The 56,745-nt window shown below is 72.9% G+C and carries 48 protein-coding genes and 1 pseudogene (2 of these 49 cut by a window edge); 15 read left to right on the forward strand and 34 right to left on the reverse strand.

What is annotated here, in order from left to right:
* On the forward strand, positions 1 to 527 hold the 3' portion of the coding sequence (locus ACIQ87_RS04925; RefSeq protein ID WP_402401563.1) for an enoyl-CoA hydratase-related protein. Its footprint begins 274 nt before the window's first position; 527 of the gene's 801 nt are visible here — the last part of the coding sequence; the start codon falls outside the window, past its left edge; the stop codon is at positions 525 to 527.
* Between the two features lie 57 nt (positions 528 to 584).
* On the opposite strand, the gene ACIQ87_RS04930 is transcribed toward ACIQ87_RS04925, so the two are convergent.
* Together ACIQ87_RS04930 and ACIQ87_RS04935 are read right to left on the reverse strand one after the other, a co-directional pair.
* On the reverse strand, positions 585 to 1,172 hold the full coding sequence (locus tag ACIQ87_RS04930; protein WP_402401566.1) for a DNA-3-methyladenine glycosylase I: 588 nt from the start codon (positions 1,170 to 1,172) through the stop codon (positions 585 to 587).
* Positions 1,169 to 1,609, reverse strand: coding sequence for a DivIVA domain-containing protein (locus ACIQ87_RS04935; protein WP_402401568.1), 441 nt, complete (start codon positions 1,607 to 1,609; stop codon positions 1,169 to 1,171). The genes ACIQ87_RS04930 and ACIQ87_RS04935 overlap by 4 nt, the downstream gene beginning before the upstream one ends.
* A gap of 181 nt (positions 1,610 to 1,790) precedes the next feature.
* Between ACIQ87_RS04935 and folP the strand changes: the two genes are divergently transcribed.
* Positions 1,791 to 2,603: a dihydropteroate synthase gene (folP, locus tag ACIQ87_RS04940; RefSeq protein ID WP_402401879.1), complete on the forward strand. Its 813-nt coding sequence runs from the start codon at positions 1,791 to 1,793 to the stop codon at positions 2,601 to 2,603.
* 52 nt (positions 2,604 to 2,655) lie between these two features.
* Here the strand turns inward: folP and ACIQ87_RS04945 are convergent, their stop codons facing one another.
* Positions 2,656 to 3,465, reverse strand: a complete 810-nt coding sequence (locus tag ACIQ87_RS04945) for a TIGR00730 family Rossman fold protein (protein ID WP_402401571.1) — start codon at positions 3,463 to 3,465, stop codon at positions 2,656 to 2,658.
* A gap of 111 nt (positions 3,466 to 3,576) precedes the next feature.
* On the reverse strand, positions 3,577 to 4,653 hold the full coding sequence (gene dapE, locus ACIQ87_RS04950) for a succinyl-diaminopimelate desuccinylase (protein WP_402401574.1): 1,077 nt from the start codon (positions 4,651 to 4,653) through the stop codon (positions 3,577 to 3,579).
* A gap of 176 nt (positions 4,654 to 4,829) precedes the next feature.
* On the opposite strand from dapE, the gene ACIQ87_RS04955 reads away from it, so the two are divergent.
* Together ACIQ87_RS04955 and ACIQ87_RS04960 are read left to right on the forward strand one after the other, a co-directional pair.
* The gene (locus ACIQ87_RS04955) at positions 4,830 to 5,900 is read left to right on the forward strand and encodes a hypothetical protein (RefSeq protein WP_402401577.1); all 1,071 of its coding nucleotides are present in this window, start codon (positions 4,830 to 4,832) and stop codon (positions 5,898 to 5,900) included.
* 305 nt (positions 5,901 to 6,205) lie between these two features.
* A complete protein-coding gene (locus ACIQ87_RS04960) occupies positions 6,206 to 7,009 on the forward strand; it encodes a hypothetical protein (protein WP_402401580.1) in 804 nt (267 codons plus the stop codon).
* A gap of 104 nt (positions 7,010 to 7,113) precedes the next feature.
* On the opposite strand, the gene dapC is transcribed toward ACIQ87_RS04960, so the two are convergent.
* On the reverse strand, positions 7,114 to 8,262 hold the full coding sequence (dapC, locus tag ACIQ87_RS04965) for a succinyldiaminopimelate transaminase (protein ID WP_392873552.1): 1,149 nt from the start codon (positions 8,260 to 8,262) through the stop codon (positions 7,114 to 7,116).
* 20 nt (positions 8,263 to 8,282) lie between these two features.
* A complete protein-coding gene (fdxA, locus tag ACIQ87_RS04970) occupies positions 8,283 to 8,609 on the reverse strand; it encodes a ferredoxin (protein WP_030061559.1) in 327 nt (108 codons plus the stop codon).
* A 130-nt stretch (positions 8,610 to 8,739) separates the two neighbouring features.
* Here fdxA and ACIQ87_RS04975 point away from each other — a divergent pair, with 130 nt between their 5' ends.
* Complete coding sequence (locus ACIQ87_RS04975; RefSeq protein WP_402401583.1) at positions 8,740 to 9,765, forward strand: GNAT family N-acetyltransferase; 1,026 nt, start codon at positions 8,740 to 8,742, stop codon at positions 9,763 to 9,765.
* A gap of 85 nt (positions 9,766 to 9,850) precedes the next feature.
* Entirely contained in the window at positions 9,851 to 10,723 is an 873-nt protein-coding gene (locus ACIQ87_RS04980) for a transglutaminase family protein (protein WP_402401882.1), read from the forward strand.
* Positions 10,724 to 10,729: 6 nt separating this feature from the next.
* On the opposite strand, the gene ACIQ87_RS04985 is transcribed toward ACIQ87_RS04980, so the two are convergent.
* The gene (locus ACIQ87_RS04985; RefSeq protein WP_402401586.1) at positions 10,730 to 11,359 is read right to left on the reverse strand and encodes a response regulator; all 630 of its coding nucleotides are present in this window, start codon (positions 11,357 to 11,359) and stop codon (positions 10,730 to 10,732) included.
* Between the two features lie 136 nt (positions 11,360 to 11,495).
* Here ACIQ87_RS04985 and ACIQ87_RS04990 point away from each other — a divergent pair, with 136 nt between their 5' ends.
* The gene (locus tag ACIQ87_RS04990) at positions 11,496 to 11,987 is read left to right on the forward strand and encodes a GNAT family N-acetyltransferase (RefSeq protein WP_402401589.1); all 492 of its coding nucleotides are present in this window, start codon (positions 11,496 to 11,498) and stop codon (positions 11,985 to 11,987) included.
* Positions 11,988 to 12,138: 151 nt separating this feature from the next.
* Here ACIQ87_RS04990 and ACIQ87_RS04995 read toward each other — a convergent pair whose 3' ends face one another.
* From ACIQ87_RS04995 to ACIQ87_RS05010, 4 genes are all read right to left on the reverse strand, one after another.
* A complete protein-coding gene (locus ACIQ87_RS04995; RefSeq protein WP_402401592.1) occupies positions 12,139 to 13,407 on the reverse strand; it encodes a sensor histidine kinase in 1,269 nt (422 codons plus the stop codon).
* 8 nt (positions 13,408 to 13,415) lie between these two features.
* Positions 13,416 to 14,138 carry an ABC transporter permease gene (locus tag ACIQ87_RS05000; RefSeq protein ID WP_402401594.1) on the reverse strand — a complete coding sequence of 241 codons (723 nt, stop codon included), beginning with the start codon at positions 14,136 to 14,138 and terminating at the stop codon, positions 13,416 to 13,418.
* Positions 14,135 to 15,109, reverse strand: coding sequence for an ABC transporter ATP-binding protein (locus tag ACIQ87_RS05005; protein ID WP_402401597.1), 975 nt, complete (start codon positions 15,107 to 15,109; stop codon positions 14,135 to 14,137). Before ACIQ87_RS05005 ends, ACIQ87_RS05000 begins: the two co-directional genes overlap by 4 nt.
* 182 nt (positions 15,110 to 15,291) lie before the next feature.
* Positions 15,292 to 17,445: an alpha/beta fold hydrolase gene (locus tag ACIQ87_RS05010; RefSeq protein ID WP_402401600.1), complete on the reverse strand. Its 2,154-nt coding sequence runs from the start codon at positions 17,443 to 17,445 to the stop codon at positions 15,292 to 15,294.
* A 313-nt stretch (positions 17,446 to 17,758) separates the two neighbouring features.
* On the opposite strand from ACIQ87_RS05010, the gene ACIQ87_RS05015 reads away from it, so the two are divergent.
* From ACIQ87_RS05015 to ACIQ87_RS05035, 5 genes are all read left to right on the forward strand, one after another.
* A complete protein-coding gene (locus ACIQ87_RS05015; protein WP_049658010.1) occupies positions 17,759 to 17,953 on the forward strand; it encodes a DUF2304 family protein in 195 nt (64 codons plus the stop codon).
* 30 nt (positions 17,954 to 17,983) lie between these two features.
* Positions 17,984 to 18,892 (forward strand): N-acetyl-1-D-myo-inositol-2-amino-2-deoxy-alpha-D-glucopyranoside deacetylase, encoded by a 909-nt coding sequence (gene mshB / locus ACIQ87_RS05020; protein WP_402401604.1) that lies wholly within the window; start codon positions 17,984 to 17,986, stop codon positions 18,890 to 18,892.
* Positions 18,889 to 19,347 (forward strand): DUF6113 family protein, encoded by a 459-nt coding sequence (locus ACIQ87_RS05025; RefSeq protein ID WP_402401607.1) that lies wholly within the window; start codon positions 18,889 to 18,891, stop codon positions 19,345 to 19,347. The genes mshB and ACIQ87_RS05025 overlap by 4 nt, the downstream gene beginning before the upstream one ends.
* 244 nt (positions 19,348 to 19,591) lie before the next feature.
* On the forward strand, positions 19,592 to 21,979 hold the full coding sequence (locus tag ACIQ87_RS05030) for a peptidoglycan binding domain-containing protein (RefSeq protein ID WP_402401610.1): 2,388 nt from the start codon (positions 19,592 to 19,594) through the stop codon (positions 21,977 to 21,979).
* Between the two features lie 174 nt (positions 21,980 to 22,153).
* A complete protein-coding gene (locus tag ACIQ87_RS05035) occupies positions 22,154 to 23,872 on the forward strand; it encodes an ABC transporter family substrate-binding protein (protein WP_402401613.1) in 1,719 nt (572 codons plus the stop codon).
* Between the two features lie 35 nt (positions 23,873 to 23,907).
* On the opposite strand, the gene ACIQ87_RS05040 is transcribed toward ACIQ87_RS05035, so the two are convergent.
* From ACIQ87_RS05040 to ACIQ87_RS05130, 19 genes are all read right to left on the reverse strand, one after another.
* Complete coding sequence (locus tag ACIQ87_RS05040; protein WP_402401616.1) at positions 23,908 to 24,957, reverse strand: ABC transporter ATP-binding protein; 1,050 nt, start codon at positions 24,955 to 24,957, stop codon at positions 23,908 to 23,910.
* Between the two features lie 157 nt (positions 24,958 to 25,114).
* Positions 25,115 to 26,332, reverse strand: a complete 1,218-nt coding sequence (locus tag ACIQ87_RS05045; protein WP_402401619.1) for an ABC transporter ATP-binding protein — start codon at positions 26,330 to 26,332, stop codon at positions 25,115 to 25,117.
* Positions 26,316 to 27,374 carry an ABC transporter ATP-binding protein gene (locus ACIQ87_RS05050; protein ID WP_402401622.1) on the reverse strand — a complete coding sequence of 353 codons (1,059 nt, stop codon included), beginning with the start codon at positions 27,372 to 27,374 and terminating at the stop codon, positions 26,316 to 26,318. The genes ACIQ87_RS05045 and ACIQ87_RS05050 overlap by 17 nt, the downstream gene beginning before the upstream one ends.
* A gap of 16 nt (positions 27,375 to 27,390) precedes the next feature.
* Entirely contained in the window at positions 27,391 to 28,395 is a 1,005-nt protein-coding gene (locus tag ACIQ87_RS05055) for an ABC transporter permease (RefSeq protein WP_402401625.1), read from the reverse strand.
* Positions 28,388 to 29,314, reverse strand: coding sequence for an ABC transporter permease (locus ACIQ87_RS05060; protein ID WP_402401628.1), 927 nt, complete (start codon positions 29,312 to 29,314; stop codon positions 28,388 to 28,390). Before ACIQ87_RS05060 ends, ACIQ87_RS05055 begins: the two co-directional genes overlap by 8 nt.
* A gap of 163 nt (positions 29,315 to 29,477) precedes the next feature.
* On the reverse strand, positions 29,478 to 31,103 hold the full coding sequence (locus ACIQ87_RS05065; RefSeq protein WP_402401630.1) for an ABC transporter substrate-binding protein: 1,626 nt from the start codon (positions 31,101 to 31,103) through the stop codon (positions 29,478 to 29,480).
* Positions 31,104 to 31,283: 180 nt separating this feature from the next.
* Complete coding sequence (locus ACIQ87_RS05070; protein WP_392873649.1) at positions 31,284 to 32,303, reverse strand: ABC transporter ATP-binding protein; 1,020 nt, start codon at positions 32,301 to 32,303, stop codon at positions 31,284 to 31,286.
* Positions 32,296 to 33,345 carry an ABC transporter ATP-binding protein gene (locus ACIQ87_RS05075; RefSeq protein ID WP_402401633.1) on the reverse strand — a complete coding sequence of 350 codons (1,050 nt, stop codon included), beginning with the start codon at positions 33,343 to 33,345 and terminating at the stop codon, positions 32,296 to 32,298. The genes ACIQ87_RS05070 and ACIQ87_RS05075 overlap by 8 nt, the downstream gene beginning before the upstream one ends.
* A 19-nt stretch (positions 33,346 to 33,364) precedes the next feature.
* Positions 33,365 to 34,306, reverse strand: a complete 942-nt coding sequence (locus ACIQ87_RS05080) for an ABC transporter permease (protein ID WP_402401636.1) — start codon at positions 34,304 to 34,306, stop codon at positions 33,365 to 33,367.
* Positions 34,299 to 35,225, reverse strand: a complete 927-nt coding sequence (locus tag ACIQ87_RS05085; protein WP_402401639.1) for an ABC transporter permease — start codon at positions 35,223 to 35,225, stop codon at positions 34,299 to 34,301. The genes ACIQ87_RS05080 and ACIQ87_RS05085 overlap by 8 nt, the downstream gene beginning before the upstream one ends.
* 140 nt (positions 35,226 to 35,365) lie before the next feature.
* Positions 35,366 to 37,000 (reverse strand): ABC transporter substrate-binding protein, encoded by a 1,635-nt coding sequence (locus tag ACIQ87_RS05090; RefSeq protein ID WP_402401642.1) that lies wholly within the window; start codon positions 36,998 to 37,000, stop codon positions 35,366 to 35,368.
* A 431-nt stretch (positions 37,001 to 37,431) separates the two neighbouring features.
* The gene (typA, locus tag ACIQ87_RS05095) at positions 37,432 to 39,336 is read right to left on the reverse strand and encodes a translational GTPase TypA (protein ID WP_402401645.1); all 1,905 of its coding nucleotides are present in this window, start codon (positions 39,334 to 39,336) and stop codon (positions 37,432 to 37,434) included.
* A gap of 348 nt (positions 39,337 to 39,684) precedes the next feature.
* Positions 39,685 to 41,505 carry an ABC transporter family substrate-binding protein gene (locus ACIQ87_RS05100; RefSeq protein WP_402401648.1) on the reverse strand — a complete coding sequence of 607 codons (1,821 nt, stop codon included), beginning with the start codon at positions 41,503 to 41,505 and terminating at the stop codon, positions 39,685 to 39,687.
* 93 nt (positions 41,506 to 41,598) lie between these two features.
* Positions 41,599 to 44,199 (reverse strand): SpoIIE family protein phosphatase, encoded by a 2,601-nt coding sequence (locus tag ACIQ87_RS05105; protein WP_402401650.1) that lies wholly within the window; start codon positions 44,197 to 44,199, stop codon positions 41,599 to 41,601.
* 228 nt (positions 44,200 to 44,427) lie between these two features.
* Complete coding sequence (locus tag ACIQ87_RS05110; RefSeq protein ID WP_402401653.1) at positions 44,428 to 47,190, reverse strand: SpoIIE family protein phosphatase; 2,763 nt, start codon at positions 47,188 to 47,190, stop codon at positions 44,428 to 44,430.
* 139 nt (positions 47,191 to 47,329) lie between these two features.
* The gene (locus ACIQ87_RS05115; RefSeq protein ID WP_402401656.1) at positions 47,330 to 47,839 is read right to left on the reverse strand and encodes an NUDIX domain-containing protein; all 510 of its coding nucleotides are present in this window, start codon (positions 47,837 to 47,839) and stop codon (positions 47,330 to 47,332) included.
* An 18-nt stretch (positions 47,840 to 47,857) separates the two neighbouring features.
* On the reverse strand, positions 47,858 to 48,049 hold the full coding sequence (locus ACIQ87_RS05120; protein ID WP_402401658.1) for an SPOR domain-containing protein: 192 nt from the start codon (positions 48,047 to 48,049) through the stop codon (positions 47,858 to 47,860).
* Between the two features lie 159 nt (positions 48,050 to 48,208).
* Complete coding sequence (locus ACIQ87_RS05125) at positions 48,209 to 49,666, reverse strand: DUF4190 domain-containing protein (RefSeq protein ID WP_402401660.1); 1,458 nt, start codon at positions 49,664 to 49,666, stop codon at positions 48,209 to 48,211.
* A 290-nt stretch (positions 49,667 to 49,956) separates the two neighbouring features.
* The gene (locus ACIQ87_RS05130; RefSeq protein ID WP_402401663.1) at positions 49,957 to 50,775 is read right to left on the reverse strand and encodes a methyltransferase domain-containing protein; all 819 of its coding nucleotides are present in this window, start codon (positions 50,773 to 50,775) and stop codon (positions 49,957 to 49,959) included.
* 164 nt (positions 50,776 to 50,939) lie between these two features.
* Between ACIQ87_RS05130 and ACIQ87_RS05135 the strand changes: the two are divergent.
* Both ACIQ87_RS05135 and ACIQ87_RS05140 read left to right on the forward strand, forming a co-directional pair.
* Positions 50,940 to 52,081: pseudogene (locus ACIQ87_RS05135) on the forward strand (dihydrofolate reductase family protein).
* Positions 52,082 to 52,157: 76 nt separating this feature from the next.
* Positions 52,158 to 52,820: an HAD-IA family hydrolase gene (locus tag ACIQ87_RS05140; protein ID WP_402401666.1), complete on the forward strand. Its 663-nt coding sequence runs from the start codon at positions 52,158 to 52,160 to the stop codon at positions 52,818 to 52,820.
* A 71-nt stretch (positions 52,821 to 52,891) separates the two neighbouring features.
* Here ACIQ87_RS05140 and ychF read toward each other — a convergent pair whose 3' ends face one another.
* Both ychF and ACIQ87_RS05150 read right to left on the reverse strand, forming a co-directional pair.
* Entirely contained in the window at positions 52,892 to 53,965 is a 1,074-nt protein-coding gene (gene ychF, locus ACIQ87_RS05145; protein ID WP_402401669.1) for a redox-regulated ATPase YchF, read from the reverse strand.
* A gap of 84 nt (positions 53,966 to 54,049) precedes the next feature.
* A complete protein-coding gene (locus tag ACIQ87_RS05150) occupies positions 54,050 to 54,439 on the reverse strand; it encodes a glyoxalase (protein WP_402401671.1) in 390 nt (129 codons plus the stop codon).
* A 175-nt stretch (positions 54,440 to 54,614) separates the two neighbouring features.
* On the opposite strand from ACIQ87_RS05150, the gene ACIQ87_RS05155 reads away from it, so the two are divergent.
* On the forward strand, positions 54,615 to 55,232 hold the full coding sequence (locus ACIQ87_RS05155; RefSeq protein WP_402401674.1) for a DUF6542 domain-containing protein: 618 nt from the start codon (positions 54,615 to 54,617) through the stop codon (positions 55,230 to 55,232).
* A 60-nt stretch (positions 55,233 to 55,292) separates the two neighbouring features.
* Here the strand turns inward: ACIQ87_RS05155 and ppgK are convergent, their stop codons facing one another.
* Positions 55,293 to 56,039 (reverse strand): polyphosphate--glucose phosphotransferase, encoded by a 747-nt coding sequence (gene ppgK / locus ACIQ87_RS05160; protein WP_402401676.1) that lies wholly within the window; start codon positions 56,037 to 56,039, stop codon positions 55,293 to 55,295.
* A 153-nt stretch (positions 56,040 to 56,192) separates the two neighbouring features.
* Positions 56,193 to 56,745 carry the 3' portion of a 4-hydroxy-3-methylbut-2-enyl diphosphate reductase gene (locus ACIQ87_RS05165; RefSeq protein WP_402401679.1) on the reverse strand. The gene runs 422 nt beyond the window's last position, so the window shows 553 of its 975 coding nt (coding positions 423–975); its start codon lies off the right edge, out of view — the gene reads right to left on this strand; it ends in the stop codon at positions 56,193 to 56,195.

A 56,745-nucleotide genomic window follows, 5' to 3' on the forward strand; every position in this document is an offset into this window, starting at 1 on the left:
ACAACCCGCTGGTGCGGGCGCTGGCCGGGATGCGCAAGCCGACCGTCGCCGCGGTCGGCGGGGTGGCGGCCGGAGCCGGCGCCTCGCTCGCCTTCGCCTGCGACTTCCGCGTCCTGTCCGACCGGGCCGGCTTCAACACCGCCTTCGCCGGGATCGCGCTGACCGCCGACTCGGGCGCCTCCTGGACGCTGCCGCGACTGGTCGGGCACGCCAGGGCCACCGAGCTGCTGATGCTCCCCCGGACGGTCAAGGCCGCCGAGGCGATGGAGCTGGGCCTGGCCACCAGGGTGGTGCCGGCCGACGAACTCGCCGCCACCGCACGGGCCTTCGCGCGCGAGCTGGCCGAGGGGCCGACCGTCGCCTACGGCGCCATCAAGGAGTCGCTGACGTACGGCGCCTCCCACTCCCTGGACGAACTCCTCGACAAGGAGGACGAGTTGCAGACGATGGCGGGCGAGAGCGAGGACCACCGGATCGCGGTGCGCGCCTTCATCGCCAAGGAGAAGCCCAAGTACCTGGGCCGCTAGGTCGGTTGGCCACTGCAGGCCGGCCCGTCCGATCGGACGGGCCGGCCGGGGCCCCGGTCAGCGCCCGGCGGCGGCGCGGACGTGGCAGTCCGCCAGGTGGTCGTCGACCAGGCCGCAGGCCTGCATCAGGGCGTAGGCGGTGGTCGGGCCGACGAAGCGGAAGCCCGCCTTCTTCAGCGCCTTCGCCAGCGCCGTCGACTCCGGCGTGACGGCCGGTACCTCGCCCATCGTGCGGGGGGCCGGCCGGTCCGGGTCCCCGGCGAACTCCCAGATCAGCGCGTCCAGTCCGCCCTCCAGGTCGCGGGCGACCCGCGCGTTGGCGACCGCCGCCTCGATCTTGGCCCGGTTGCGGATGATGCCGGTGTCGGCGAGCAGGCGCTCCTTGTCCGCCTCGCCGAACTCGGCGACCCTGGCGATCTCGAAGCCCGCGAACGCGGCCCGGAAGCCCTCGCGGCGGCGCAGGATGGTCAGCCAGGACAGCCCGGACTGGAAGGCCTCCAGGCAGACCCGCTCGAACAGCGCGTCGTCGCCGTGCACCGGCCGGCCCCACTCGGTGTCGTGGTAGACCCGGTAGTCGTCGGTGGAGTCGCCCCAGCCGCAGCGGCGCAGGCCGTCCGCGCCGAGCACCGCGCCCTCGTCCGTCACTTGTCCCCCCCGGGCTCGGCGTCCTCGGGGGTCCGCTCCCCGGCCGGCCGCTTGGCGAGCGCCACGGCCGGCTCGACCACCTGGGCGAACTCCTCCAGGCCGGGCAGCGGTTCGGCCGCCGGGTCGGGGGCGCCGCCCGCCTCGACCGCGCCGCGCAGGTGGGCGGCGGCCTCCAGCTCGGCGATCCGCGCGTCGCGGTAGGCGAGTTCGGCGCCGAGGCGGTCCAGGACGTCGTCCACCTCGTCCATCCGGTAGCCGCGCAGGGCCATCGGCAGGCGCAGCTCGTCCACGTCCGCCTTGCCCAGCGGGCGGTCCTGCGGCAGCCGCGCGGAGACGCGGTCCGGCGCCGCCTCCGGCATCGAGCCTCCCCCACCGAGCGCCACCAGGGCGGCACCGCCGACCACCACGGCCATGGCGACCACGATCACCCAGAACACGAGCTGTCCTCCCGAACTCCCGGCCGGTCCGCTATGTGGTGGCAGGTAACCACACTGATCATGACAGCATGGTCCCTTAGTGAGGCCGGGGGCCATCATCGCACCCGCAGGAGCTGTGGAGGAGACATCGGTGGCACTGCGCCTGGGACCGCGGGAATTCGGTGACGACGAGCTGGTGATCATGGCGATCGTCAACCGGACGCCGGACTCGTTCTTCGACAAGGGCGCGACCTTCGCCGACGAGGCCGCCTTCGCCGCCGCGGACCGGGCGATGGCCGAGGGCGCGGCGATCCTGGACATCGGCGGGGTGAAGGCCGGGCCGGGCGACGAGGTCACGGTCGAGGAGGAGCTGCGGCGCACCGTGCCCTTCGTGGCCGAGCTGCGCAAGCGCCACCCCGAGGCGGTGATCAGCGTGGACACCTGGCGGCACGAGGTCGGCGAGGCGGTCTGCGAGGTGGGCGCGAACCTGCTGAACGACGCCTGGGGCGGGGTGGACCCGAAGCTCGCCGAGGTGGCCGCCCGGTACGACGTCGGGCTGGTCTGCACCCACGCGGGCGGCGCCGAGCCCCGCACCCGGCCGCACCGGACCGGGTACGAGGACGTGATGGCGGACATCCTGCGGGTGACGGTGGGACTGGCCGAGCGCGCGGTGGAACTCGGCGTGCGGCGGGACGCGCTGATCATCGACCCGGGACACGACTTCGGCAAGAACACCCGGCACTCGCTGGAGGCCACCCGGCGGCTGCCGGAGATGACCGCGACCGGCTTCCCGGTGCTGGTCTCGCTCTCCAACAAGGACTTCGTCGGCGAGACCCTGGACCGGCCGGTGAACGAGCGACTGCTCGGCACCCTGGCCACCACCGCGGTCTCGGCCTGGCTGGGCGCGCGGGTCTACCGGGCGCACCAGGTCGCGGAGACCCGCCAGGTGCTGGACATGGTCGCCTCGATCCGGGGCACCCGCCCCCCGGCGGTCGCCCGCCGGGGGCTGGCGTGAACGCCTCGGCCCGGTCCCGCCGAGGGCCCGCCCAGGACCCGCCCGGGGCCGGCTAGATCTCGCCGGCGGGTCGGCGGGCGTCGGCGAGGATCTTCATGACCTCGTCGATCTCGTCGGTGATGTGGAACAGCTCCAGGTCGTGCGGGGCCGCCTTGCCCTGCTCGACCAGGGTGTTCTTCAGCCACTCGTAGAGGCCGCCCCAGTAGGCGCTGCCGTAGAGGATCACCGGGAAGCGGGTGACCTTCTTCGTCTGCACCAGGGTGAGCGCCTCGAACAGCTCGTCCAGCGTGCCGAGGCCGCCGGGCAGGACCACGAACCCCTGGGCGTACTTCACGAACATCGTCTTGCGGACGAAGAAGTAGCGGAAGTTCAGTCCGAGGTCGACGAACTCGTTGAGGCCCTGCTCGAAGGGCAGCTCGATGCCGAGCCCGACGCTGAGACCGCCGGCCTCGGAGGCGCCGCGGTTGGCGGCCTCCATCGCGCCCGGGCCGCCGCCGGTGATCACCGCGTAGCCGGCCTCGGCCAGGGCCCGGCCGATGGCCACGCCCGCCTGGTACTCGGGCGAGTCGGCCGGGGTCCGGGCGGAGCCGAAGACGCTGATCGCGGGCGGGAGTTCGGCGAGGGCGCCGAAGCCCTCGACGAACTCGGAGGTGATCCGCAGCACCCGCCACGGGTCGGTGTGCAGCCAGTCGGTGGGACCGGTGGTGTCCAGCAGGCGCTGGTCCGTGGTGCTCGTGCCGACCTGGTCCCGGCGCACCAGCACCGGGCCCTTCTGCTTCTCGGGCCAGGCCTTCTTCTTCCGCGGCACCCCGACCTGCTCGGGGCCGTGACCGTAGTGCTTCTCGTCTCCTGTGCCTGTCATGACGAAACCCTACGCCCGCCTTCCCCCGTTTTCAGGCAACGGGGGAAGGTCGGTTGAGCATCCGGAAGGTGGCGTTCGGCCGCCGTCCCGACGGTCGGCGCGGCGCGCGGCTCAGCTGGTCAGCCAGGCGCGCAGCCGCTCCTCGACCTCGGCGATGGCGCTCAGCGAGCAGTGCTCCTCGCGCTTGTGCGCCAGGTTCGGGTCGCCGGGGCCGTAGTTGACCGCGGGGACGCCGAGCGCGCTGAACCGGGCGACGTCGGTCCAGCCGAACTTGGCCCGGGCCTGGCCGCCGGTGGCCGCCAGGAAGGCCTGGGCGGCCGGCTGGGAGAGTCCGGGCAGGGCGCCCGGGGCGAAGTCGGTGACGGTCAGCTCGAAGCCGTCGAAGACCTCGCGCACGTGCTTCTCCGCGTCGGCCTCGCTGCGGTCCGGCGCGTAGCGGAAGTTGACCGTCACGACGCACTCGTCCGGGATCACGTTGCCGGCCACGCCACCGTCGATCCGGACCGCGTTCAGGCCCTCGCGGTACTCCAGGCCGTCGATCTCCACCCGGCGCGGCTGGTACCGCTCGAGCCGGGTGAGCACCTCGGCGGCGTGGTGGATGGCGTTGTCGCCGAGCCAGCTGCGGGCCGCGTGGGCGCGCACGCCGGTGAGCCGCACCTGCGCCCGCAGGGTGCCCTGGCAGCCGCCCTCGACCATGGCGCCGCTGGGCTCCATCAGCACCGCGAAGTCGCCGGCCAGCCACTCCGGGTGGTCCTTGGCGAGGTGGCCCAGGCCGTTGCGGTGGGCCTCCACCTCCTCGCAGTCGTAGAAGACGAAGGTGAGGTCCCGGTTGGGCTCGGGCAGCGTGGCGGCGAGGCGCAGCTGGACGGCCACGCCGGACTTCATGTCCGAGGCGCCGCAGCCGTAGAGCAGGTCGCCCTCGACGTACGAGGGGAGATTGTCGGCGATCGGCACGGTGTCCAGGTGGCCGGCCAGGACGACGCGCTCGGCGCGGCCCAGATCGGTGCGGGCGACCACGTTGTTGCCGTGGCGGTCCACGGTGAGGTGCGGGTAGCCGCGCAGCGCGGCCTCCACTGCGTCGGCGAGCGCCTGCTCGTCGCCGCTCACCGAGGGGAAGTCGACGAGCCGGGCGGTCAGCGTCCCGCCGTCGAGAGTGAGGTCCAGGGGCGTCGGATTCGGGCTGCTCATGGGCGCCAGCCTAGTCCGCGGCCCGGTCCGCCCGGTCCGGTCCGCCCGGCGCGACCGCCGCGTGACGCGGTCCGGACTCGGCGGCGAGTGGGCGGGCGACGGCAACCGGGGGGCGCCGTACATCCGTCCGAGTGGGTACGGTGTCGGATCAAGGAGCAGGCGCGAGAGGGGCGACGGTGGCCAGGAGAAGGAGCAGCGAGCAGCTGGGCGACGAAGAGGAGCCCACTCGCCGCCGCGGGCCGCTGCGCGCCCTGCTGATGGTGATCGTCGGGCTGCTCGGCCTGGCGCTGGTCGCCGGTCTGGCCGTGGTCGGGATCTGGTGGTTCGGCTTCAAGCCGGGCGCGTCGGAGGAGTGCACGGTGAAGAGCGCGGCCGGCAACGGCACGCTGGAGCTGCCGCAGGCCGCCAACGCCGCGACGATCGCCGCGGTGGCGCGCTCGCGCGGGCTGCCGGACCGGGCCACCACGATCTCGCTGGCGACGGCGATGCAGGAGTCCAAGCTGCGCAACCTCGCGGGCGGCGACCGGGACTCGATCGGTCTCTTCCAGCAGCGGCCGTCGATGGGCTGGGGCACCCCGGCGCAGATCGCGGACCCGGTGTACGCGACCAACAAGTTCCTGGACGGCCTGGTCAAGGTCCCCGGCTACACCCGGATGCCGCTGACCGACGCCGCCCAGACGGTGCAGAAGAGCGGCTACCCGCAGGCCTACGCCAAGCACGAGACCAAGGCGACCCTGCTCACCTCGGCGCTGGCCGGCCGCGAGCCCGCCTCGTTCTCCTGCGTGGTGCACGACTACGCCAAGCCGGACCCGGCGGACTCCGACTCCCCCGCCGCGGGGGCCGCCCCGGGCGCCACCGCGACCCCGGCCGCGGCGCCGGACCGGGCCCAGGTGCTGTCCGACCGGGTGCGCCGGGAGTTCGGCCGTACGGTGACCCCGGCGACCGGGTACACCTCGACCATCAAGGGCGCCGAGAACGCCGTCGCGCTGACCCCTGACCCGGCCACCACCGCACTGACCTCAGGACCGGACGCGGGGACGGACGGCGGGGTGAGCGCCGAGCGGGCGAGCGGCTGGGAGGTCGCCCACTGGGCGGTCGCCCAGGCCCAGCAGCTGGGCATCGCGACGGTCGCCTACGACGGGAAGATCTGGCGCAAGTCCAAGTCCGAGGACGGCTGGCAGACCCAGACCTCGGGCACCTCGACCAAGCTCGTCCAGGTCACTCTGGCCCCGCCCACGAAGAGCTGACGCACTGGTGTTCGGGTTGCCGCCGGACGAGTGATTCCGGTCAACCCCGGTGGACCGACCGCCCGTTCCGGCGAACCGGGATGAAGAACCGTCACTCCCCTTGTCCGGGGCCGGTTCGACGGCGTCCGACCGGCCCCGGCGGACGGTCCCGCTGCAGTCGTACGATCCGATGGTCGGTCAGGAATCTTCCTTGCACCGGCCGAAACCTTCTGGCTTCTCAAGCGGTAACAACGTCGTCCGTCCGGTCGGCAACGCCCGGCCCCCCAGGGCGGACGGGACGGACCCAGACCCCTTCGAGGAGCCCCATGTCTCACCCCCTCACGCGCCGGATCGCCCAGGCCGCGCTCGTCGTGGCCGCCGGAGCGACCCCGCTGCTCGCGGCCGGCTCCGCGTCCGCTCTGGGCGGGGACGCCCTGCTGCCCAAGAGCGACCTCGCGGCACCGCTGGGCCAGCTGACCAACTCCGACGCCGGCTCGACGCTCCAGCACACCACCCACCAGCTCGGCCAGGCCGCCGGCACCACCGGGGCGGCCACCGTCGCCGCGGGCGTACCGGCCTCCGCCGACGCCGCCGGCAACATCGTCGCCCAGCAGCTGCCCGAGGCCAACGAGAAGGCCGGCTCGCTGACCGCGCCGGTCGACCAGACCGCCGCGACCGCCGGCCAGCTCTCCACCGTCACCCCGAAGGTCGCCTCGGCCCTGGCCGGCAAGCTCGGCGAGGCCGTCACCGGCAAGAGCGCGGAGACCCGCGGCGCCACCGCCGGCACCAACCCGCTCGGCGGCCTGACCCAGACCGGCTCGGTCACCCAGGCCGTGCCCGGCGCCGAGACGCTCACCGGCGCCGTCCCCGGCGGCACCGCCGTCGCCGACGCGCTGCCGGTCGGCGCGGTGCAGCGCGCGCTGCCGCTCGGTTCGGTCGGGCAGGCCCTGCCGGCCGAGCTGCCCGCCACCGACGTGCTGGGCCTGGCCGAGCACGGCTCGGCCAACCGCCTCGGCGGTGCCGACCTCGGCAAGAACAGCCCGCTGTCCGGCCTGACCGGCGCGCTCGGCCCGCTCGGCGGCCTGCTGGGCAGCCTCAACGGCGGCGGCCTCGGCGGCCTGCCGCTGTAGTCCGGTCCGCACCCGTTCTCCGGGGCGGAATCCGAAGGGGGCCGGTGTCCGTGACACCGGCCCCCTTCGCCGTACGGCCCCGGGGTGCGCTCCCCCGGGTGCGGTCAGCGCGCCGCGCCCAGCCGCTCCACGGCCGCGGCGACCCGCTCGTCGGTCGCCGTGAACGCGACCCGCACGAAGCGGTCGCCGGCCGGCCCGTAGAAGTCGCCGGGCGCCACCAGGATGCCCAGCCCGGCCAGTTCGGCCACCGTCTCCCAGCACGGGCGGTCCTGGGTCGCCCACAGGTAGAGGCTGGCCTCGGAGTGCTCGATCCGGAAGCCGTACGCCTCCAGCGCCGCCCGCAGCGCCGAGCGCCGGGCCGCGTACCGCTCGCGCTGCTCGGCCACGTGCGCGTCGTCCGCGAGCGCGGCGACGGTCGCCGCCTGGACGGGCGCCGGCACGATCATGCCGCCGTGCTTGCGCACCTCCAGCAGCTCCCTGACCACCACGGGGTCGCCCGCCACGAAGGAGGCGCGGTAGCCGGCCAGGTTGGAGCGCTTGGAGAGCGAGTGGACGGCCAGCAGGCCCTCGTGGTCGTCGCCGCAGACGTCCGGGTGCAGGACCGACACCGGGTCGGCCTCCCAGCCCAGCTCCAGGTAGCACTCGTCGCTGACCAGCAGCGCCCGGTGCTCCCGGGCCCACTCGACGGCGCGGCGCAGCTCGTCCGCGCCCAGCACCCGGCCGGTCGGGTTGGACGGCGAGTTCACCCAGAGCAGGCGCACCCGGGAGCCGTCCAGCTCGTCCACCGAGTCGTACTCGACCGGCTCGGCGCCGCACAGCCGGGCGCCCACCTCGTAGGTCGGGTAGGCCAGGCGCGGGTAGGCGACCTGGTCGCCGGGGCCGAGGCCGAGCTGGGTCGGCAGCCAGGCCACCAGTTCCTTGGAGCCGACGGTCGGCAGCACGGCCTGCGGGCCGATCCGCGCGCCCACGCGGCGGTGCAGCCAGCCGGCGATCGCTTCGCGCAGCTCCAGCGGGCCCCAGACGGTCGGGTAGCCGGGGGTGTCGGTGTGCGCGGCCAGCGCCTTCTGGATCACCTCGGGGACCGGGTCCACCGGGGTGCCGACGGAGAAGTCACAGAGGCCGCCGGGGTGGGCCAGCGCGGTCGCCTTGTACGGCTCCAGCTTGTCCCAGGGGAAGACCGGCAGCTTGTCCGAAACGCGGCGCGCCGCCCCCGGGTGGCCCGGGAACGGCGCGTGCGTGCTGTTGGTGCTCACAGCTGTTGTGCCACCGATCGTCAGTGGTCGGCGTTCTGCGGCGGCAGAGCGGCGATGAACGGGTGGTCACGCTCGATCAGGCCGAGCTTGGAGGCGCCGCCGGGCGAACCCAGGTCGTCGAAGAACTCGACGTTCGCCTTGTAGTAGTCCTTCCACTCCTCCGGGGTGTCGTCCTCGTAGAAGATCGCCTCGACCGGGCAGACCGGCTCGCATGCGCCACAGTCGACACACTCATCCGGGTGGATGTAGAGCGATCGCTCGCCCTCGTAGATGCAGTCAACCGGGCATTCTTCGATGCACGCCTTGTCCTTCACGTCGACACAAGGCTGCGCGATGACGTAGGTCACGCTGTCGTTCCTCCTCGGAAGGGCCTGGTGGCCCGTTCTGTTCTGCTGCCGTGCGCGGTGAGCGCGGCGTCGTCGATGCCCGCCCCTAGTATCGCGGGTCGGAGACCGCAAATGCACAGGAGGTGGCCAGATGGCCTCGGTCAACCCGGTCGGCGACCGTCCGGAGGTCCGGATAGACCGCTCTGACGTGGGACGACGCGTGTCCGTCCGCCGGCTTGCGGAGTTCGTGGACGACCGTCCGGTGTTCCGGGATTCGATCGGCGTGCTCACATCGTGGGATGATCATGGGCTGACCATCGTCCCGCGCACCGGCGATCCGGTGTTCTTGCCGGAGAAGCTGCTGGTCGCAGGCAAGGTCGTGCCGCCGTTTCCGGCCCGGCGCGCCCCCTTGCCGGTCACCGGGCCGGTCGAACTGCAGCGGATCGCGGGGCGCGGCTGGCCGGCCGTCGAACAGGAGCCGCTCGGCGAGTGGACGCTGCGCGCCGCGGCCGGGTTCACCCGGCGGGCCAACTCCGTCCAAGCCCTCGGGGAACCGGGTCTGCCGCTGCCTCAGGCACTGGCGGCCGTCCGCGACTGGTACGCGGCGCGCGGGCTGCCCGCGTACGTCGAGGTGCTCTCCCCCGGCTCGCCTCCGGCACTGGTCGCCGAGCTCGACCGGCTCGGGGCCGGGTACGCGCCCACCCTGGTCCGCACCGCCCCGCTGGCCGGGCCGGCCCGGGGCGGCGCCGGGCAGGCCGAGGGCCGGGGGAGGGTGCGGCTGGCGCGCACGGCGGACGACGGGTGGCTGTCGGTGTACCGCCGGGTCGGCGACGACCCGGCGGTGGAGGAGGCGGCCCGGCAGGTGCTGAACGGCGGGCCGTCGGTGTGGTTCGCGACCGTGCCGGGCGCCCCCGGTCAGCCGCCGCTGGCGATCGGGCGCTGCGTCATCGACGGGGCCTGGGCCTGCTTCGGCGCGATCGAGGTCCAGCCGTACGCGCGGCGGGCCGGGCTGGCGACGGCGGTCATGGCGGTGCTCGCCTCGCGCGCGGCCGAGGAGGGGGCGAGCGGCGCCTACCTGCAGGTCGAGGCGGAGAACGCGGGGGCGATCGCGCTCTATGACGGACTCGGCTTCACGACCAGTCACACTTACCACTACGCGCTCCTCCCCCAGGGGTAGCCGCCAGGCCGTACCGTCCGCCCGATCACCCGCTTGTCCGACCGCCGCCTTGTCCGTCCGCCGTACGAAAGCCGTCGCCGTCACCGTGACCGAGCAGAGCAGAGACCGCTTCCGGACCGCCGCCCGCGCCGAGCAGCCCGACCCGGTGCTGCTGTGCGTGCTCGCCGCCGCCGAGCACGGCATGGTGCCCGACCCCGGCGACCCGGGCGAGCCGCCCGGCGTGGACACGCTGCTCGCCGCCTGCGAGGCCGCGCTGGAGCGGCACGCGGCGGAGGTCCGGACGGCGGTCGCCGAGCGGGCGCCCACCGGGCCCGAGGAGACCGCCGCCCTGCTCGCCGCGGTGCTCGGCGGACGGGAGCGCTTCCACGGCCGGCAGTCGGACTACCGGCGGCTGGAGTCCTCACTGCTGCCCGAGGTGCTGCGGCGGCGGCGCGGGCTGCCGATCATGCTCTCCCTGGTGTGGATGGCGGTCGGACGGCGGGCCGGGCTGACCGTCCACGGCGTCGCACTGCCCGGCCACTTCATCGTCGCGGTCGGCGGCCCGGCGGGCGGCGAGGACTACGTCCTGGCCGACCCGTTCCACGGCGGGCGGCTGCTCGACCCGGAGGACGTCGAGCAGCTGGTCGCCGCCGCAGGGCACGAGTTCACCCCCGCCCTGCTCACCCCGGCCCAGCCGCTGGAGATCGTGCTGCGGGTGCTCGGCAACATCCGGCTCTGGGCCGCCGACCGCCCCGAACACGCCCGCACCCAGCTCTGGGCCACCGAACTCGCCCTGCTGCTGCCCCGGCACCCGGCCCAGCTGCGCCTGGAACGGGCCGAACTCCTCGTCCGTACCGGGGACTTCCTCGGCGGCTCGGCGGAGATGGACGCCTACGCGCAGATCCTGGACGCCTTCGACCCCGACACCGCCGCCAAGGTCCGGCAGGAGGCCAGGGCGGCCCGGCACCGGCTCAACTGACCTCCGTCAGAGCCAGCCCTTCTCACGGGCGATCCGGACCGCCTCGGTGCGGTTGCGCGCCTCGGTCTTCTGGATCGCCATCGACAGGTAGTTGCGCACCGTCCCCTCGGACAGGTGCAGCCGCCTGGCGATGTCCGCGTTCACCGCGCCGTCGGCGGCCGCGTCCAGCACGTCCCGCTCGCGCGCGGTCAGCGGGTTGGCGCCCTCGGCCAGCGCGGCGGCGGCCAGCGTCGGGTCGATCACCCGCTCGCCGCGCAGCACCCGGCGGATCGCCTCCGCCAGCTCGGCGGCCGGCGCGTCCTTCACCAGGAAGGCGTCCGCGCCCGACTCCATCGCCCGGCGCAGGTACCCGGGCCGGCCGAAGGTCGTCGCGATGACCACCTTCGTCCGCGGCGCCCGGCGGTGCAGCTCGGCGGCCGCCTCGATGCCCGTCATCCCCGGCATCTCGATGTCCAGCACCGCGACCTGCACGTCGTTCGCGAGCACCGCCGCCACCACCTCGTCCCCGCGGCCGACCTGCGCGACGACGTCGATGTCCCCCTCCAGCCCGAGCAGCGCGGCCAGCGCCTCCCGGACCATCCCCTGATCCTCGGCGAGCAGCACGCGGATCGAGGCCCCGTTGTCAGTGTCGTTCATGGCCACGACCTTAGGGCCAGTCTCCGGAGGGCCGGGCGGGAACGGGCCCGGGGTCGGGTCTCCCGTAGGGGGAGCCGCCAGGCCTGGCCGAGGTATTCCAGTGGTTCGCCGAGGCCCTGCGGACCAGACTGTCCCGGTGCTGACCCTGGAACTCCTGCGCCCCGACCACGCCGACGCCGTACTGGCCTTCGAACGCGCCAACCGCGCGTACTTCGCCCGCACCGTCCCGGACCGCGGCGACGCGTACTTCGCCCGGTTCGCGGACCGCCACGCCGCCCTCCTCGCCGAACAGGCCGAGGGCGTCTGCAGGTTCCACGTCGTCCGCGACGCGGCCGGCGACCTGGTCGGCCGCGTCAACCTCCTCGACCTCGTCGACGGCAGCGCCGAACTCGGCTACCGCGTCGCCGAATCCGCCGCCGGCCGAGGCATCGCCACCGCCGCCGTGGCCGAGGCCTGCCGCCTCGCCGCCACCGCCTACGGCCTGCGCTCCCTGACCGCCGTCACCACCCTCGACAACCCCGCCTCGCAGGCCGTCCTCGCCCACAACGGCTTCATGCCCCGGTACGAGTTCCTCCTCGACGGCCGCCCCGCCCTCGCCTACCGCCGCTCCCTCGCCGGCCTCGGCTGAGGCCGGCCGGGCGGCGTCCTACACCGGAAGCCGGCGGCGGGCGGATTCGAGGCTTTCGGCGATGCCGAAGCCGATGACGAGAACGGCGGGCCTGTCCGGTACGACGTCCGTACCGGCCGTCCGGGTTCCCCGCGGAGGCCCGCGCGGCGCGCTAGCGCGGCTTCGTCGCGGGCGAGTGCTCGGAGGCCGGCGCCGACACCGTGCGCAGCGGCACCGAGGCGCGCAGCCGGAAGCCCCGACCGTGCTCCCCCGGCCCGGTCTCCAGCCGCCCGCCGACCAGCGCCAGCCGCTCCTCCAGACCGGACAGGCCGTTGCCCGGCTGGGACTTGCCCGGCCCGCGCCCGTTGTCGGCGACCTCCAGGACGGCGTAGTGCTCGCCGCCCGCCTCCCAGCTCTCGTCCGCCGTGACCGTGCAGACGGTGGCGTCCTCGCCGTGCCGGACGACGTTGGTCACGGCCTCGCGCAGCGCCCAGGCCAGCGCGCCCCGTTCCTCGTCGGACAGCGCCGGCCAGGCGTCCACCAGCTCCGGCGCGGCCTCCAGCCGGACCTGGGCGGCGGCCAGCGCGGTCCGGGCGGCGGCCAGTTCGACCGGCAGGGTCGGGCGGCGGAAGCCGGTCACCGCCTCCCGGACGTCGATCAGCGACTGCCGGGCGACCTGTTCGATCTCGGCGACCTGCGCCCGCGCGGCCTCGTCCTTGCCGGCGTCCATGAACCGTCCGGCCAGCTCGCTCTTCAGGGTGATCAGCGACAGCGAGTGCCCGAGCAGGTCGTGCAGGTCGCGGGCCATCCGCAGCCGCTCCTCGGAGGCGGCCAGGTGCGCGACCGCGGCCCGGGCCTCGCGCAGCTCCTTCATGGTGGCGACCAGTCGCTGCAGGCCGGTCATCGCGACGCCGGAGAGGAAGGCGCTGAGCGCGAAGGTGGAGACGTTGTCGACGTCGGCGCCGATGCCCACGCCGACGGCGGCGGTGAGCGCGGCCATGGCGACCAGCGTGCGCAGCCCGTAGCGGGCCGGGGTGATGATCGCGACGCACACCGAGGCGTAGATGAACAGCGTCAGGAACGCGTCGCCGAGCACGACGGAGGCGGCGATCGCGAGCCCGACCATCGTCGTGACGATCGCCAGGCAGGCCCGCGGCCGCATCCCGGCCTGCGAGCGGAAGATCACCAGCAGCACGTACGCGCCCATGAACGCGGCCAGGCAGCACCAGCCGAGCACCGTCCCGATCGTGCTGTGGCCGCCGCTCAGCAGGTCGCCGGCCGGGTAGGCCAGGTAGAGCATCCACAGCGTCATCCAGGCGACCTTGACCAGCAGCTGCCGCCTGGTCTCCACCGGGGAGCCGGGGACGTTCATGAAGGACGTGCGCGCCACGCCCACCTCCGGCGGTTCGTCGGGGCGGTGGGCCTGGCGCGCGTCACTCATGTCGATCATCATGCCTGGCGGGTGTCGCGGCGGTACAGCGCCGCAGCGGCGGCCGAGAACACCACGAGGAAGCCGGCCAGCCCGGCGACGGCGACGGTGTCCAGGGAGTGCCCGGGCTGGATGAAGGCGGCCAGCTTGTTGTACAGGAACACCGGGTTGAACCGGGCGAACTTCTCCAGCGAGCCGCTCACCGGGAACCAGGTGCCGCCGAGCAGCGCCATCGCCATGTAGGTGATCATCACGATCGGCTGCACCGCGTCCGGCGCCGCCGCGTACCCGAGTGCCACCCCGAGCGCGGCGAAGACGAAGCTGCCCAGCCAGAGCGCGGCCGCCAGTGCGACCCACTGCGCCGCGCCCAGCGAGACGCCCTGGCTCGCGCCGACCGCGAAGACCACCAGGATCGCCGGCAGCGTGGTGACCGCGGTCGCCGCGATCTTGCCGACGGTGTACGCCCGGCCGGGCAGCGCGGTCAGCCGCAGCTGGCGCACCCAGCCGCTCTTGCGCTCCAGCGAGATCCGCTGGGCGTTGCCGGTCAGCACCGCGCCGACCGCGCCGAAGGTGGCCATCGAGACCATGAAGTACGTCTTCACCGACAGGCCGCCGGCCAGCTGGGTGGAGCCGTAGGCGTTGATGAAGAAGAAGTACATCAGCGCCGGGTAGGCGATGGTGAAGAGCAGGTAGCGCCGGTTGCGGAGGGTCCGCAGGATCTCCAGCCTGATCAGGGTGGTCATCGCACGCTCTCCTTCTCGGTGCTCCCGGTGTCGGCGCCCCGGGCGCCGTCCTCGCGGTCCAGTTCCCCGGTGATGGTCAGGAAGGCCTGTTCCAGGCCCACGCCGGTGACCTCCAGCCCGCGCGGGTACAGGCCCGCCCGGTAGGCACCGGCCACGGTGGCGTCGGCGTCCGCGGTGCGGATCCGCACCGTGCGCACCCCGGGGACCCTCGCGGTGACGTCCAGCGACTGCACGCCCGGCAGGGTGCGCAGCACGGACTCCTCGAACCCGCCGTCCGCGTCGTGGAGTTCGAAGGCGATCCGGCGGGCGCCGGCCCTGGCCTTGATCTCCGCCGAGCTGCCGTCGGCGATCAGCCGGCCCCGGTGGAGCACCAGGACGCGGTCGGCGATCGAGTCGGCCTCCTCCAGGTAGTGGGTGGCGAACAGCACCGTGCGCCCGGCGTCGGCCTGGGCGCGCATGCTCGCCCAGAACGACTGCCGCACGCTGACGTCCATGCCGGTGGTGGGCTCGTCCAGCACGATCAGGTCGTTGTCGCCGGCGATGGCCAGGGCGAAGCGGACCCGCTGCTCCTGGCCGCCGGACAGCTTGTCGACCCGCCGTTCCGCCAGCTCCGTGATCCCGGCGTCGGTCAGCACCCCCGTGACCGACCGACCGCGCGGGTGCACGTCGCACGCGAGCCGGACCAGCTCACGCACCTTGACGTCGGACATCAGCCCGCCGCTCTGCAGCATCGCGCCGACCCGGCCGGCCTCGATCGCCGCCCGCGGGGCGCCGCCGAACAGGGTCACGCTGCCCCGGTCGGGCTCGCGCAGACCGAGCAGCAGGTCCAGGCTGGTGGACTTCCCGGCGCCGTTCGGCCCGAGCAGGGCGACGGTCTCGCCCGGCCTCAGCACGAGGTCCAGTCCGTCCACGGCGCGCACCCGCCCGTAGCTCTTGCCGACGCCGCGGAAGGCGGCCACCTCGGTACCCATCGCCCCGCTCCTCTTCCCTGGTGGTTCTCGCGTCCGGTGCTGTTCGCACCACCTCAGAGTCCCGCGCGGGCGGGTGGCGGCGGCAGTGTCCGCCGTCGTGCCTTCGGCATGACGGATGTCATGCCGGCGGCCGGTACCCCCGTCAGGGGCACCGGCCGCGGAAGGCGCTGGTCAGCGGGGTGTCACAGGCCCAGCGAGCGCTTCACGAAGTCGACCTGGAGCAGCAGCAGGTTCTCCGCGACCTCCTCCTGCGGGGTCATGTGGGTGACGCCGGACAGCGGCAGCACGGTGTGCGGGCGCCCGGCGGCGAGCAGCGCCGAGGACAGCCGCAGGGTGTGCGCGGCCACCACGTTGTCGTCCGCCAGCCCGTGGATGATCATCAGCGGGCGCTCCAGGCCGGCCGCGTACCCGCTCAGCGAGTTGGCGGCGTACACCTCGGGCCGCGCGGCCGGGTCGCCCAGGTAGCGCTCGGTGTAGTGGGTGTCGTACAGCTCCCAGTCGGTCACCGGCGCCCCGGCCACCGCCGCGTGGAAGACGTCCGGGCGGCGCAGCACGGCGAGCGCGGAGAGGTAGCCGCCGTACGACCAGCCGCGGATCGCGACCCGGTCGAGGTCCAGCGGGAACTCCCCGGCGAGCGCCCGCAGCGCGTCCGCCTGGTCGTCCAGGGTGGCCCCGGCGAAGTCGAAGGCGATCGACTTCTCCCAGGCCGGCCCGCGCCCGGGGGTGCCGCGGCCGTCGGCGACGACCACCGCGAAGCCCTGGTCGGCGAACCACTGCGACTGGAGGTGCGGGTTGTGCGCCTGGTAGACGCGCTGGCCGCCGGGGCCGCCGTACGGGTCCATCAGGACGGGCAGCAGGCCGTCCCGCTCGCGGTCGTAGCCGGTGGGCAGGAAGACGGCGGCGGGGATGCGGCGCTCGCCGGCGAAGCGGAAGACCGGACGGGCGGTGATGACCGGGGTCTCGGCGTGGGAGGCGATGGTGGCGACGTCGTCGACCGCCACGCCCTCGGGCAGGTCCCGGGCGACCTGGACCAGGGTGCCGGGCAGGTCGGGCTCGGCGGTGGCCCGGACGGTGATGCCGCCGCCGTGCACCGCGCTGGTGACGGAGGTGAACGGCCGCCCGTTGGCGGACTCCCAGCCCAGCCGCTTGCCGTCGTGGCTGATCCGGCCGACGGCGATCCAGCCCGGCTCGGGGTCGGTCTCGCCGACGCCGCCGGCGGCGCTGAAGAACACCTCCTCCTCGGTGACCGCGACGACCGAGCGGACGTGCAGGTCGGCACCGGTCACGGTACGGTCGCCGATCACCAGCGCCCGCACCCCTCCCTCCTCGGAGATCCGGACCAGCTTGCCGTCCGGGGTCCAGGCCGGCGCGCCCGCGAACAGCTCCAGCCAGGCGCCGTCCTTCTCCTCGTGCAGCACCTCGGTGGTGCCGGTGGCGACGTCCAGGCCGAGGATCCGCTGGTGGCGCTGGTCGCGGGACTGGACCTGGAGCAGCGGGACGCCGCCCTTCGACCAGTGCACCCGGCCCAGGTAGGGGAACGCGGCGCGGTCCCAGACCACCTCGGTGCGCCCGCCGTGCAGGTCGAGCAGCCAGAGTCCGACCTCGGCGTTGGCGCTGCCGGCCGCCGGGTAGGCGACCTCGGCGGGCTCGCGGTCCGGGTTCGCCGGGTCGGCGATCCACCAGCGGCGCACCGGGCTGTCGTCGGCGCGCTCGACCAGCAGCCGGTCGCTCTCCGGGGACCACCAGAAGCCGCGGTTGCGGTCCATCTCCTCCTGCGCGATGAACTCGGCCTGGCCCCAGGTGACGTTCGGGCCGTCCGGTTCGGCGAGCACCCGGTCGCCGCTGCCGTCGGCGCGGGTCAGCCGCAGCTCGCCGGCGGTGTTGGCGTACGCGACGTGGGTGCCGTCCGGGGACGGCCGCGGGTCCAACAGCGGCCCCTCGGCGGGCAGTTCGGCGGTGGCGCCGGTGGTCAGGTCGGCGGTGAACAGGCGGCCGGAGAGCGCGAAGGCGGCCAGGGTGCCGGCCGCGTCCAGGGCGTAGCCGACGATGCCGGCCGAGCCCTCGCGGCTGCGCTCGCGGCGGGCCTTCTCGGCGGGCGAGAGGTCCTCCTCGCCGCCGCCGAGCAGCGCGGCCGGGTCGGCGGCGATCCGCTCCTCGCCGGTGGCGGTGTCGAGGGTCCAGAGCAGGTTGGCCCGGTCGCGGCCGGAGGGCGAGCGGAGGAAGACGACCCGCGAGCCGTCCGGCGCGACGGAGAAGGAGCGGGGCGCGCCGACGGTGTAGCGCAGGGTCCGCGCGTACTGCCGGGGGAAGGTGTCGGCAGAGGTGTGGGAGGTCATGGCACCAGACCTTATGACGCCGAGCCACCACCCCCGGACGTGTGCTGATCACTCGTTCGGAGCATCGTCGCCAAGTACGCCCCAAAGAGGTCCAAACCGCCTCCGACCGGCCTATGCGCCCCTCGGATGCCACGATGCCCCGGCGCGCATGGACTCACCGAGGGTAATGCTCCCCTCACTCATCGGGTATGACTTGTCCGGCGAGTGATCGTCGGGCCCGTCCCGGACCGCGGTCGCCCGCAGCCCCCAGTCCCGCACCGTCCCTCGCCGCCCTCCCCGGGGGCGGCGTGCCCGAGAAGGGGTGTGAGCCGACATGGCCATGAACATCTCCGCCGCCGTGCTGATGCTGGTCATCGTGGTGATCCTGATCCGCCGGTCCGGCCTGAAGCTGGCGCACGCGATCGTCTGCGCGCTGCTCGGCTTCTACCTGGCCTCCAGCTCGATCGCCCCGTCGATCAGCCAGGTCACCAGCAACCTCGCCGGGATGATCAACGGCCTGAGGCTCTGACCCCGTCGCGGCGGTCGTAGGCTTCCTCCCATGACCGCGACTACCGGCCGCCGCCTCCTCCTGGTGCACGCGCACCCCGACGACGAGTCGATCGGCAACGGCGCCACCATGGCCCGGTACGCCGCCGAGGGCGCCCGGGTCACGCTGGTGACCTGCACCCTCGGCGAGGGCGGCGAGGTGATCCCCCCGGAGCTGGCCCACCTGACGGCCGATCGGGAGGACACCCTCGGCGCGTACCGGATCGGTGAGCTGACCGAGGCCATGCGCGCCCTCGGCGTGACCGACTTCCGCTTCCTCGGCGGCCCGGGGCGCTACCGCGACTCCGGGATGATGGGCGTGCCCGAGAACGACGTGCCCGGCTGCTTCTGGCGGGCGGACGTCGAGGAGGCGGCCGGCCACCTGGTCGCGGTGATCCGCGAGGAGCGCCCGCATGTCCTGGTCACGTACGACCCGGACGGCGGCTACGGGCACCCGGACCACATCCAGGCGCACCGGGTCGCGATGCGCGCGTACGAGCTGGCCGCCGACCCGGCGCACCGGCCGGAGCTGGGCCCGGCCTGGCGGATCGCCAAGGTGTACTGGAACCGGATGCCCCGCTCGGTGATCGAGGCCGGGCTCGCCGAGGCCGCCGCCAAGGCGTCCTTCCCGGGCGTCGCGCAGCCCGCCGACATCCCCGGCGTGGTCGACGACGAGCTGGTCACCACCGTGCTGGACGGCTCCGCGTACGCGGGGCGCAAGGCCGCCGCGCTGACCGCCCACGCCACCCAGATCACCGTGGACGGCGCGTTCTTCGCGCTCTCCAACGACCTCGCCCAGCCGCTGTTCACCACCGAGTACTACCAGTTGGTGCACGGCCAGGCCGGGCCGGGCGAGCCGGAGGACGACCTGTTCGCCGGCCTCGGGCCGGACGCCGCGCACGCCGAGGAGGGCACCCGATGAGCAAGCCCGCCGCCGGGCCGGCCCGCCGCCCGCTCGCCGCCGTCGTCCTCGGCACCCGCGAGGAGCGCCTGGCCGAGCCCCAGCCCCCGCGCATCGCCCGGATCGCGGCCTACGTCCTGTTCTTCCTGCTGGGCGTCGCGGTGTCGGTCTGCGGATCCTTTGTGCAGGCCCTGTGGCCGCCGGTGGGGATCCTGCTGGCGCTCGCCGCGACCGCCGCCACCTTCTACGCCGGCCTGCGGGTCACCGGCACCCGGCTCGGCGCGGGCGCGCCCGCGGCCGGCTGGTTCCTGGCGATGCTGCTGCTGATCGTGCCCCGGCCCGAGGGCGACAACGTGCTGTGGTCCAACGCCACCTCGCTGGCCTGGCTGTTCGCCGGCTCGGTGCTGGGCGTGATCTGCGCCACCCTGCCCACCCGCACCAGCTGGTTCCCCGGAGTGCCCGGCCCCCCGCGCTGACCCCGGTCGTGCACGGCGTACCGTACCGCGTACGACGCGCAGTCAGGAGCGAACGGCCTTACTCTCATACCGGAGGAACCGGACGTATCAGGATCTGTCCGAAGCCGTTCGCCGCTCTGTTCTTCCCAGTATGGTGGTCCCGCAGAACGCCGTACCCGACCGCCGCCCGCCCCAGTCAAGGCCCGGCGACCACGAACCGCGGTCGCGCCGCACGGCCCGCCCGCGAACCCGGAGCAGAGCAGCATTGAGCAGCCGCGAATCTGACAACGCCCACCCGACGCCCCGGCGCACGGGTCCGGACGCCTACCCGTCGGGCACGCCGCCCTACGGCACACCGGCGGGGCTCCCCGGCGGCGACCGGGCCGACGCGGGACCGGGCGCCGCGTCGGGCGGCGAGGACGACGGTCCGAAGACCGAGACCACCCTGACCACCCGGGTCCGGATCAACATCCCCGGCTCGCGCCCGATCCCGCCGGTCGTCGTCCGCAGCACCGTCAAGAACGAGGACGGCCCGGGCGATGACGCCCCGGCCGCCGCCCCGGACGCCCCGCGGCACCGCTCCGCGCCGGCCTCTCCCGTGCTCGGCGTGATGGAGGACGGCGGCCGCCAGGCCTCCCCGCCGAACCTGCCGCCGGAGTGGCAGATCCCGCCGATCCCGCCGGCCACCTCCGAGTCGGAGTCCACCGGCGCCTGGTTCCGGCCGCGCCAGAAGAAGGCCCCGGTCGCGGAGCCCGCCCCGGCCGCCGTGCCGGCCGGTGCCGCGGCCGCGACGCAGGCCCAGGCCGCGCCCGCCGCCGCCGAGCCTCGCTCGCAGGGTGCCCGTCCGGCGGTCCGCGGGGGCGGCGCCCCGAACGGCCGTCCGGTGCCCGCCCAGGGCAAGCAGCAGGCCCCGGCCGCGCCCGCCGCGCCGTTCCACGCCGAGGCCCCGGTGGAGGAGCCCGGCGTGTACGAGCCCGCCGACCCCTTCGCTCCGGTCGCCGACCCGTTCGCCCCGGTCGCCGACCCGTTCGGCACCTCCGTCCCCGACACCGACGCGCAGAACGGCCTCCCCCAGCGCAACCGCGGGAAGCGGAGCGGGCAGCAGCCCGGCGGCCGGCCGCAGTCCGGCCCGCAGAACGGCTTCAGGGCGAACGGCCACCCGACCGCCGCACGGCACCCGCAGGCCGGTCCTGGCGCCGAGCCCAGCCCCGAGGACACCTCGGTCGACGGCTTCGCGCCGATCCGCGACAACACCCCGCCGCCCGCCCCGATACCCGGTCTGCCCCGGAACGGTGCCCCGCTCGGCGCCGACGGCGGTCCGCAGCCGGGCCTGTTCGCCTCGGCCCCGACCGGCACCGACCCGTTCGCCACCCAGCGCCCGGCCGCTCCCGGCCAGGACGCGGCCACCCCGGCGGGCCCCGGCGCCCTCTTCCCGGGCGCGCCCGGTACCGCCCCGCAGCCCGGCGGCGACCAGGAGGCCACCGCGCTCACCCCGCTGCCGGCCCCGGCCCCCGGCCCGAGGCCCGAGGGCGCCAAGAACGCCAAGGGGAGCAAGACCCCCAAGGGCGACAAGGGTCCCAAGGGTGCCAAGGGCGACAAGGCCGCCCCGGCCCCTGCTCCGGCCCCCACCCCGGCGCCCGCTCCGGCCCCCGCACCCGCGAAGGCCGAGCCCGCCGCCCCCGCCAAGGCCAAGCGCGGCGGAGCCGGCAAGAAGCTGGTCAAGCTGGGCGTCTACGGCGTCGGTGCGGTGCTCTTCCTCGGCGCCGCCGCCTACGGCACCGGACTGATGCTCAACCAGTCGGACGTCCCCAAGGGCACCGTGGTGCTCGGCGCCGAGATCGGCGGCAGCAGCCGTGACCAGGCGATCCACCAGCTGGACGAGTCGGTCGGCAAGGCCGGCCAGCAGCCGCTCAAGCTGAAGATCGGCGACCAGACCGTGGACCTCGACCCGGCGGTCGCCGGGCTGAGCTTCGACACCACCGCAACCGTGGACAGTCTGGCCCAGCACAGCTACAACCCGGTCGACGTCATCAAGTCGCTCAAGGGCGGCACCAAGGCCGTCGCCCCGGAGGTCAAGGTCGACCGGGCCAAGCTCAAGGCCGCCCTCGACTCCCTCGCGGCCGGCTCCGGCCAGGGCCTCCAGGAGGGCTACGTCAAGTTCGGCGACGTCAACGGCGAGCCGATCGTCGTACCCGGCCGGGCCGGCCAGGCGGTGGACTCGGCGAGCGCCCTGGACGCGATCGAGGAGGCCTACCGCGGCCGCGCCGACGGCAAGCCCGACCAGCCGATCGCCCTGGCCGTCACGGCCGCCCAGCCGAAGATCTCCACCCAGGCCCTCCAGGCCGCCGCCGACAGCCTCGGCAAGCAGGTGGCCGCCGGCAAGGTGCACGTCACGGCCGGCGCCAAGACCTGGGACTTCGGCCCGAAGACCGCCGCCAAGGCGCTCACCCTCGTCCCGGACGCCTCCGGCAAGATCGTGCCCAAGTGGGACCTCGACGCGCTCACCGGCCAGCTGGGCACCGCGTTCGACAAGGTGAAGGTCAAGAAGAACGGCCAGCTCAGCCCGATCACCCCGCAGGACGTCGCGGACGGCATCACCTCGGTGTTCGACAAGACCGGCGACAAGGACCGCACCTTCAAGTTCGCGGTCTGACACGTTCACGGACCCCGCCGCGGTCGGACCCGTCGCGGCAGGACGCCGCGGCGTCCGACGAACCCGCGCCCCGAGGGGCGGGCCCCATCCGGGCCCGCCCCTCGACAACGCCCCTCCCGGTCAGCAAGATGTGACGCCACACCATCCGCCACATCCACCCCGGGGAGCACGCCGATGCGCCGCCGCCTCCAGCACCACGGGACGGCCCTGCTCGCCGGTCTCACCGCCCTCACGCTCTCGCTGGCCCTCTGCTCCTGCACCTCGAACCAGGACGACACCGCCGCCGACGCCCTGCCGTCCGCCCTCGCCTCGCCCAAGCTGACCTCGATCGACATCAACCCCCACGACCGGGCCCAGCTGCGCCAGGGCGGCACCCTCAACCTGGCAGCCGCCCAGTTCTCCCGCCAGTGGTCGCCGATCCACGCCGACGGCAGCGACTCCTCGACCGTCATGGTCAGCAAGCCGCTGCTGCCGACCTTCTTCCGCTCGGACGCGGCCGGCACCCAGACCCCCAACCCCGCCTACCTGCAGGAGGCGCACGCCGAGTTCAGGGACGGCCGGCAGGTGGTCACCTGGACGCTCAACCCGAAGGCCCACTGGTCCGACGGCACCCCGATCACCTGGCGCGACATCGAGGCCAACTGGCGTGCCCTGAACGGGAAGGACCCGGCCTACAAGTCCTCCAGCAGCACCGGTTTCGAGCTGGTCTCCGCGGTCGAGCGCGGCAAGGACGACTACCAGGCCGTGATGACCTTCGACCACCCGTTCTCCGAGTGGCAGTCGATGTTCAACAGTGCCGGCAACGCCCCGCTGCTGCCCGCGAGCCGGATCTCCACCCCGGAGCTGTTCAACACCTCGTACCTGGACGCGTTCCCGGTCACCGCCGGCCCGTTCAAGGTCGAGCAGCTGGACCGCGCCGCCCAGACCGTCACCCTGGTCGCCGACCCCGCCTGGTGGGGCGACAAGCCCATGCTGGACCGGGTCGTCTTCCACGCGATGCTGCCCGACGCGATGGCCACCGCGTTCGCCAAGGGCGGGATCGACCTCGTCAACATCGGCCCGGACGTGGCCGGTTACCAGGCCGTCAAGAACACCAAGGGCGCCGAGGTGCGCCGCGCCGGCGGGCCCGACTTCCGCCAGCTCACCCTGAACGCCCGCACCCCCGCCCTCAGCGACGCGACCGTCCGTCAGGCCGTCTTCCAGGCGATCAACCGGGACGTGGTGATCCGCTCCGACCTCAGCGGCCTGGACTGGCCGGCCGTCCCCCTCAACAACCACCTGCTGGTCACCAACCAGAACGGCTACCGCGACAACTCCCTCGGCCTGGCCCGCTACGACCCCGCCGAGGCCGCCCGCAAGCTCGACTCCGCGGGCTGGAAGCTGGACGGCGACGTACGGAAGAAGGACGGCCGGGAGCTGAACCTGCGGATGGTCGTCCCGGCCGGCGTCACCCCGGCCCAGGCCGAGGCCGCCAACACCACCAGGATGCTCAAGGACGTCGGCATCAAGGTCACCACGGTGACCGCCGCCGCCAACGAGTTCTTCGAGAAGTACGTCAACCGCAACGACTTCGACATCGCCGCCTACTCGCTGATCGGCACGCCCTTCCCGGCCAGCGGCAACCGCGCCAACTTCGTCCAGAGCGGCGGCACCAACCACGTCGGCGCGGGCAGCCCGGCGGTGGACGCCGCGCTCGACCGGGCCGCCGCCGCGGGCGACGCCGCCACCGCCTCCGAGGCGATCAACCAGGCCGACGGCGAGCTCTGGAAGGTGGCCGGCGTCCTGCCGCTCTACCAGCGCCCGCAGCTGTTCGGGGCCCGCGCCGACCTCGCCAACATCGGCGCGCCGGGCCTGTCCGACATCGTCTGGGAGAACGTCGGCTTCGTGAAGTAGCCGCCCGCCGGCGCGGGGCGGGCCCGGGGCGGGCCTCAGCCGTGCAGCGTCTCGCGCCAGTAGTGGCAGGCGCTGCGCCGGCCCGCCGACTCCGCCCCGTGCTCACCGGTGACCGGCGTCAGCGGCGGGAGTTCGGTACGGCAGCGGTCCTGGGCGCGGCTGCAGCGCGGGTTGAACGCGCAGCCCTCCGGGAGGCTCAGCAGGCTCGGCGGCAGCCCCTTGATGGCGTGCAGGTCCTGGCCCTTCTGGTCCAGCCGGGGGATCGAGTCCAGCAGTCCCCTGGTGTACGGATGCGCGGGCCGGGCGTACAGCTCGTGCACCGGGGCGGTCTCCACGATCCGGCCCGCGTACATCACGGCGATCTTGTCCGCGACATCGGCGACCACACCCAGGTCGTGGGTGATCAGGATCAGCCCCATGGTGTACTCGGCCTGCAGCTCCGCCAGCAGGTCCATCACCTGGGCCTGCACCGTCACGTCCAGGGCCGTGGTGGGCTCGTCCGCGATGATCAGGTCCGGTTCCAGGGCCAGCGCCATCGCGATCATGATCCGCTGCCGCATGCCGCCGGAGAACTGGTGCGGGAAGTCCCCGACGCGCTGCCTGGCGGCCGGGATGCGCACCCGCTCCATCAGCTCGATCGCCTTCTCCCGGGCCTCCCTGCGGGAGACGCCCCGGTGCGAGCGGAACATCTCGCCCAGCTGGTAGCCGACGCTGAGCACCGGGTTCAGCGCGGACAGCGCGTCCTGGAAGATCATCGCGATGTGCCGGCCCCGGATGGACCGCCGGGCATCGCCGCCCATGGTCAGCAGGTCCTCGCCGCGGAACAGGATCCGTCCCGAGGCGATCCGCCCCGGCGGCATGTCCAGGATGCCCATGATCGCCTGCGCCGTCACCGACTTGCCCGAGCCGGACTCCCCCAGCACCGCCAGCGTCTCCCCCGCCGCGACGGAGTAGCTCACCCCGTTGACGGCCTTGGCGACGCCGTCCCGGGTGTGGAACTCCACGTGCAGGTCGTCGACCTCCAGCAGCGGTGTCCCGGGCTCCAGGCTCCCCCGACCGCCGCCGATCACCTCCACCGCGTCCATCAGCGCAGCCCTCCTCGGCACCCCCGCGTCCACCGCCGGGCGCAGAGCAACTATCAAGGAACGGGCCGCACTTGGCGAGCCTGCGGCAGGTCTCTTTTCCGTCACGGGAAGGGGCGCGCCCCCACCCGGGAGGACGCGCCCCGACAGAGGCCCCGGGTCAGCCGGAGCCCAGCCCGTCCGGCCCCGCCTCCCCCTCCGCCGTGCCGTGCCCGGTCTCGCGCTCCGCCGCGCTCTGCCCGATCTCGCGCTCCGCCGCGCTCTGCCCGATCTCGCGCTCCGCCGCGCTCTGTCCGATCTCGCGCTCCGCCGCGAAGTGGCACGCCGAGTCGTGCCGCGCCGCCCCGTCCAGCCAGGACGGCGCGGCCAGCAGCGGCACCTCGACCTCGCACCGCTGCTGCGCCTTCCAGCAGCGGGTGCGGAACCGGCAGCCGGACGGCGGGTTGGCCGGCGAGGGCACGTCGCCGGTGAGCACGATCCGGTCGCGCGTCTCCCGCGCCGTCGGGTCCGGCACCGGCACCGCGGAGAGCAGCGCCTGGGTGTACGGGTGCGTCGCGTGGTCGTAGATCTCCGCGTCGCTGCCGATCTCGACCACCTTCCCCAGGTACATCACCCCGACCCGGTCGGAGATGTGCCGGACGATCGAGAGGTCGTGCGCGATGAACATGTACGACAGGTTGAACTCGCCCTGCAGCTGCTCCAGCAGGTTGATCACCTGCGCCTGCACCGAGACGTCCAGGGCGGAGACCGGCTCGTCGCAGATGATGATCTCCGGCTTGAGCGCCAACCCCCGGGCGATGCCGATGCGTTGGCGCTGGCCGCCGGAGAACTGGTGCGGATAGCGGTTGATGTACTCGGGGTTGAGCCCGACCACGTCCAGCAGGTCCTGGACGGCCTTGCGGCGGTCGCCCTTGGGCGCCACCTCGGGGTGGATCTCGAACGGCTCACCGATGATGTCGCCGACCGTCATGCGCGGGTTGAGCGAGGTGTACGGGTCCTGGAACACCATCTGGATGTTCCGCCGGACGGCCCTCAGCCCCGCCCCGGAGAGCCGGGAGATCTCCTCCCCCTTGTAGCGGACCGATCCCGAGGTGGCGGGCTCCAGGTTCATCAGCACCTTGGCCAGCGTGGACTTCCCGCAGCCGGACTCGCCGACGACCCCGAGCGTCTCGCCCTGCATCAGGTCGAAGCTGACCCCGTCGACCGCCTTCACCGCGCCGACCTGCTTCCTGAACAGGACGCCCTTGGTGAGCGGGAAGTGCTTGACCAGGTCCCGGACTTCGAGGATCGGCTCGCCGCGCGGCACCTCCTGCGCGAAGACGACCTCCTCCGGCAGCGCCGCGCCCAGCGCGCTGGCCCCGTTAGCGGTCGTGGCCATGGAGGGTCTCCTTCCAGAAGAAGCAGGCGCTGCCGCGCCCCTCCAGCGGCATCCCGTCCTCCTCGGTGACCGGGAACAGCTCCGGCACCTCGACCCGGCAGACGTCCTGGGCGCGCGGGCACCGCGGGTTGAAGGCACAGCCCTTGGGGATGCGCAGCAGGTTGGGCGGCAGCCCCTTGATGGCGTAGAGCTCCTGGCCCTTCTGGTCCAGCCGGGGGATCGAGTCCAGCAATCCCCTGGTGTACGGATGCGCGGGCCGGGCGTACAGCTCGTGCACCGGGGCGGTCTCCACGATCCGGCCCGCGTACATCACGGCGATCTTGTCCGCGACGTCGGCGACCACGCCGAGGTCGTGGGTGATCAGGATCAGGCCCATGTTGTACTCGGCCTGCAGCTCCGCGAGCAGGTCCATCACCTGGGCCTGGACCGTCACGTCCAGGGCGGTGGTGGGCTCGTCCGCGATGATCAGGTCCGGTTCCAGGGCCAGCGCCATCGCGATCATGATCCGCTGCCGCATGCCGCCGGAGAACTGGTGCGGGTAGTCGTTCACCCGCTGCCTGGCGGCGGGGATGCGCACCCGCTCCATCAGCTCGACGGCCTTCTCCTTGGCCTCCTTGCGGGAGACCTTCCGGTGCGAGCGGAACATCTCGCCCAGCTGGTAGCCGACGCTGAGCACCGGGTTCAGCGCGGACAGCGCGTCCTGGAAGATCATCGCGATCTTCTGGCCGCGGATCCGCCGCCGCTCCTCCTTGCCCAGCTTGAGCATGTCCCGGCCCCGGTAGAGGATCTCGCCGCGCGGGATCCGGGCGGGCGGCATGTCCAGGATGCCCATGATCGCCTGCGCCGTCACCGACTTGCCCGAGCCGGACTCCCCCAGCACCGCCAGCGTCTCCCCCGCCGCGACGGAGTAGTTGACGCCGTTCACCGCCCGGGCGACGCCCTCCCTGGTGACGAACTCGACGTGCAGGTCGCGGACGTCGAGCAGCGGCCCCTGGTACGGCGCCTCCTGCTCGCGCCCGGCGGTGTCCACCGCTGTACTCACGATGCGCTCCCCTCGCTCAGCGAAGCTTCGGATCGAGGGCGTCGCGCACCGCGTCGCCCAGCATGATGAAGGCCAGCACGGTGATCGAGAGCGCCGTGGCCGGGAAGAACAGCACGTACGGCGCGACCCGGATGACCTTCTGGGCGGAGGCGATGTCGATGCCCCAGGAGATGGTCGGGTCCTGCAGACCGATGCCGAGGAAGCTCAGCGTCGCCTCGGTGGCGATGTAGCCGCCGAGGGCGATGGTCGCGACCACGATCACCGGGGCGATCGCGTTCGGCAGGATGTGCCGGAACATCAGCCGGCCCGTCCCGGCCCCGAGCGCCCGGCCGGCCACCACGTAGTCGGACTGCTTGACGGTCAGCACCGCTCCGCGCATGACGCGGGCGATCTGGGTCCAGCCGAGCACGCCCAGCGCGACGACCACGGTCCACACCGTGCGGGTGGCGAAGGCGTTCAGCAGCACCAGCGCGCCGAGCAGCAGCGGGATGCCGAAGAAGATGTCGGTGATCCGGGAGAGCAGCGCGTCGATCGAGCCGCCGAAGTAGCCGGCCGCCATCCCGGTCAGCCCCCCGAGCAGGGTGACGGTGGCGGTCACGAAGATGCCGACGGTGATCGAGGCCCGGGCGCCGTACACCACCCGGGCGTAGATGGACCGGCCCTGCGCGTCGTAGCCGAACCAGCCGGCCCCGAAGAAGTCGCTCCAGTCCGGCCGCCTGAGGTAGTTGTGCACCAGGTCGGCCTGGCGCGGGTCCGCGTCGGTGAACGCCCCGGGGAAGATCGCCATGATCACCAGCAGCAGGATCAGCAGCGCCGAGAGCAGGAAGATCGGCCGCCGGCGCAGGTCCCGCCAGGCGTCGCCCCACAGGCTGCGGGCCGCCTCCCGCTTCTCCACGTCGGGTTCGACTAAAGTCTCCTGCTCGACGGCCATGCCCTGCTCGCCCGCGTAGTCGAGGCGCACGACCCCCGGCTTGGGGTGCGGTTCGTACGACTCCTCGTCGTGGATGTCGGGCTCAGGCATAGCGGATCCTCGGGTCCAGGACCGCGTAGAGCAGGTCGACGAGCAGGCTGGCGACCAGGTAGACGATCACCAGGACGGTCACGATGCCGACCACGGTGGGGCCCTCCTTCTGGTTGATCGCCCGGTACAGGACGTTGCCGACGCCCTGCACGTTGAAGATGCCCTCGGTGACGATCGCCCCGCCCATCAGCGCGCCGAGGTCGGTGCCGAGGAAGGTGACCACCGGGATCAGCGAGTTGCGCAGCAGGTGGCGGGAGGTGATGGTGCGCCTGGGCAGGCCCTTGGCGACCGCGGTGCGCATGTAGTCGGCCCGCAGGTTCTCGCCGATCGACGTCCGGGTGAGCCGGGCGACGTACGCGAGCGAGAGCGAGCCCAGCACGATCGCCGGCAGGATCAACTGGGTCAGGTCGTAGCTGTCCTGCACCGTCGGCGTGACCCAGCCCAGGTTGGTGGCGAACACCGTCTGCGCGATGTAGGCCAGCACGAAGACCGGGATCGAGATGACCACCAGGGTCAGGATGAGCACCAGGGTGTCCGCGATGCTGCCGCGCCGCAGCCCGGAGACCAGGCCCAGGGCGAGGCCCACGACCGTCTCGAAGACGAACGCCATCAGGGCGAGCCGGATGGTGACCGGGAAGGCGTCCGCCATGATGTCGGTGACCGGACGGCCGGTGAAGCTGGTGCCGAAGTCCCCCTGGAAGAGGTTCCCCATGTAGTGCAGGTACTGCTTCCAGATCGGCTGGTCCAGGTAGTACGTGTGCTTGATGCTGGCGACCACGGCCGGGTCGGCGGCCTTCTCGCCGAACAGCGCCGCGACCGGGTCGCCGGGCAGCGTGTAGACCATCAGGAAGATCAGCAGCGTGGTGCCGAAGAACACCGGGATCATCTGCAGCACCCGCCGCAGCACGTAACTGCCCATCCGAGCCTCCTTCCTAGGTGTCCGAGCGGGTTCCGAGCGGGTTCCGACCGGATGTCCGGCCGGGGTGCCCGGCTGGGGTGCCCGGCCGACCGGGCCGGTCGGCCGAGAGACCGCGCCCCGCCCTCCGTGCGGGGAGGACGGGGCCGGCGCGAGGAGTCGGGGCTCAGCCCTTGACCTCGACCTGGGTCCAGGCCGGGTTGCCGAAGGAGTCGAACTTCACGTTCTGCACCTTGGTCGAGTAGCCCGAGTTGGTGCGGTAGTACCAGAGCGGGACGGCCGGCATCCCGCTCGGCAGCACCGCCTCGGCCTGCTGGTAGCCGGTCACCGTGTCGGCGACGCTGGGGGCCTCGTCGGCCTTGGTGGCCGCCTCGTCGAACTGCGGGCTGCTGTAGCCGAAGTCGTTGGACGCGGCACCGGTGCGGTACACGTCGGCCAGGAAGTTGGCGTTCAGCGGGTAGTCCTGCACCCAGCCGGTGCGGAAGGCGCCGTTGACGGTGTGCCCGGTGATCGCGGCCCGCGCGGTCTTGAAGTCGGGCTTCGGGTCGCCCAGGCAGTCGACCCCGGTGCTCTGCCGGATCGAGTTGCAGACCGCGTCGACCCACTCCTTGTGGCCGCCGTCCGCGTTGTAGGTGATCATCAGCTTGTTGCCGGGGACGCCGCCGCCCTCCTGGATCAGCTGCTTGGCCTTGGCCGGGTCGAACTTGCAGAAGTCGCCGCAGGTGCCGGACTTGTAGCCCTCGACACCCTCGGCCACCCAGGCGGTGGCGGGCTTGCGGGAGCCCTGGAGCACCGTCTTGGTGATGGTGTCGCGGTCGATCGCCATCGACAGGCCCTGGCGCACCTTGGCCTTCTCCGGCGGGGCCCAGTCGGCCTGGTAGAGCGTGAAGCCGATGTTCTGGATGGCGCCCTGCGGCTCGTCCACCGCGCGGTCGCCGAGGTCGCTCTTGTACGTGGCCAGCGCGGACGGCGGCACCTGGTCCATCACGTCCAGGTTGTTGGACTGGAGGTCGGCGTAGGCGGCCTCGGACGTGGTGTACATCTTGAAGACGACGCCGCCGTTCTTCGGCTTGTCCACGCCCTGGTAGTCGGGGAAGGCCTTGGTGGTCACGTTGCTGTTGTGCGACCAGCTGACGAACTGGTACGGGCCGTTGCCCACCGGCTTCTGCCCGTACCCGGCCGGGTCCTTGAAGAAGCCCTCGGGCAGTGGCGAGAAGGCGATGTAGCCGAGCTTGTACTCGAAGTACGAGACCTTGTGGCTGAGCTTGACGGTGAAGTGGAGGTCGTCGGTGACGGTCAGCCCGGACATCTTGTCGGAGGTGGGCTGGCCGGAGGCCGGGTGGACGTCCTCGTAGCCCTCGATGTCGGAGAACCAGGAGCTGTTGATCTGGTTGTTGGCGGGGCTGGCCCCCCAGTTCCAGGCGTCGACGAAGTTCTGGGCGTGCACCGGGGTGCCGTCGTGGAACTTCCAGCCGTCCTTCATCGTGATCTCGAAGGTCTGCGAGTCACTGGTGTCGATCTTCTCGGCGACCTGCATCCGGATCCGGGCGTCGCTCGGGTCGTAGTCGACCAGCCCCTTGAAGAGGTTCTGGATGATGCGACCGCCGCCGACCTCGTTCGCGTTGGCGGGCTGCAGCGGGTTCTGCGGCTCGTTGCTCTGGTAGCTGAAGGGCTTGCTGGCGTCCGAGGAGCCGCTGCCTCCTCCGCTGCCGTTGTTGCTGCACCCGGTGGCCACCAGGACCACGGACGTCGCGACGGCGAGGACCCAGCGAGCACGGGCGGCTACGGGCATGGAGGTTCCTCCTCAGGGGTTGTGTCGCATCACACCCCATGAGAAGCGCGCCCCGGCGACGGCGCGAGTCAGGAACACCCGGACGGGTGCGGTGACCTCCCGTCGAGTTGACGCGGCGCCGGAACGCCGGAAGGGCCCGCGGCGCGAACGCCACGGGCCCTTCCTGGAACCACCGCGGGATCAGGCCGCTGCGGCCTGCTCCCGGACCTCGGGGAAGTGGCAGGCCGACTCGTGCGCGGCCGGGCCCTTCAGCAGCGAGGGGACCGCGAGCAGCGGGATCTCCTCGGAGCACTTCTCCTCCGCCTTCCAGCAGCGGGTGCGGAAGCGGCAGCCGGACGGCGGGTTGGCCGGCGAGGGGATGTCACCGCTGAGGATGATCCGCTCGCGGGACTCGCGCGCCGTCGGGTCCGGCACCGGCACCGCGGAGAGCAGCGCCTGGGTGTACGGGTGGGTGGCGTTCTCGTAGATCTCCTCGTCCGAGCCGATCTCGACCATCTTGCCCAGGTACATCACGCCGACGCGGTCGGAGATGTGCCGGACGATGGAGAGGTCGTGCGCGATGAACATGTAGGAGAGGCCGAACTCGCCCTGCAGCTGCTCCAGCAGGTTGATCACCTGCGCCTGGACGGACACGTCCAGGGCGGAGACCGGCTCGTCGCAGATGATGATCTCGGGCTTGAGCGCGAGGCCGCGGGCGATGCCGATGCGCTGGCGCTGACCGCCGGAGAACTGGTGCGGGTACCGGTTGATGTACTCCGGGTTCAGACCCACGACGTCCAGCAGGTCCTGGACGGCCTTGCGGCGGTCGCCCTTGGGCGCCACCTCGGGGTGGATCTCGAACGGCTCGCCGATGATGTCGCCGACCGTCATGCGCGGGTTGAGCGAGGTGTACGGGTCCTGGAACACCATCTGGATGTTGCGGCGGACGGACTTGAGCGCCGCGCCGGACAGCCGGGAGATGTCCTCACCCTTGAACAGCACCTGACCGGAGGTGGCCCGCTCCAGGTTCATCAGCACCTTGGCCAGCGTGGACTTGCCACAGCCGGACTCGCCGACGATGCCGAGGGTCTCGCCCTTCTTCAGCTCGAAGGAGATGCCGTCGACCGCCTTGACCGCACCGACCTGCTTCTTGAAGAGGATGCCCTGGGTCAGCGGGTAGTGCTTGTGCAGGTCCTTGACCTCCAGGATGTTCTCAGCCATGGAGGGTCTCCTTCCAGAGGTGGCACGCGCTGCGGCGGCCGGCGAGCTCCTTGCCGTCCTTGTCCGTCACGTGGTGCAGCGCCGGGATCTCGGTGCGGCACAGGTCGGTGGCGACGTCGCAGCGGGGGTTGAACGCGCAGCCGGTCGGAACCTTCAGCAGGTTCGGGGGCAGGCCCTTGATCGCGTACAGCTCCTGGCCCTTCTGGTCCAGGCGCGGGATGGAGCGGAGCAGGCCCTTGGTGTACGGGTGCGCGGGGTTCGCGTACAGGTCGTGCACCGGGGCGGTCTCCACGATCCGGCCCGCGTACATCACGGCGATCTTGTCCGCGACGTCGGCGACCACGCCGAGGTCGTGGGTGATCAGGATCAGGCCCATGTTGTACTCGGCCTGCAGCTCCGCGAGGAGGTCCATCACCTGGGCCTGGACGGTCACGTCCAGGGCGGTGGTGGGCTCGTCCGCGATGATCAGGTCCGGCTCCAGGGCCAGCGCCATCGCGATCATGATCCGCTGGCGCATGCCGCCGGAGAACTGGTGCGGGTAGTCGTCCACCCGCTGCCGGGCGGCGGGGATGCGCACCCGGTCCATCAGCTCGATGGCCTTCTCCTTCGCCTCCTTCTTGGAGGCGCCCTGGTGCACGCGGAACATCTCGCCGAGCTGGTAGCCGACGCTGAGCACCGGGTTCAGCGCGGACAGCGCGTCCTGGAAGATCATCGCGATCTTCCGGCCGCGGACCTGCCGCCGCTCCTCGTTGCTCATCTTGAGCATGTCCTTGCCCCGGTACAGGATCTCGCCCTGCGTCACCTTGCCCGGGGGCATGTCCAGGATGCCCATGATGGTCTGCGCCGTCACGGACTTGCCGGAGCCGGACTCGCCGAGCACGGCGAGCGTCTCGCCGGCCGCGACGGAGTAGTTGACGCCGTTCACGGCCTTGGCGATCCCGTCCCGGGTGTGGAACTCCACGTGGAGGTCCTTCACCTCCAGGAGAGGGGTGCCAACTTCGAGACGATCGTTCTTCTGGTTGTTCTCGATCACGGTGGTCATCGGGTCGTCACCTCTTCTCTCAGCGGAGCTTCGGGTCGAGGGCGTCGCGCACCGCGTCGCCAAGCATGATGAACGCCAGCACGGTGAGGCTCAGCATTCCGGCCGGGAAGAACAGGGCGAACGGCGCCGTACGGATCACCTTCTGGGCCGAGTTGATGTCGATGCCCCAGGAGATGGTCGGGTCCTGCAGACCGATGCCGAGGAAGCTCAGCGTCGCCTCGGTGGCGATGTAGCCGCCGAGGGCGATGGTCGCGACCACGATCACCGGGGCGATCGCGTTCGGCAGGATGTGCTTGAACATGATCCGGGTGGTGCCGGCGCCGAGCGCCTTGGCCGCCGTCACGAAGTCGGCCTGCTTGACCGTGATCACCGAGCCGCGCATGACACGGGTCATCTGGGTCCAGCCCAGGGCGACCAGCGCGAAGACCACGCTCCACACGGTGCGCGAGGTGAAGGCGTTCAGGACCACCAGCGAGCCGAGCAGCAGCGGGATGCCGAAGAAGATGTCGGTGACGCGGGAGATGATCGTGTCGATCCAGCCGCCGAAGTAACCGGCGAGCATACCGGCGATGCCGCCGATGATGGTCACGCCGAGGGTGACGCAGATGCCGACCACGACCGAGGCGCGGGCGCCGTAGATGACGCGGGCGTAGATGCTGCGGCCCTGGAGGTCGTAGCCGAACCAGTCGGGCTGGAAGAAGTGACTGTAGTTCGGCTTCGACAGGTAGTGGTTGCGCAGGTCGCCGGCCCGCGGGTCCACCGAGGTGAACAGGCCCGGCGCGATCGCGATGACGATCAGCAGCAGGATGAGCAGCGCGGAGATCACGAAGATCGGCTTGCGGCGCAGGTCGTGCCAGGCGTCGGAGCCGAGGCTGCGCGCCTTCTCCGGCTTGGCGACCGCGACTGCGGCGGCCGGGGCCGGAGTCTCCTCGGCCGTCTTCTTCTCGGTCAGGTCAGGCATAACGGATCCTCGGGTCCAGGACCGCGTAAAGCAGGTCGACGATCAGGCCAGCAACCAGGTACACGATCACCAGGAAGGCGACGAAGCCGGAGACCGTCGTGCCCTCCTTCAGGTTGATCGCGTGGAAGAGCGCGTTGCCGACACCCTTGACGTTGAAGATGCCTTCGGTGACGATCGCGCCGCCCATCAGGGCGCCCAGGTCGGTGCCGAGGAAGGTGACCACCGGGATCAGCGAGTTACGCAGCAGGTGGGTGCCGATCACCTTGCGCCGCGGCAGGCCCTTGGCCACCGCGGTGCGGACGTAGTCGGCCTTGATGTTCTCGGCTATGGAGGTGCGGGTGAGACGCGCCACGAAGGCCAGCGACACCGAGCCGAGCACGACGGCCGGCAGCACCAGCTGGGTGATGTCGTTGGAGTCCTGGACCGTCGGGGTGACCCACTTCAGGTTGTCCGCGAAGATCGTCTGGAAGATGAAGCCGAGCACCGGGATCGGGATCGAGATCAGCAGCAGGGTGAAGATCAGGGCGCCCTTGTCGAACGCCTTGCCGCGGCGCAGGCCGGCGAACAGGCCGATGCCGATGCCCAGCACGATCTCGATGACGAACGCGAACAGCGCCAGCCGGACCGTGACCGGAAGCGCCTCGGTGATCACGTCGAGCACCGGCCGGTTGGCCAGGGTGGTCCCGAAGTCACCGGTGAGCAGGCCTCCCATGTAGTGGAAGTACTGCTGCAACATCGGCTTGTCGAAACCCATTTGGTGCCTCAGGGCGGCAACCTGGGCCGGGTCCGGCGCCTTGTCGCCCCACATCGCGGCCACCGGGTCCCCCGGCAGCGCGTGCACCATGACAAAGATGAGCAAGGTCGTTCCGAAGAAGACCGGGATCATCTGGAGCAGTCGCCTCGCGACAAAGCGCCCCATCGTGCCTCCATGTATGGCTCTGCCGGGCCCGTCAACCCGGCAAGAGATAAGTCGGCGTGCCAACGGCCGGTGCCAGTCCTCGCCCTTGTGGGGATGGACGGGCACCGGCCGTTGTCACCGGGTCAGGCGGTGCCGACCGATTACTTCTTCTTGACCTCGACGTCGGTGAAGACCGGGTCGCCGAAGGAGTCAAACTTCACGTTCTGGACGTTCTTGGAGTAGCCGGAGCTGGTCTTGTAGTACCAGAGCGGGATGGACGGCATGTCCTTGGCCAGCTGGGCCTCGGCCTGCTGGTACAGCTCGGCGGTCTTCTCGACCGAGGTGGCGGCGTCCGCCTCCTTGGCCAGGCGGTCGAACTCCGGGCTGGAGTACTGGTTGTCGTTCGACGAGGCGCCGGTGCCGTAGACGTCACGCAGGAAGTTGGCGTTCAGCGGGTAGTCCTGCACCCAGCCGGTACGCATCATGCTCTGGACCTGCTTGTTGGTGACGACGTCACGCACGGTCTTGAAGTCCGGCTTCGGGTCACCGGTGCAGTCCACGCCGGTCGACTGGCGGATGGAGTTGCAGACCGCGTCCACCCACTCCTTGTGGCTGCCGTCGGCGTTGTACAGGATGGTGACCTTGCCGCCGGGGACGCCGCCGCCCTCGGCGATGAGCTGCTTGGCCTTCTCCGGGTTGAACTTGCAGAACTCACCGCAGGTGTCGGCCTTGTAGCCCATGACGCCCGGGGCGACCCACGAGTCGGCGGGGATGCGGTTGCCGTTCAGCACGGTCTTGGTGATGGTGTCGCGGTCGATCGCCATGGAGATGCCCTGACGGACCTTCTCCTTGCCCGGGGCGTTCCAGTCGCCCTGGTACAGCGCGAAGCCGACGTTCTGGATGGCGCCCTGAGCCTGGTCGACGGCGCGCTTGCCCAGGTCGTCCTTGTACTTCGGGAGGTCGGTCGAGTCGACCTGGTCCAGGACGTCCAGGGTGTCGGACATCAGGTCCTTGTACGCGGCCTCACCGGCGCTGTAGTTCCGGAAGACGATGCCGCCGTTCTTCGGCTTGTCCGAGCCGGTGTACTTGTCGTAGGCCTGGACGGTGACGGCCTTGTTGTGCTCCCACGAGACGAACTTGTAGGGGCCGTTGCCGACCGGCTTCTGGCCGAAGCCGGCCGGGTCGGCGAAGAAGCCCTCGGGCAGCGGGGAGAAGGCCGTGTAGCCGAGCTTGTACGTGAAGTACGAGACGGGGCTGGTCAGTTCGATGGTGAAGTGGGTGTCGTCGACGATCTTCAGACCGGACATCTCGGTCGCGGTCGGGTCGCCCTTCTCCGGGTGGACGGCGTCGTAGCCGACGATGTCGGAGAACCAGGACGAGTTGATCTGGTTGTTCTTCGTGTTGGCCGACCAGTTCCAGGCCTTGACGAAGGACGCGGCGGTGACCGGGGTGCCGTCGTGGAAGGTCCAGCCGGACTTCAGCGTGACGGTGTAGTTCTTGGCGTCGGTGGTCTCGATCTTGTCGGCCACCTGGTTGCGCAGCGCACCGGTCGCGGGGTCGTAGTCGACCAGGCCCTTGAAGAGCACCTTGACGATACGGCCGCCGATGTTCTCATTGGCGTTGGCCGGCTGGAGCGGACGCTGCGGCTCACCGCTCTGGTAGCTGAAGCTGGCGGCGGCGTTGACCGCACCGCCCTCGGAGCTACCCCCGGAGGAGTCGCTGCTGCTGCACGCAGTCGCAGCGAGGGCGACAGCAACAGCTGCGACAACCCACTTGGCCTGGCTCGCACCGCGCATCGGTGTGCCTCCTGAATTCGACGTTGCAACGAGGAAGGCATCGCGGAACGGTGGTCACCGGGCCCGCTGTGCCGTCCGCGCTCGTGGTTTCGGCGCGCACCCCTGCGCGTTCACCCTTGACCCGAGCCTGACTGCACCCACTATCCGTCACGCACGGACACGAAAGTGACCAGTGACGATCTCAATTAGGTCACATGAACAGTCGGTAAGTTTCGAAAACCGGACATTTGAGACATAGCCAGACAGGCACCAAACGGACAGTCGTCACGGATGACGAACTGTCACGTCCGCTCAGCGGACACTCTGGTGTGATGAGCGCTATTCCGTGAATAGCGGACCCGACAACTTGGAGTAGTTGAAAAAGTTCGCCCCCCTCTCCATGGGAAAGGGGGGCGAATCATTTCGGCCAATGGCCGTTCAGTGCGTCCGGATCACGCCTTCTTGGCGCGCGAGGCGGTGCGACCGCGGTCCTTCTGGTCCAGAACGACCTTACGGATGCGAACCGTCTCCGGGGTCACCTCGATGCACTCGTCCTCGCGGCAGAACTCCAGCGACTGCTCCAGCGAGAGCTTGCGCGGCGGGACGATCGACTCGGCCACGTCGGCGGTCGAGGACCGCATGTTGGTGAGCTTCTTCTCCTTGGTGATGTTCACGTCCATGTCGTCGGAACGCGAGTTCTCACCGACGATCATGCCCTCGTACACCTCGGTGCCCGGCTCGCAGAAGAGCACGCCGCGCTCCTGGAGGTTGGTCATCGCGAAGGCGGTCACCACGCCGGCCCGGTCGGCGACCAGGGAGCCGTTGTTGCGGGTGGTCAGCTGGCCGAACCACGGCTCGTGGCCCTCGTGGATCGAGTGGGCGATGCCGGTGCCGCGGGTGTTGGTGAGGAACTCGGTCCGGAAGCCGATCAGGCCGCGGGACGGGACGACGAACTCCATCCGGACCCAGCCCGAGCCGTGGTTGGACATGTTGTCCATCCGGCCCTTGCGGACGCCCATGAGCTGGGTGACGGCACCCATGTGCTCCTCGGGCACGTCCACGGTGAGGCGCTCGACCGGCTCGTGGGTCTTGCCGTTGACCTCCTTGGTGACCACCTGCGGCTTGCCGACGGTCAGCTCGAAGCCCTCGCGGCGCATGGTCTCGATCAGGATGGCCAGCGCCAGCTCACCGCGGCCCTGCACCTCCCAGGCGTCCGGACGCTCGGTGTCCAGCACGCGCAGCGAGACGTTACCGATCAGCTCGCGGTCCAGGCGGTCCTTCACCTGGCGGGCGGTGACCTTGCGGTCCACCTTGACGCCGGACTTGGCGTCGGCGCCCTTGCCGCTGCCGCCACGGCCGACCAGCGGGGAGGTGTTGGTGCCGATGGTCATCGAGATGGCCGGCTCGTCCACCGTGATCAGCGGCAGCGCGATCGGGTTCTCCGGGTCGGCCAGGGTCTCGCCGATCATGATGTCGGAGATGCCGGCGACGGCGCAGATGTCACCGGGGCCCGCCACCTCGGCCGGCTTGCGGGTGAGCGCCTCGGTCATCAGCAGCTCGGAGATGCGGACGTTCTGGATCGAGCCGTCACGCTTGATCCAGGCCACGGTCTGGCCCTTGCGCAGCTCGCCCTGCTCGACGCGGAGCAGCGCGATGCGGCCGAGGAAGTTGTCGGCGTCCAGGTTGGTGACGTGGGCCTGGAGCGGGGCTTCCTCGTCGTAGCTCGGGGCCGGGACGTGCTCCAGCAGCGTGGAGAAGAACGGCTCCAGGTTGGTGCTGTCCGCGGGAACGGTGCCGTTCTCCGGCTTGGTCAGCGAGGCGACGCCGTCACGGGCGCAGGCGTAGACGATCGGGAACTCGATCTGCTCCTCGTCCGCGTCCAGGTCCAGGAACAGGTCGTAGGTCTCGTTGATGACCTCGTCGATCCGGGAGTCCGGACGGTCGGTCTTGTTGATGCAGAGGATGACGGGCAGGCGCTGGGAGAGCGCCTTGCGCAGCACGAAGCGGGTCTGCGGCAGCGGACCCTCGGAGGCGTCGACCAGCAGGACGACCGCGTCCACCATCGACAAACCGCGCTCGACCTCGCCACCGAAGTCGGCGTGGCCCGGGGTGTCGATGATGTTGATGGTGATCGGCGCACCACCGTCCTTGGGGTGGTACTTGACCGCGGTGTTCTTCGCGAGAATGGTGATGCCCTTCTCGCGCTCCAGGTCGTTGGAGTCCATCATCCGGTCATCGAGCTGCTGGTGGGCCGCGAAGGCGCCGGCCTGCTTGAGCATGGCGTCGACCAGCGTGGTCTTGCCGTGGTCGACGTGGGCGACGATGGCGACGTTACGGATGTCGTTGCGCGTGGGCATGCCTTGCGGATTCTCCCGGAATCGTGGGTTGCGGCGCCCGGCTGCGTGACGCGCACTTGCGATCCCTGTCGATCGCCGCCGCCCGTTCCGCCTGCTACTACCGGTCCACCCGCCGGGCACATGGCCATGCCGCGGCTTCCTCCTATCGTACGGGGAAGGGCGGAGGTCGGCGGAAACGAGCTGGTCCGGCGGGATCAAGATCACAGGCGGGTCACACGCCGTTCACCGACCGGCCGTGCTCCGACGGCCTTCCGTTCGTGATCCGACGGCCCGGAGCCCGGCCGCGCCCCGGATCGCCGACGACTCCCCGCGCCGCTTCGCCCGGGAGCTGCGGCAGCCCGCCCCGCCCTAGTCCCGCCCGGTCTCCGGTTCGCTCCAGCCCACGTCCTGGAATCGCGGCCACCCGAAGCCGTACGCGCCCGCGCCGACCACCCCGGTCCTGACCCCGACCAGCTCCGGCCGCTGGTAGAGCGGCACCGAGTGCCCGAGCTCCCAGATCCGTACGTCCGCCTCCTGGAGCAGGTCCAGCCGGGCCGCCTGGTCCGGCTCGGCGGCCGCCCGGTCGAACAGTCGGTCGATCTCCTCGGTGCCGCTGCGGCCGAAGTTGCCGCCCGGCTCGGGCACCCCGTCGGGGTCGGGCCGGGGCTTGGCGTAGGCGGGGCGCTGTTCGATCGCCGGGCTGGGGCCGGCCGGCCAGGTGAGCAGCGCGAGGTCGTAGTCCCCGGCGGCCAGGTGCTCCCCGACGAAGGAGTCGGCGGGCACGGGCACCTGCTGCACCGCGATCCCGGCGTCCGCGAGGCCGGCGGTGAGCGCGTCGGCGGCGCGCTTGGCGGTCGCCGAACCGGCCGGGACGAGCATCGAGAGGGCGAGCGGCTTGCCGTCCTTGGTCCGGGTGCCCCCGCCGCCGGGCCGCATCCAGCCCGCCTCGTCCAGCAGTCGGCCCGGGTCCCCCGGACCGGCCGCGCCGCTGTTGTCCCGGTAGCCCTCCTGGTCGCCCGCGAGCAGGTGGCTGCCCAGCGGCGCGGCGGGCAGGCCGAGCGGGGTGAGCGCGGCGTCGGCGATCCGCTGCCGGTCGACGGCCCGGGTGAGGGCGCGGCGCACCAGCGGGTCGGTCAGCGGGCCGCGCGCGGCGTTGAGGGTGAGCTGGGTGAGCGAGGCCGCGGCGGCCCGGTGCACGGTGACGTCGGGCAACGACTCGGCCCGGTGCAGTGCCAGTGCCGCCGCCTCGGGCGCGGCCGCGGGCGGCGGCGCGACGGAGGGGGAGGCGCCGGCCGCGGTGGCGCCGACGGTCGGGACCGGCACCGCCCGGTCGACCGCCGCGGTGAGCGGGGCGATGTCCAGCTGGTCCTGGTCCAGCGCGTCCAGCCGCTGCTCGGGCGGCGCGGCGAGGAAGTCGATCCGGTCGGCCTTCGGCGGGTCGCCCCACCAGAGCGGACTGCGCACCATGCTGACCGTCCCGTCCTCGGCGTCGTACCGGGCCACGGTGTACGGCCCGGCGCTCGGCCCGCCGCCGGTCAGCGGTCGGCCGAACGCGGCCGGGGTGGCCGTCTCGGCGGCCGGGTAGAGCGGGCCGAACAGCGAGCGCCAGTCGGCGTACGGCCGCCGGAAGGTCACCCGCACCTCGGACGGGTCGGCGCCCTGGGTGACCGAGTCGATGGCGTCGTACCCGACCGCCCGCGGGCCCCCGTACGCCGGGTCCAGGCCGGACAGCGCGGTCCACTGGGCGTCGAGGTCGGCGGCCGAGACCGGGGTGCCGTCGCTCCAGACGGCGTTCGGGTTGAGCCGGTACGTCACCACCTGCGGCCCCGGACCGGGCGGGGTGGACTCGGCGCCGGCCAGGTAGTCCGGATCGGGGACGAGCCGCCCGTGCTCGTCGGGCCGGAACAGCGAGGGGTACAGGGCGTGGGCGAGCAGCGCCGAGTCGGCGTTGGCCGAGCCCTGGTAGACGTTCAGCGTGGCCGGGACGTCGTCCACCGCCCAGCGCAGCGTGCCGCCGTCCCGGACGGCGGTGCGGTCGGCGGGCCCGACGTCCCCGGTGGTGGCGGTGGGATCGGCCGGGACGGGCACGGGGGCGGGTGTCTGGGCGGGCCCCGGGTCGTCGGAGCAGCCGCCGAGACCGGCGGCGAGCAGCAGCGCGGCGGCTGCGGCGGTGAGCTGGCGGACGCGCATGGCGGCCATCGAACGCCGCCCGGGGCCCTGGGACCGTGCCGACACGGCGGGCCGCCGGGCGACTGCACCCGTCCGGCCCACCGTTTCCGACGACTACAGCGCCAGCTCGAACCAGACGATCTTGCCCTTGGGCGTGCGCCGGCTGCCCCAGCGCTCGGCCAGCAGGCTGACCAGCTGCAGGCCGCGCCCGCCCTCGTCGGTCTCCTGGGCGCGCCGCTGCCGGGGCTGGGCGTAGCCGTCGTCCCAGACCTCGCAGACCAGGCCGCGCTCGCGCAGCAGCCGCAGCCGGATCTCGCCCCGGCCGTGCTTGAGCGCGTTGGTGACCAGCTCGCTGACCAGCAGCTCGGTGGTGTCGACCAGCTCGTCCAGCCCCCGGGAGAGCAGCCAGCTGCACGCCAGCTCCCGGGCCTTGGCCACCGAGGTGGGCTCGGGCGGCAGGAACCAGTTGCCGACGGCGTCGTCGGGGAAGGCGTGCACCTTGGCCATCAGCAGGGCGATGTCGTCCTCGCCGTGGTGCGGGTTGAGCTCGCCGAGCACGTGGTCGCAGAGGTCCTCCAGCCCCTTGCCCTGGTCGGAGAGCGCGGAGCGGAAGGCCCGCAGGCCCTCGTCCAGCTGGTGTTTGCGGCTCTCCACCAGGCCGTCGGTGTAGAGGGCGAGCACGGCGCCGTCCGGGAGGGTCAGCTCGACCTCCTCGAAGGGCTCGCCGCCGACGCCGAGCGGCAGGCCGGGCGGCACGTCGAGCATCCGGGAGCCCTCGCCGGGGCTGAGCAGCACGGGCGGCAGGTGGCCGGCGTTGGCGAAGATGCAGCGGCGGGTGACGGCGTCGTAGACCGCGTAGACGCAGGTCGCGAGGTAGACCTCGCGGGCCTCCTCGTCGGCGGTCGAGGTGAGCCGCCCGTACGGGGTGGGCGGGCCGGCCGGGACCGAGTCGTCGCCGAGGCCGCGGGCGATCTCGTCCAGCGCGGTGAGCACCTCGGCCGGGTCGAGGTCGAGCATCGCCAGGGTGCGGACGGCGGTGCGCAGCTGGCCCATCGCGACGGCGGCGCGCAGACCGCGGCCCATCACGTCACCGATGACCAGCGCGGTGCGGTTGCCGGGCAGCGGAATGACGTCGAACCAGTCGCCGCCGACCTCGGTGTTGTTGTTGCTGGGCAGGTAGCGGCAGGCGATCTCCAGGCCGCTGGCGGCCGGGTTGCCCGGGGGCAGCAGGCTGCGCTGGAGGATCAGCGCCCGCTCGTGCTCGCGCCGGTAGAGCCGGGCGTTGTCGATGCAGACGGCGGCGCGGGCGACCAGTTCCTCGGCGATCGCGACGTCGCGGGCGTCGAAGGGCTCGCTGCCGATCGCCCGGGAGAGCTGGACGAGGCCGAGCACCTGGTCGCGGGCGACCAGCGGGACGATCAGGGTGGAGCGCAGCAGCGGATCGCGCCCCGGCTCGGGGACGACGCTGCGGCCGGTGCGCAGCGCTCGGGCGTGCGGGGAGCGGCGCGGGTAGCAGAGGGTGCCGCCGGCCTCGGCGATCGGCAGGCCGGTGACCGAGCCGAGCACCGAGGAGGCGCCGCCGACCACGCTGGAGACGGCGACCCGGCGCAGTTCGCCGCTGCCGTCGGTGAGCACGGTGTCGCCGAGCCGGCCCGCGCTGGGCACGGTCTCGCCGGAGAGCAGCGCGGTGTACAGGTCGACGGTGGCGAGGTCGCAGAACGGCGGGACGACGACGTCCAGCAGCTCCTTGGCGGTGGTCTCCAGGTCGAGCGTGGAGCCGATGTGCGCGCTGGCCTCGTTGAGCAGGGCCAGGTTGCGGCGCACGCCGTCGGCCTCGCGCTCGGCGACATGCCGGCTGGTGACGTCGGAGACCTGCCCGGCGACGCCCATGGTCTGCCCGGCGGAGCCGTTCAGACGGTACAGCGAGACGGCCCAGAGCCGGTTGCCCTCGCGGGTCGGGACGGCGCCGTGGAAGCGCAGGTCGAAGACCGGCTCGCCGGTGGCCAGGACCTTGCGCAGGGCGGCGGTGAGCCGGTCGGCCTCGGACGGCGGGAAGAGGTCGTGCGGGGTGAGGCCCTCCAGGTCGGTGGGGACCAGGCCCATCCCTGAGGCGAAGGCGTCGTTGACCCGCTGCAGCCGCAGCCGGTCGTCGAACAGCACGAAGCCGGTGGGCGTCTGGCCGAAGACGGCCTCGGAGGCGGCCAGGTCGGTCTCGATCCGGCGCAGCCGCCCGAGGTCGACGGCCAGGCAGGTGGCGCCCGCGGTGGGCAGCGAGCTGTCGGGCATCAGGTAGAGCTCGGCGAGGCCCTCGCCGCCGTCGGCGTCCCGGTACGGGGTGGTGCCGACCCACTCCTCGCCCGCCAGGGTGCGCTCCAACCGGGCGCGGCCGCGCTGCCAGAGCTCGCGGGGGACGAAGGTGGCGATCGGGTCGGCTCCGACGGCCTCGGCGGCCGGGATGCCGAAGAACTCGGCGGCGCGCTCGCTCCACTGGCTGATCCGCCCGTCGGGGCCGATCGCGAAGGTGGCGACCCGGATGTAGTCGTAGATCGAGCCGGGGTCGTTGGCGCCCCAGGACCGGTCCCGGTCGGCGGGGCGGTGGCCGCGGCCCGCGGCCGCGCCGTCCCGTACGGGCAGGTGCGCGGACCCGGCCTGTCCGGGCACGACGGCATGACCGCTGCTGCTCGGCGACGCGCTCCGCGCCGGAGTGCTGTTCAACGGACCGACCCCTCCAACCCGCGACCGTCCGGATGTCGAGAAGACCGAGTATTCATCATCGAGGGGTACGTTCACACGCCCTCAACATCACAACATCAGATCGGGCGAAGGTTTTTGTCCTACCGCCCGCGCAACCACAATGCCACGCTCGCGCCCCCTTCCGGAGCGCACGCTCCCCCCGAGCGCCCGATGACATGTTCGACACCGCTCCCCTGCTGTTCGCTCCGATCACGACCCATCCGGCTCACTACCCGGCAGCGCCTGCTCGAACCAGACCACCTTGCCGATGCCCTCGGCCCGGGCGCCCCAGCGCAGTGCCAGCCGGTGGACCAGTTCGATGCCGCGTCCGCCCTCGTCGGCCTCGGCCGCGTGCCGCTCCCGGGGCGGGTCGGGCAGTGGGTCGGAGATCTCGACCAGCAGCGTCTCACCGAGCGTCAGCCGCACCCCGATGGGGGCGCTGGCGTACCGGACGGCGTTCGTGACCAGCTCGCTGACCAGCAGCTCGGCGGTGTCGGTGAGCTCCTCGACGCCCCACTCGAGGAGCGTGGCGCGGACCAGCCGGCGGGCCCGGGAGACGGCGGTGGGCTCGGCCGGGAGGGTCCAGCCCGCCGTCGGGGTGCCGGCCTGGCCGTGGCCGAGCCGGGCCAGCAGCAGGGCGACGTCGTCCGGCTCCCGGCCCTGCTCCATGGTGTCCAGCACCGCCTCGCAGGCGGCCTGGATGGAGGCGTGCGGGTCCTGGAGCACGGTGACCAGCCGGCCGAGGCCGACGTCCAGGTCCTTGTCCCGGGACTCCACCAGGCCGTCGGTGCACAGCGCCAGCAGGCTGCCCTCGGGGATCTTCAGTTCGACCGACTCGAACGGGACTCCGCCCACCCCGAGCGGGGCGCCGGAGGGCAGGTCGAGGATGCGGCCGGCGCCGCCGGGCAGCGGGCCGCCGGTGCGGGTCGGCTCCGCGGCGACCCCGCCCGGCACCACCAGCACCGGCGGGATGTGGCCGGCCTTGGCGACGATGAGCCGGGCCGTCGCCGGGTCGAACACCGCGTAGACGCAGGTGGCCAGCAGCGCCTCGTCCGGGCCCTGGGCGAGGTCGTCGGCCAGCTCGTGGACGTGCCGCAGCAGGACGTCCGGCGGCAGGTCGAGGGCGGCCAGCACCCGGACGGCGGTGCGCAGCCGTCCCATCGTGGCGGCGGCCCGCAGGCCGTGGCCCATCACGTCGCCGACGACCAGCGCGGTGCGGTCGCCGGGCAGCGGGATGACGTCGAACCAGTCGCCGCCGACCTCGGTGCCGCTGCTGCCGGGCACGTACCGGTAGGCGACCTCGACGCCGGTGGGCTGCGGGACCTGCTGCGGGAGCAGGGTGCGCTGGAGGGTGAGCGCGGCGGTGCGCTCGCGGGCGTAGAGGCGGGCGTTGTCCAGTGAGCTGCCGGCCCGGTCGGCCAGCTCGACGGTGAAGGCCAGGTCGTCCCGGTCGAAGCCCTCGCGGTAGCCGGCCCGGCTGACCAGCAGCAGGCCGATCACGATGCCGCGGGCGCGCAGCGGCACGACCAGCATCGAGTGCACGCCGAGGTCCCGGGCGGCCTGCGTCTTCGGGTCTCCGGGGTGGGTGACGTCTTCCAGCTGGTCGGCGCCGGAGATCAGCTCGGGCACGCCGGTGCGCAGCACCCGGCCGCAGGCGGAGTCCCCGGCGAAGGTGATCCGGGCGCCGCGGCGCAGCATCACGTCCACCTCGGGGCCGTCCTGGACGGAGGCGGTGCCGAGCTGGAGAAGCGAGGTGCGCCGGTCGTGGCCGTGCCGGGGCAGGTCGTCACCGTGCGCGACGGCCTGGAGCAGGATCACCGCCGAGTGGTCGGACAGCCGGGGGACGACCGAGCCGGCCAGCTCCTGGGCGATCCGGGAGGCGTCCAACAGGTCACCGACCCGGGAGCCGAACTCGTTGAGCAGCGAGAGCCGGCGCCGGGCGTGCTCGACCTTGGCGACCGCCCGGTAACGCTCGGTCACGTCCATCACGGTGCCGGAGATGCCGAGCACCCGGCCGGAGCGGTCGGTCATCCGGCTGTAGGAGATCGAGCGGTAGCCGGCCCGGGTGGTGACCGGGGACGCCAGGGTGACGTCGACGACCGGCTCGCCGGTGGCCAGCACCTGGCGCTGGATCGCGGTGATCTCGTCGGCCGCCCGCTCGGGAAGGGTCTCGCCGGTGGTGCGGCCGACGTGGTCGTCCGGGGCGACGCCGTTCATCTCGGCGAGCGTCCGGTTGACGGCGGTGTAGCGCAGGCCGGTGTCCATGATGGCGATGCCCAGCGGGGACTGTTCGAACAGCGCGTCGCGCAGCGCGAGATCCCGCTCGACGGCCTGGACGGCGGTCGCCTCGGCCATGCTGACCTGGAGGAACGGGGTGCCGTCGCCGTCCACCAGGAGGGAGACCCGGGCGTCCACGGCGACGGCCAGGCCGTCCCGGTCGAGCAGTTCGGCGTGGCCGGCCCAGCGGCCGTGCCGCAGGGTGGACTGGATCGCGGCCCGGATCCGGGCGACCTGCTCCCGGTCCGGGATCAGCTCGTCGATCCGGCGGCCGACCAGCAGCTCGTTCGGCCAGCCGAGCAGTTCCTCGGCGGCCGGGCTCCAGAGCACCACCCGGCCCGCGGTGTCCAGGATCGCGATGGCGACCTTGAGCATGTCCAGCAGGCCCTCGGCGGGCGTGCCGGAGCCCCCCGGGGCGTCGGTGGGCCCGCCGGGGAACGGCCGTCCGGGACGGCTGCGCAGGCCGCCGGGCCGGGGAGCCGGCTCGGCCACCGCCAGGGTCGGGGCCGGCTGGTGGGGCCGCGCGGTGGTGGGGGCGGCGGTGCCGGCGGCCTCGACGGTGCCGCCGCGACGGCGGCCGGCCGGAGGCTGGGGGGCGGCAGGACGGGCCGCGCGACGCAGTCGGGCGCGGGCGGCGGCGCTCCCCGCGGAGCCTGCCCGCCGCTCTCCCCCGCCGCCGTTCCCGGTACTCGACACCGACGGGGCCTCCGGCTCTGGTCGGGATCGGCGTCGCCGGCTGGGGACGGCTCACCGATGGTGACGAATAGTGCCGAAAAGTGACATACCCAGCAGCAACCAGGCTATCCCGGCGCCTAGGTCGTATTGTCCGATTGACCTACTCGGAGGACGGCGCGTCGCCGACCGCCGACACGCCGTCCACGGCCTGCGCCGGAGCACCCGTGAGCAGCCGTGCGACGTGCGGCAGCACGTCACGGTCGTGGTCGATCCAGTCCACCGCGTCCAGTTCCTCCGGGCCCAGCCAGCGCAGCGCGTCGTGGTCCTCCAGTGCGCGCGGCTCGCCGGCCAGCAATTCGGCGGCCCAGAAGTGCAGCTCCAGGCCGGAGCGCACGGCCCACGCGCCCGGCAGCCGGGTCAGCGCGCGCGCCCGGACGCCGAGCTCCTCCAGCAGCTCCCGCTCCAGCGCCTGCGCCTCGGTCTCGCCGGGCTCGGCCTTCCCGCCGGGGAACTCCCACCGGCCGGCCACCGACTCGGGTGCGCTGCGCCGGGCGGCGAGCACCCGGCCACCGCGCACCAGCGCGCCGCCGACCACGATCCGGGGCGCGGCGGGGGCGGCGGGGGTGTCGGAGCCGTCGGGAGCGGGGTGACTGGCGTGGGTCGCGTCCATGGCCCCGACCCTACGGGTTCAGGCGTTGCGGACCGTCCCGTCCGCCGCTTCCGGCCGGGCCTGCCCGTCCGCTTCGACCCAGTACATCTGCTTGTGGCCGCGGGCCTCGAACTCGGCGGCCAGCCGTCGGGCCTCGGCCGGGTCGAGGTCCTTGGCGACCACGAAGCGGTTGCCGTTGTCGTCCTGCCGCATGACCCGGTGGGTGCCCATGGCGGGAGGGTACCGGGACCGTCCCATGGCGGGACGGTCCCCGGCTCGCGTGGGGGTCGGGCCGGGGACGCGCCGTGGACGCGGTCACGACCGTACGGTCTGCGGGTTACCGGCAGGTACAGGCGAGGTCAACGCCCGGTAACCGGGGTGCGCGGCCGCTCAGACCCGCAGGTCGGGCGCCTGCTCGCCGGTCGACAGGCCCAGCCCGCGGCGGATCTCCAGGACCGTCGGAGCCGTCCTGGCCTCCGCCGCCCTGGCCCGGCGGAGGTCGCCCGCCAGGTCGGTGCCGGAGGCCGCGGCGTCCCAGGCGGCGGCCGCCTGGGTCTTGGCCGCGGCCAGCTTGGCGATCATCGGCTGGACGTCGAGCGGCCAGGCCACGCCCGTCCGGCCCAGCACCGCCGCCTGGGTCCGGGAGGCGGAGGCCACCCGGCGGGCCCAGGCCCGGTAGTCGGCCTCGGCGTCGGAGACGTCCCGCTCCGGCTCGTCCAGGTAGTCGTCGTTGAAGCTCCGGGCGGCCTCCAGGTAGGCCAGCTGGGGCGCGGTCAGGTGGCTCCGGTCGGTGCGGACCGTCCCCTGGTGCCGTTCCTCGCCGTCCTCGAAGGCGCAGGTGACGTACCGGGCGCCGGCTGTCCAGTTCTTCGCGGTCGGGTAGAGGTAGACGTCGTCCATGCCGTCCGGGACGGCCCACTGGTCGAGCGCGTAGTCGTCCAGCACCTTGCGGCACAGCCGGACCGACATCTCGCGGACCACGCCCTCGCCCGGGTACGGGCCGGCGCTGTCCGGGAGGTCGGCGGTGCCCGCCACCTCGCCGTGGTGCGGCTTGGCGCAGGGCACCCGGTTCACCCAGTACACCTTCGCGTCGCCGTTCTCGTCGACCGTCGAACCGTCCCCGGGGGAGTCGTAGCAGTCGCCGGTCTTGAGGTCCGACCAGTACACCGAGCCGGCCGGCGCCTTCGGGGCCTGACCGTAGCGGCCGGCCCGTGCCGAACTGAAGTCGGCCGCACCGAACATCAGGGCCAGCAGCACCGTGCCGACCGTGCCGAGCACCAGGCCGGTCACCGCCATGCCGGTGCCGCGCTCCTTGCGGCGGTTGATCTGGACCAGCGCGAGGATGCCGAACACCAGGGCCACCGGGGCCACCAGCAGCAGGCCGGTGACCAGGGAGCCGACGGCGAAGCCGTTGGTGGGAGCGGGGCCGGGGCCGGGGGCGAAGCCGGGGAGGGGGGCGGTGGCCGGGACCGGGCCGTGGGCCGGGGCGTACGGGTTGCCCGGCTGGAAGCCGGACTGGGCGGCGGGGGTGACGGAGGCCCAGCCGCCGGCGGGCAGCGGGTGCGGCGGCTGGGGCGGGGCGACCGACGGCGGGACGGCCTGCGGGGCCTGGGCCTGGGCCTGAGCCGGAGCCGGGGTAGGCCCCGGGGCGGTGGGCGGGGTCGCGGGCGGACCGGCGGAGAGGTCGGGTGCGGCCCAGGGGTCGACGGGCGGGGCGGGCTCGGCTCCGGCCGGGGTGGGCTCGGCTCCGGACTCGGCGGGCTCGGCTCCGGCCGGGACGGGCTGCGCGGGCTCGGCTCCGGCCGGGACGGGCTGCGCGGGCTCGGCGGTGTCCTTGCGGAAGTCCACCCGCGGGTCCTGGCCGGTCGCCGGCGTCTGCGTCGACGCTGCCGTCTCCGCCGACGTTTCCGTCCCAGTCGCCGCGACCGTCTCCGTCTCCGCCTCCGCTGCCGGCCCCGGGACGGGCGGCTCGGACTCAGGCTTGGACACGTGGACTCCCCCACCCCGCCGGAACGGGCATCGGCTCGGCGCTCGGCACCATGGCTCGGACCCGAACGGGCCCGAATCTGAACGGTCGCGCGACTTTACCCGATCTTTCCGAACGTCTGTCCATTCTTTCCGGCCCGCCCCGCGCCGGCTCAGCCGCGGGCCAGCACCTCGCCGTGCAGCATCGAGAACCAGCCGTCCCCGGCGGCGCTCCACTCCCGCCAGCCGTCCGCGATCCGGTCCAGCTCGTCCCGGTCCGCGAGGCCCAGCCCGACCGCCGTCCGGCCCAGCGCGGTGCCCGTCACCCGGTCCGCCCACATCCCGCCCCACCAGGCGCGCTGCTCGGGCGTCGCGAACGTCCAGGTGGAGGCGCTCGCGGTGACCTCGGTGAAGCCGGCCGCGCGGGCCCAGGACAGCAGCCGTCGGCCGGCGTCCGGCTCGCCGCCGTTGGCGCGGGCGGTCCGTCGGTACAGCTCCAGCCACCGGTCCAGCGCGGGCACCTCCGGGAACCAGGTCATCGAGGCGTAGTCGACGTCGCGGACCGCGACCACGCCGCCCGGCGCCGTCACCCGCCGCAGCTCGCGCAGCGCGGCCACCGGGTCGGCCACGTGCTGGAGCACCTGGTGGGCGTGCACCACGTCGAACTCGCCGTCCCGGTACGGCAGTCGGTGGACGTCGGCGCGCTCGAAGACGACGTTGGCCAGGCCCCGCCCGGCGGCGTGCCCGGCGGCCTGTTCCAGCACCTCGGCGGAGGTGTCCACGGCCACCACCCGCCCCTGCGGGCCGACCAGCCCGGCCAGGTCCGCGGTGATCGTGCCGGGCCCGCAGCCGACGTCCAACAGAGCCTGCCCGGGCCGCAGTTCGGGCAGCAGGTAGCCGGCCGAGTCGGCGGCGGTGCGGGAGCGGTGCGAGCGCAGCACGGCCTCCTGGTGGCCGTGGGTGTAGACGGCTGCGGGCTGCGGTCCGGTCATGAGGTCCCCCTGGGCGTGGTCGGTCCCGGTACTCCGCGACGCTACTCCTCGTCCCGCATCCCGAGAAGATCCGTCTCACATTCCGGCCCCCATGGGCCCGGTCCACCCGGCCCGCCCCCGGCCGCCGTACCGTGGAGACGCCCCCGACAGAACGGTCCCCACCCATGCCCGGCCCGCGCCCCTACGTCCTGCTGAGCGCCGCCGTCTCGCTCGACGGCCACCTCGACGACGCTTCCCCCGACCGGCTGCTGCTCTCCAATGCCGCCGACTTCGACCGGGTCGACGAGGAGCGCGCCGCCGCCGACGCGATCCTGGTCGGCGGCAACACCCTGCGCGTCGACAACCCCCGGCTGCTGGTCAACGACCCCGGGCGCCGGGAGGCCCGACTGGCGGCGGGCCGGCCCGAACACCCGCTGAAGGTCACCCTCAGCGCGAGCGGCGACCTCGACGCCGGCCTGCGCTTCTGGCACACCGGCGGCGCCCGGCTCGCGTACACCACGGACCGGGGGGCGGCGGTGCTGCGGCCCCGGCTGGACGGGCTGGCCGAGGTGGTCGCGCTGGGCGAGGCGGTGGACCTCGGCGCGGTGCTGGACGACCTGGGCGCCCGCGGGGTGCGCCGGCTGATGGTCGAGGGCGGCGGGGGCGTGCACACCCAGTTCCTGGCCCGGGGCCTGGCGGACGAACTCCAGCTGGCCGTCGCCCCGCTGCTGGTCGGTCAGGCCGAGGCGCCGCGGTTCGTCCGCCCGGCCGTGTTCCCGGGCGGGCCGGCCCGGCGGATGCGACTGCTGGAGGCACGTACCGTGGGCGACGTCGTCCTGCTCAGGTACGCCCCGAAGGAGCCCGCGCCGTGACCCAGTCCGCGTCCACCGACCTCGACCACCTGCGCCGGGCCGTCGAACTCTCCCGCCGCTGCCCGCCGTCGGAGACGGCCTTCTCGGTCGGCGCGGTGATCGTCGGCGCCGACGGCACGGTGCTGGCGGAGGGCTACAGCCGGGAGACGGACCCGCACGACCACGCCGAGGAGGCGGCCCTGGCCAAGCTCCCGGCGGGCGACCCGCGGCTGCGCGGGGCGACCGTCTACAGCTCGCTGGAGCCCTGCGGTCAGCGCGCCTCGCGGCCGGTGCCGTGCGCCCGGCTGCTCGTCGCGGCGGGCGTGCCGCGGGTGGTGGTCGCCTGGCGCGAGCCGGACCTGTTCGTCACCGACTGCCAGGGCACCGCGCTGCTGACGGCGGCCGGGGTCGAGGTGGTGGAGCTGCCGGAGCTGGCCGGGGAGGCCCGGGCGGTCAACGCCCACCTGCTCGGCTGATCTTTTGTATCATTTTGAAACAAAGAGCTCTTGTCCTCCGGCTCTCCCGTCGCCGCACTCCCCGAGGAGCCGCCCCGTGCCCGCCACCCCCGTCCGCCTGACCGCCCGCGCCGTCCTCCTCGACATGGACGGGACCCTGGTCGACTCCGACGCCGTGGTCGAGCGCTGCTGGAGCCGCTGGGCCGAGCGGCACGGCCTGGACCCCGCCGAGGTGCTCGCCGTCGCGCACGGCCGCCAGGGCCACGCGACCATGGCCGCCCTGCTGCCCGGGCGCCCGGCCGAGTTCAACCTGGCCGACAACGAGCGGATGCTCGACGAGGAGCGCGCCGACACCGAGGGCGTCGTCCCGGTGCCCGGCGCCGCCGCCTTCCTCGCCTCGCTGGCCGGGCTCCCGCACGCCCTGGTCACCTCCGCCGACCAGCCGCTCGCCCGGATCCGGATGGCCGCCGCCGACCTGCCGCTGCCGCCCGTCCTGATCACCGCCGAGTCCGTCGGCGCGAGCAAGCCCGACCCCGAGGGCTTCCTCAAGGGCGCCGCCTCCCTCGGCTTCGCCCCCGCCGACTGCCTCGCCTTCGAGGACTCCGGCGCCGGCATCACCGCCGCCAGGGCCGCCGGCGTCCGCGTCATCGGCGTCGGCCCGCGCGCCCTCCCCCACCGCCCGGACGCCCACGCCGACACCCTCACCGCCGTCACCGTCACCACCACCCCCGACGGCCTCCTCACCGTCACCATCGCCTGAGGCCCGACAACGCCGGAGGGGCCGGACTCCGTGGAGTCCGGCCCCTCCGGGCGGGGTGTCGCGCGGTGCGGTCAGACGTTGAAGCGGAACTCCACGACGTCGCCGTCCTGCATGACGTACTCCTTGCCCTCGATGCGGGCCTTGCCCTTGGAGCGGGCGTCGGCGATGGAGCCGGTCTCGACCAGGTCGGCGAAGGAGATGACCTCGGCCTTGATGAAGCCCTTCTGGAAGTCGGTGTGGATGACTCCGGCGGCCTCGGGGGCGGTGGCGCCCTTCTTGATGGTCCAGGCCCGGGCTTCCTTCGGGCCGGCCGTCAGGTAGGTCTGGAGGCCGAGGGTGTCGAAGCCGACCCGGGCGAGGGTGGCGAGGCCGGGCTCCTCCTGGCCCATGGACTGGAGCAGCTCCAGGGCCTCGGCCTCGTCCAGCTCGATCAGCTCGGACTCGATCTTGGCGTTGAGGAAGATCGCCTCGGCCGGGGCGACCAGCTCGCGCTGGGCGTTCTTGAAGTCCTCGTCGGCCAGCTCGTCCTCGTCCACGTTGAAGACGTAGAGGAAGGGCTTGGCGGTCAGCAGGTGGAGCTCGCGGATCGGGGTGGTGTCGAAGCCCGCCTCGAAGAGGGTCTTGCCGGTCTCCAGGATCGCCTGCGCGGCCTCGGCGGCGGCCAGCACGGGGGCGGTGTCCTTCTTGAGGCGCGCCTCCTTCTGGAGCCGCGGCAGGACCTTCTCGATGGTCTGGAGGTCGGCCAGGATCAGCTCGGTGTGGATGGTCTCGATGTCGTCCTTGGGCGACACCTTGCCGTCCACGTGCACCACGTCCGGGTCGGTGAAGGCGCGCACGACCTGGCAGATCGCGTCCGACTCGCGGATGTTGGCGAGGAACTTGTTGCCCAGGCCCTCGCCCTCGCTGGCGCCGCGCACGATGCCGGCGATGTCGACGAAGTCGACGGTCGCCGGGAGGATGCGCTGGGAGCCGAAGATCTCGGCGAGCTTGGTCAGCCGCTCGTCCGGGACGCCGACCACGCCGACGTTCGGCTCGATGGTGGCGAACGGGTAGTTGGCCGCCAGCACGTCGTTCTTGGTCAGGGCGTTGAACAGGGTCGACTTGCCGACGTTCGGCAGGCCGACGATTCCGATCGTGAGCGACATGAAGCGCAGTCCCGTGGGCTTGGAGGAGTTGGGTCGGCACCGTAGGGGCCGACCCCCAAGTCTACGGGCAGCCCCCGCCGCGCCTCACTCCTCGGTCGCCGCCGCCCTGGGCTCCAGGAACTCCAGCCGGTTGCCCAGCGCGTCGTCGGCGTAAAAGCGCCGGTGGCCGGGCAGGTTGTCGTCCCAGGTCACCGGGTGGCCGTGCGCGGCGAGACGGTCGGCGAGCGCGTCCAGCGAGCGGACCAGGATCCCCGGGTGCCCCTTGCGGGACGGGCGGAAGTCCGGGGTCACGCCCAGGTGCACCTCGACGCCGCCGCCCCGGAACCAGCAGCCGCCCCGGGCGGCCAGCGCCGGCGGCTTCGGCAGTTCGGTCATGCCGAGCACGCCGGACCAGAACGCCCGGCACTCGTCCTCGGCACCGGCCGGGATGTCGAGCTGGACGTGATCGAGCCGTTCGAACGTGAAATCGGTCATGTTGTCCCCCCGTGGAAAGCCCGTGTACGAATCCGGTGGTCATCGCCCGTCGGCTCGTCCGAGCAGGTCAGCCGACCTGAATGACGATCACATCACTACTCCGTCCGAAGACACGGGGCAAGACCTGAACGGTCCATTACACAGTGTGGCGATGATCGGACCGTACGTTGGGCGGGTGGAGCAGAGCATCCGTACCCAGCCGCCAGGGCCCAGACGCCGTCCGCCGACCGGCCGGGCCGCAGCCGCCGTCCCCCGCCCAGGCCGGGCCCCCGACAGCGCCGGGGCCCCCGCCGGCCGCGGCTCCCGGCCGCGCCCGGCGGCCACCGAGCACCCGGCCGGCCCCCGGCTGCGCCTGCGCGTGCCGCTGCGCGGGCAGCGCGACGACGAACAGTCGGACGGGCGGCGGCGTCCCGGCCGGCGGGCCCGGCTGACGGCCGTCGGCACCGGGGTGGTCGCCGTCCTGGCGACGCTCGCGGTGGCCGGCGTGGACCGGCTGCTGTTCGACGGCCTGGGCTGGGTGTTCGGCCTCGGCTACCTGGTGGTCTGCTTCCAGCTGGCCGTCCGGGTGCGCTACGTCGACCTGCTGGCCGCACCGATCAGCGGGCCGATCGCCTTCGCCCTCGCGCTGCTGCTGCTCGAACCGGTGAACTCCCCGGGCGTCACCGCCCGGGTGGTCTCGCTGGCGACCGGGCTGGCGCTACGGGCCGGCTGGCTGTTCTCCGGCACCGGGCTGGCCGCGCTGATCGTGCTCGCGCGGTTCGTCGCCCAGCGCCGGATCCACCGCTCCCGCTGACGCCGCCCTCCCCCGGGGCCTGAGCCGAGGACCGGCTGCCAAGCCCGGAGCCCGGCCCGCTCAGCCCTCCGCCCGGGCCGCCGCCATGGCGGCCCCGACGATGCCCGCGTCGTTGCGCAGCTCCGCCGGCACCACGCGCGCCTCGCGGCCCCTCAGCAGCGGCAGGAACTTCTCGTGCTTGCGGCTCACCCCGCCGCCGATCACGATCAGGTGGGGTGAGAACAGCCTCTCCACCAGGTCCAGGTAGTCGTCCACCCGCCCGGCCCACTGCTCCCAGTTCAGCCCGTCCCGCTCCTTGGCGGCCGAGGAGGCCCGGCGCTCGGCGTCCTTGCCGCGCAGCTCCAGGTGGCCCAGCTCGGTGTTGGGCACCAGCGTGCCGTCCACGAACAGGGCGCTGCCGATGCCCGTGCCGAAGGTGAGTACCAGGACCACGCCCGCCTCGCCGCGGCCGGCGCCGTGCGTCAGCTCGGCCAGGCCGGCCGCGTCCGCGTCGTTCAGGACGGTCGCGGGCATCCCCAGTGCCTCGCGGAAGAGGCCCGCCACGTCCAGGCCGATCCAGCCCTTGTCCACGTTGGCGGCCGTTCTGGTGCGGCCGTCGACCACCACGCCGGGGAAGGTCAGCCCGACCGGGCCCTGGTGGTCGAAGTGGCGGACCACCTCGCAGACGGCGGCGACCACGGCCTCGGGCGCGGACGGCTGCGGGGTGAGCACCTTGTGGCGCTCCTCGACGAGAGCGCCCCGGGCGAGGTCGACGGGCGCCCCCTTGATCCCCGAGCCGCCGATGTCCACGCCGAATACCGCCGTCATCACGTCCGCCCTCCGCCGTCGGCCGCGGACCCGGCCGGTCCACGGCCGGTGGATTGTCCACAGCCTGTGCACAAAGCTACGAGAGCGCGCCGGGGCGCGCACAGCGGAAGGCCCGGCACCCCGTGTCGGGGGTGCCGGGCCTTCCGGGTGGGGTCAGAGCTTGCCCGCCGCCTCGGCGCGCAGGTCGCGGCGCAGCTCCTTGGGCAGCGAGAAGGTCAGGTGCTCCTCGGCGGTCTTGACCGTCTCGACCGTGTCGTAACCGCGCGCGGCCAGGAACTCCAGCACCCCGTCGACCAGGATCTCCGGCACCGAGGCGCCGCTGGTCAGGCCGACCGTGGTGACGCCCTCCAGCCACTCCTCGCGGATCTCCTCGGCGAAGTCCACCAGGTGGGCGGCCTTGGCGCCGTACTCCAGGCCGACCTCGACCAGGCGGACGGAGTTGGAGGAGTTCTTGGACCCGACCACGATCAGCAGGTCGGTCTCCGCGGCCAGCTGCTTGACCGCGACCTGGCGGTTCTGGGTGGCGTAGCAGATGTCGTCGCTGGGCGGGCTGACCAGCGCCGGGAAGCGCTTCTTCAGCTCGCCGACGGTGGCCATGGTCTCGTCCACGGAGAGGGTGGTCTGGGACAGCCAGACGACCCTGGACTCGTCCCGGACCCGCACGTTGGCGACGTCCTCGGCACCGTCCACCAGGTGGATCCGGTCC

Source organism: Kitasatospora sp. NPDC096204 (assembly GCF_044763205.1).
Classification (GTDB): domain Bacteria; phylum Actinomycetota; class Actinomycetes; order Streptomycetales; family Streptomycetaceae; genus Kitasatospora.

Bases quoted from the DNA above. Each gene is read 5' to 3' on its own strand.
- ACIQ87_RS04985 (WP_402401586.1), bottom strand. From the start codon at position 11,359: ATGAACGACACTGACAACGGGGCCTCGATCCGCGTGCTGCTCGCCGAG.
- ACIQ87_RS05045 (WP_402401619.1), bottom strand. From the start codon at position 26,332: ATGGCCACGACCGCTAACGGGGCCAGCGCGCTGGGCGCGGCGCTGCCG.
- ACIQ87_RS05000 (WP_402401594.1), bottom strand. From the start codon at position 14,138: ATGACCACCCTGATCAGGCTGGAGATCCTGCGGACCCTCCGCAACCGG.
- ACIQ87_RS04945 (WP_402401571.1), bottom strand. From the start codon at position 3,465: ATGACAGGCACAGGAGACGAGAAGCACTACGGTCACGGCCCCGAGCAG.
- ACIQ87_RS05055 (WP_402401625.1), bottom strand. From the start codon at position 28,395: ATGCCTGAGCCCGACATCCACGACGAGGAGTCGTACGAACCGCACCCC.
- ACIQ87_RS05150 (WP_402401671.1), bottom strand. From the start codon at position 54,439: ATGACCGATTTCACGTTCGAACGGCTCGATCACGTCCAGCTCGACATC.
- ACIQ87_RS05035 (WP_402401613.1), top strand. From the start codon at position 22,154: ATGCGCCGCCGCCTCCAGCACCACGGGACGGCCCTGCTCGCCGGTCTC.
- ACIQ87_RS05130 (WP_402401663.1), bottom strand. From the start codon at position 50,775: ATGACCGGACCGCAGCCCGCAGCCGTCTACACCCACGGCCACCAGGAG.
- ACIQ87_RS04975 (WP_402401583.1), top strand. From the start codon at position 8,740: ATGGCCTCGGTCAACCCGGTCGGCGACCGTCCGGAGGTCCGGATAGAC.
- ACIQ87_RS05070 (WP_392873649.1), bottom strand. From the start codon at position 32,303: ATGGCTGAGAACATCCTGGAGGTCAAGGACCTGCACAAGCACTACCCG.
- ACIQ87_RS05025 (WP_402401607.1), top strand. From the start codon at position 18,889: ATGAGCAAGCCCGCCGCCGGGCCGGCCCGCCGCCCGCTCGCCGCCGTC.
- ACIQ87_RS05120 (WP_402401658.1), bottom strand. From the start codon at position 48,049: ATGGGCACCCACCGGGTCATGCGGCAGGACGACAACGGCAACCGCTTC.
- dapE (WP_402401574.1), bottom strand. From the start codon at position 4,653: ATGAGCAGCCCGAATCCGACGCCCCTGGACCTCACTCTCGACGGCGGG.
- folP (WP_402401879.1), top strand. From the start codon at position 1,791: ATGGCGATCGTCAACCGGACGCCGGACTCGTTCTTCGACAAGGGCGCG.
- ACIQ87_RS05080 (WP_402401636.1), bottom strand. From the start codon at position 34,306: ATGCCTGACCTGACCGAGAAGAAGACGGCCGAGGAGACTCCGGCCCCG.
- ychF (WP_402401669.1), bottom strand. From the start codon at position 53,965: ATGTCGCTCACGATCGGAATCGTCGGCCTGCCGAACGTCGGCAAGTCG.
- ACIQ87_RS05090 (WP_402401642.1), bottom strand. From the start codon at position 37,000: ATGCGCGGTGCGAGCCAGGCCAAGTGGGTTGTCGCAGCTGTTGCTGTC.
- ppgK (WP_402401676.1), bottom strand. From the start codon at position 56,039: ATGACGGCGGTATTCGGCGTGGACATCGGCGGCTCGGGGATCAAGGGG.
- ACIQ87_RS05010 (WP_402401600.1), bottom strand. From the start codon at position 17,445: ATGACCTCCCACACCTCTGCCGACACCTTCCCCCGGCAGTACGCGCGG.
- ACIQ87_RS05100 (WP_402401648.1), bottom strand. From the start codon at position 41,505: ATGCGCGTCCGCCAGCTCACCGCCGCAGCCGCCGCGCTGCTGCTCGCC.
- ACIQ87_RS05015 (WP_049658010.1), top strand. From the start codon at position 17,759: ATGGCCATGAACATCTCCGCCGCCGTGCTGATGCTGGTCATCGTGGTG.
- mshB (WP_402401604.1), top strand. From the start codon at position 17,984: ATGACCGCGACTACCGGCCGCCGCCTCCTCCTGGTGCACGCGCACCCC.
- ACIQ87_RS05040 (WP_402401616.1), bottom strand. From the start codon at position 24,957: ATGGACGCGGTGGAGGTGATCGGCGGCGGTCGGGGGAGCCTGGAGCCC.
- ACIQ87_RS04995 (WP_402401592.1), bottom strand. From the start codon at position 13,407: ATGAGTGACGCGCGCCAGGCCCACCGCCCCGACGAACCGCCGGAGGTG.
- ACIQ87_RS04960 (WP_402401580.1), top strand. From the start codon at position 6,206: ATGTCTCACCCCCTCACGCGCCGGATCGCCCAGGCCGCGCTCGTCGTG.
- ACIQ87_RS05075 (WP_402401633.1), bottom strand. From the start codon at position 33,345: ATGACCACCGTGATCGAGAACAACCAGAAGAACGATCGTCTCGAAGTT.
- ACIQ87_RS05085 (WP_402401639.1), bottom strand. From the start codon at position 35,225: ATGGGGCGCTTTGTCGCGAGGCGACTGCTCCAGATGATCCCGGTCTTC.
- ACIQ87_RS05060 (WP_402401628.1), bottom strand. From the start codon at position 29,314: ATGGGCAGTTACGTGCTGCGGCGGGTGCTGCAGATGATCCCGGTGTTC.
- ACIQ87_RS05065 (WP_402401630.1), bottom strand. From the start codon at position 31,103: ATGCCCGTAGCCGCCCGTGCTCGCTGGGTCCTCGCCGTCGCGACGTCC.
- typA (WP_402401645.1), bottom strand. From the start codon at position 39,336: ATGCCCACGCGCAACGACATCCGTAACGTCGCCATCGTCGCCCACGTC.
- ACIQ87_RS05115 (WP_402401656.1), bottom strand. From the start codon at position 47,839: ATGGACGCGACCCACGCCAGTCACCCCGCTCCCGACGGCTCCGACACC.
- ACIQ87_RS05005 (WP_402401597.1), bottom strand. From the start codon at position 15,109: ATGGGTACCGAGGTGGCCGCCTTCCGCGGCGTCGGCAAGAGCTACGGG.